Source organism: Neorhizobium sp. SHOUNA12A (genome assembly GCF_023006505.1).
Classification (GTDB): domain Bacteria; phylum Pseudomonadota; class Alphaproteobacteria; order Rhizobiales; family Rhizobiaceae; genus Neorhizobium.
Genome location: NZ_JALBGV010000011.1, coordinates 57,672 through 115,342, shown reverse-complemented (window position 1 = coordinate 115,342; position 57,671 = coordinate 57,672). Strand labels below are relative to the sequence as shown.

31 protein-coding genes (2 of these 31 cut by a window edge) are annotated in these 57,671 nt (G+C 60.1%); 19 read left to right on the top strand and 12 right to left on the bottom strand.

Features of this window, described 5'->3' with window-relative positions; all coding sequences use genetic code 11:
- The 3 genes from MOV63_RS07945 to MOV63_RS07935 form a co-directional block, all read left to right on the top strand.
- Positions 1–7, top strand: partial view of a hypothetical protein gene (locus tag MOV63_RS07945; protein ID WP_247033164.1) — the 3' end only. Its footprint begins 1,991 nt before the window's first position; only the last 7 of its 1,998 coding nucleotides appear in the window; its start codon lies beyond the left edge, outside the window; the stop codon is at positions 5–7.
- Between the two features lie 131 nt (positions 8–138).
- Complete coding sequence (locus MOV63_RS07940) at positions 139–2,172, top strand: type I secretion system permease/ATPase (RefSeq protein ID WP_405029306.1); 2,034 nt, start codon at positions 139–141, stop codon at positions 2,170–2,172.
- Between the two features lie 10 nt (positions 2,173–2,182).
- Positions 2,183–3,523, top strand: coding sequence for an HlyD family type I secretion periplasmic adaptor subunit (locus MOV63_RS07935; RefSeq protein WP_038546045.1), 1,341 nt, complete (start codon positions 2,183–2,185; stop codon positions 3,521–3,523).
- A 781-nt stretch (positions 3,524–4,304) separates the two neighbouring features.
- Here MOV63_RS07935 and MOV63_RS07930 read toward each other — a convergent pair.
- Positions 4,305–5,849, bottom strand: a complete 1,545-nt coding sequence (locus tag MOV63_RS07930) for a hypothetical protein (RefSeq protein WP_247033163.1) — start codon at positions 5,847–5,849, stop codon at positions 4,305–4,307.
- Positions 5,850–6,150: 301 nt separating this feature from the next.
- Between MOV63_RS07930 and MOV63_RS07925 the strand changes: the two genes are divergently transcribed.
- Positions 6,151–7,725, top strand: coding sequence for an O-antigen ligase (locus MOV63_RS07925; RefSeq protein ID WP_247033161.1), 1,575 nt, complete (start codon positions 6,151–6,153; stop codon positions 7,723–7,725).
- A gap of 38 nt (positions 7,726–7,763) precedes the next feature.
- Here MOV63_RS07925 and MOV63_RS07920 read toward each other — a convergent pair whose 3' ends face one another.
- Entirely contained in the window at positions 7,764–8,780 is a 1,017-nt protein-coding gene (locus MOV63_RS07920) for a glycosyltransferase (RefSeq protein ID WP_309500818.1), read from the bottom strand.
- Between the two features lie 239 nt (positions 8,781–9,019).
- On the opposite strand from MOV63_RS07920, the gene MOV63_RS07915 reads away from it, so the two are divergent.
- Positions 9,020–10,225, top strand: coding sequence for a glycosyltransferase (locus MOV63_RS07915; RefSeq protein WP_247033160.1), 1,206 nt, complete (start codon positions 9,020–9,022; stop codon positions 10,223–10,225).
- A gap of 24 nt (positions 10,226–10,249) precedes the next feature.
- Here MOV63_RS07915 and MOV63_RS07910 read toward each other — a convergent pair whose 3' ends face one another.
- The 4 genes from MOV63_RS07910 to MOV63_RS07895 are packed head-to-tail and all read right to left on the bottom strand — an operon-like array spanning position 10,250 to position 14,890.
- A complete protein-coding gene (locus MOV63_RS07910; protein ID WP_247033159.1) occupies positions 10,250–11,239 on the bottom strand; it encodes a glycosyltransferase family 2 protein in 990 nt (329 codons plus the stop codon).
- The gene (locus MOV63_RS07905; protein WP_247033158.1) at positions 11,239–12,051 is read right to left on the bottom strand and encodes a hypothetical protein; all 813 of its coding nucleotides are present in this window, start codon (positions 12,049–12,051) and stop codon (positions 11,239–11,241) included. Before MOV63_RS07905 ends, MOV63_RS07910 begins: the two co-directional genes overlap by 1 nt.
- Before the next feature lie 46 nt (positions 12,052–12,097).
- Entirely contained in the window at positions 12,098–13,585 is a 1,488-nt protein-coding gene (locus tag MOV63_RS07900; RefSeq protein ID WP_247033156.1) for a hypothetical protein, read from the bottom strand.
- A gap of 54 nt (positions 13,586–13,639) precedes the next feature.
- On the bottom strand, positions 13,640–14,890 hold the full coding sequence (locus tag MOV63_RS07895) for a polysaccharide biosynthesis/export family protein (protein WP_247033154.1): 1,251 nt from the start codon (positions 14,888–14,890) through the stop codon (positions 13,640–13,642).
- 335 nt (positions 14,891–15,225) lie between these two features.
- Between MOV63_RS07895 and epsE the strand changes: the two genes are divergently transcribed.
- From epsE to MOV63_RS07865, 6 genes are all read left to right on the top strand, one after another.
- Positions 15,226–16,467 (top strand): exopolysaccharide biosynthesis GT4 family glycosyltransferase EpsE, encoded by a 1,242-nt coding sequence (gene epsE, locus MOV63_RS07890; protein ID WP_247033152.1) that lies wholly within the window; start codon positions 15,226–15,228, stop codon positions 16,465–16,467.
- Between the two features lie 143 nt (positions 16,468–16,610).
- A complete protein-coding gene (locus MOV63_RS07885; RefSeq protein WP_038546024.1) occupies positions 16,611–17,657 on the top strand; it encodes a glycosyltransferase family 61 protein in 1,047 nt (348 codons plus the stop codon).
- The gene (locus MOV63_RS07880) at positions 17,654–18,283 is read left to right on the top strand and encodes a serine O-acetyltransferase (RefSeq protein WP_080719222.1); all 630 of its coding nucleotides are present in this window, start codon (positions 17,654–17,656) and stop codon (positions 18,281–18,283) included. Before MOV63_RS07885 ends, MOV63_RS07880 begins: the two co-directional genes overlap by 4 nt.
- Positions 18,284–18,309: 26 nt before the next feature.
- A complete protein-coding gene (locus MOV63_RS07875) occupies positions 18,310–19,947 on the top strand; it encodes an AMP-binding protein (protein WP_038546022.1) in 1,638 nt (545 codons plus the stop codon).
- The gene (locus MOV63_RS07870; RefSeq protein ID WP_038546019.1) at positions 19,944–20,177 is read left to right on the top strand and encodes a phosphopantetheine-binding protein; all 234 of its coding nucleotides are present in this window, start codon (positions 19,944–19,946) and stop codon (positions 20,175–20,177) included. Before MOV63_RS07875 ends, MOV63_RS07870 begins: the two co-directional genes overlap by 4 nt.
- Positions 20,177–21,415: a type III PLP-dependent enzyme gene (locus MOV63_RS07865; RefSeq protein ID WP_247033150.1), complete on the top strand. Its 1,239-nt coding sequence runs from the start codon at positions 20,177–20,179 to the stop codon at positions 21,413–21,415. Before MOV63_RS07870 ends, MOV63_RS07865 begins: the two co-directional genes overlap by 1 nt.
- Before the next feature lie 22 nt (positions 21,416–21,437).
- Here the strand turns inward: MOV63_RS07865 and MOV63_RS07860 are convergent, their stop codons facing one another.
- Positions 21,438–22,877 carry an exopolysaccharide biosynthesis polyprenyl glycosylphosphotransferase gene (locus MOV63_RS07860; RefSeq protein WP_247033149.1) on the bottom strand — a complete coding sequence of 480 codons (1,440 nt, stop codon included), beginning with the start codon at positions 22,875–22,877 and terminating at the stop codon, positions 21,438–21,440.
- A gap of 359 nt (positions 22,878–23,236) precedes the next feature.
- Between MOV63_RS07860 and MOV63_RS07855 the strand changes: the two genes are divergently transcribed.
- Positions 23,237–24,826 (top strand): GMC family oxidoreductase, encoded by a 1,590-nt coding sequence (locus MOV63_RS07855; protein ID WP_247033148.1) that lies wholly within the window; start codon positions 23,237–23,239, stop codon positions 24,824–24,826.
- Between the two features lie 39 nt (positions 24,827–24,865).
- On the opposite strand, the gene MOV63_RS07850 is transcribed toward MOV63_RS07855, so the two are convergent.
- From MOV63_RS07850 to MOV63_RS07840, 3 genes are all read right to left on the bottom strand, one after another.
- Positions 24,866–26,062: a glycosyltransferase family 2 protein gene (locus tag MOV63_RS07850; protein ID WP_247033147.1), complete on the bottom strand. Its 1,197-nt coding sequence runs from the start codon at positions 26,060–26,062 to the stop codon at positions 24,866–24,868.
- 339 nt (positions 26,063–26,401) lie between these two features.
- Positions 26,402–27,052, bottom strand: coding sequence for a 4'-phosphopantetheinyl transferase (locus MOV63_RS07845; protein ID WP_247033146.1), 651 nt, complete (start codon positions 27,050–27,052; stop codon positions 26,402–26,404).
- Between the two features lie 2 nt (positions 27,053–27,054).
- On the bottom strand, positions 27,055–31,545 hold the full coding sequence (locus tag MOV63_RS07840) for a MupA/Atu3671 family FMN-dependent luciferase-like monooxygenase (RefSeq protein WP_247033138.1): 4,491 nt from the start codon (positions 31,543–31,545) through the stop codon (positions 27,055–27,057).
- Between the two features lie 433 nt (positions 31,546–31,978).
- Between MOV63_RS07840 and MOV63_RS07835 the strand changes: the two genes are divergently transcribed.
- The 4 genes from MOV63_RS07835 to MOV63_RS07820 all read left to right on the top strand — a co-directional run bounded on the left by MOV63_RS07835 (position 31,979) and on the right by MOV63_RS07820 (position 42,826).
- Positions 31,979–38,521 (top strand): type I polyketide synthase, encoded by a 6,543-nt coding sequence (locus MOV63_RS07835; RefSeq protein WP_247033136.1) that lies wholly within the window; start codon positions 31,979–31,981, stop codon positions 38,519–38,521.
- A 128-nt stretch (positions 38,522–38,649) separates the two neighbouring features.
- Positions 38,650–40,101, top strand: a complete 1,452-nt coding sequence (locus tag MOV63_RS07830) for an oligosaccharide flippase family protein (protein WP_247033132.1) — start codon at positions 38,650–38,652, stop codon at positions 40,099–40,101.
- A gap of 310 nt (positions 40,102–40,411) precedes the next feature.
- The gene (locus MOV63_RS07825; RefSeq protein WP_247033131.1) at positions 40,412–41,812 is read left to right on the top strand and encodes a glycosyltransferase family 4 protein; all 1,401 of its coding nucleotides are present in this window, start codon (positions 40,412–40,414) and stop codon (positions 41,810–41,812) included.
- 228 nt (positions 41,813–42,040) lie between these two features.
- Positions 42,041–42,826 (top strand): response regulator transcription factor, encoded by a 786-nt coding sequence (locus MOV63_RS07820; protein ID WP_247033129.1) that lies wholly within the window; start codon positions 42,041–42,043, stop codon positions 42,824–42,826.
- A 395-nt stretch (positions 42,827–43,221) separates the two neighbouring features.
- Here the strand turns inward: MOV63_RS07820 and MOV63_RS07815 are convergent, their stop codons facing one another.
- The gene (locus MOV63_RS07815) at positions 43,222–44,292 is read right to left on the bottom strand and encodes a hypothetical protein (RefSeq protein WP_247033125.1); all 1,071 of its coding nucleotides are present in this window, start codon (positions 44,290–44,292) and stop codon (positions 43,222–43,224) included.
- 40 nt (positions 44,293–44,332) lie between these two features.
- Positions 44,333–44,971 (bottom strand): GtrA family protein, encoded by a 639-nt coding sequence (locus MOV63_RS07810; RefSeq protein WP_247033122.1) that lies wholly within the window; start codon positions 44,969–44,971, stop codon positions 44,333–44,335.
- Positions 44,972–45,116: 145 nt separating this feature from the next.
- On the opposite strand from MOV63_RS07810, the gene MOV63_RS07805 reads away from it, so the two are divergent.
- The 3 genes from MOV63_RS07805 to MOV63_RS07795 form a co-directional block, all read left to right on the top strand.
- The gene (locus MOV63_RS07805) at positions 45,117–46,145 is read left to right on the top strand and encodes a glycosyltransferase family 2 protein (protein WP_247033121.1); all 1,029 of its coding nucleotides are present in this window, start codon (positions 45,117–45,119) and stop codon (positions 46,143–46,145) included.
- Positions 46,142–47,785: a glycosyltransferase family 39 protein gene (locus MOV63_RS07800; RefSeq protein WP_247033120.1), complete on the top strand. Its 1,644-nt coding sequence runs from the start codon at positions 46,142–46,144 to the stop codon at positions 47,783–47,785. The genes MOV63_RS07805 and MOV63_RS07800 overlap by 4 nt, the downstream gene beginning before the upstream one ends.
- Positions 47,786–48,348: 563 nt before the next feature.
- Positions 48,349–57,671, top strand: the 5' portion of a protein-coding gene (locus MOV63_RS07795) for a DUF5801 repeats-in-toxin domain-containing protein (protein WP_247033119.1). Its footprint extends 6,613 nt past the window's final position; only the first 9,323 of its 15,936 coding nucleotides appear in the window; it begins with the start codon at positions 48,349–48,351; its stop codon lies off the right edge, out of view.

The window sequence follows — 57,671 nt, the reverse complement described above, 5'->3', positions numbered from 1 at the left end:
CGGATAATGGGGGGAAACATGTCGGACGCTCAAAAGAGGGCCGACCTAGAACAGGCCCACGATCACGATGAAAGTCGGCAACTTGCCGGGGAGGAATTTTATGCAAAATTGGAGCGCGCCGTGGACGAATGCCTGAAAATGTCATCCGGTGACGCAGTCTCTTCAGCAACGATATCCAGGCTGGAACCCAAGAACTCACCACCGAGTTCATTGCGCGTAAACGAGGGCTCGTCGGGCGCCGATATTCTGGCCATGCCTGCCAATGGCAGGATCATCGAACCGGAGATCGAGCCGAAGCCTCCGCAGCGCGAAGCGACGGAGGCGAAGGCGCCGGAAGGCATGATCACGATCGATGCCGACACCGGGCCATTGCGGACAGAGGCAAAGCCCTTTGGAAAGCCGCCGACGACCGGTGGCGGGCGTGGCGGCGACGGTACGTTTCACAAGCGCCTCGCGCCGGTCGACTTTTCTGCCAGCCTGCGCGCGGGCGTTACTGCGGTGCGGCGGAACCTGGCGATCGTCATGTTTTTCACCGTCGCCAGCAATATCCTCGTGCTTGCGATCCCGACCTACCTGTTCCAGATATCGGACCGGGTGCTGACCAGCCGTTCTCTCGACACGCTGGTGATGTTGACGATCGTGATCGTCGGAGCGGTCATCCTGCAGGCGGCCTTCGACGCTCTTCGGCGCTTCATCCTGATGCGGACCGCGGTGGAAATCGCGGCACAGCTTGGCGCTCCGATCCTGAGCGCGGCCGCCCGCGCCTCGCTTCAAAGCAATGGCCGCGAATATCAGGTGCTCGGCGATCTTCAGCAGGTTCGTTCGTTCCTCGTCTCCAGGACCTTGCTGTCGTTTCTCGACGCGCCGATTGCACCTCTCTTCGTGGTGGCGGTCTTCCTCATCCACCCGCATCTCGGCTTCATCGTGGTGCTGACAGCCCTCATGCTGCTGGCCTTCACCCAGATCAACCAGCGGATGACCGCTGAGCCGTTTGCCGAAGCCAACACGGCGCAGGTGAAGGCCAACCTTCATCTGGAATCGATGTCGCGCAATTCTCAGATCATCAACGCGCTCGCCATGATCCCGGAGACGGTGCAGATCTGGGGCAAGGACACGGCTTCGTCGCTCAAGTCGCAGGTCATCGCCCAGGACCGGAATATCACCATTGCGGCCATATCGAAGGCCTGTCGCCTTCTGACCCAGATCGCGATGCTCGGCTGGGGTGCCTTTCTGTCGATCGAAGGGCAGCTCACGGGGGGCATGGTGATCGCCGCCTCCATCATTGCGGGTCGCGCGTTGGCGCCGATCGAAGGGGCCATCGAAGGATGGAACCAATACAGCCAGTCCCGCGCGGCCTACGCGCGCATATCGGCGCTGCTGAAATCCTCGCCATTGAATTTCGACCGCCTGAACCTGCCGAAACCCGAGGGGCGCCTGGATGTCGAGCGCCTCCTTTATGTGCCGCAGGGAACGAAGCGCGTCGTGCTCAACGGCGTTTCGTTTGCCCTGCAGCCGGGGGATTCCCTGGCGATCATCGGCAATTCCGGTGCCGGCAAGACGACCCTCGGAAAAATGCTCGTCGGATCGATACTGCCCACGTCGGGCAGTGTCCGATTGGATCTGATGGACCTGAGAAACTGGGATCAGCGCCAGTTCGGCGAAAACATCGGCTACCTGCCGCAGGACGTGCAGCTCTTTCCCGGCACGATCAAGGCCAATATTGCCCGGATGCGGATGGACGCGGATGACGAGCAGATTTACCGGGCCGCAATGCTTGCCGATGTTCATGAGATGATCGCCAGCCTGCCGCACGGGTACGAAACCGTGGTTGCCGCCGATGGTTCGCCTCTTTCCGGCGGACAGAAGCAGCGTATTGCGCTTGCCCGAGCTTTTTTCGGCGATCCGAGGATGGTGGTGCTGGATGAGCCGAACTCCAATCTCGACAATGCCGGCGATGCGGCGCTGCTCCAGGCACTTCGCCATGCCAAGGAACACAAGATAACCGTCGCGACGATCACGCAACGTCCGGCTCTCCTCAGCAGCGTCGACAAGATTCTGCTCGTGGTCAACGGCACCGTCGCGCTGTTCGGAATGCGGGCGGATGTCCTGAAAGCGATCGAGGCCCGGGGCATCGATATCAATACCGGTTCGTTCGGCCATCTGTTGCAATAGGGGTTGGGTCATGTCTGCCGTTGCCAAGGTACACGATCTCGAATGGTACTCGGAGGTTCCTCGGTCAGTCTGGAAACAGACGGTCGCCGGCCTTGCGCTGACGGCCATAGCCTTCGGCGGTTTCGGTACCTGGGCTGCGACCGCCCCGCTTGCGGCAGCCGTCATCGCCCAAGGCAGTTTCGTCGCAACCGGCCGCAACAAGATCGTTCAGCATTTCGAGGGCGGCATCATCAGGGAACTGCTGGTCAACGAAGGCGACCAAGTTGTCGAAAACCAGCCGGTGATCAGGCTGGACGAGACCGCGTCGCAGGCCAAGAAACGGGAATTCTTCCTCAGACGCGTCAGGCTGGAAGCAACGGCCGCCCGGCTTACCGCTCAATCCGAGGCCGCCGACTCCATGACGATTTCGTCATACCTCAACGATTTCAGGGATGACCCGGATGTTTCCGCGATTATCCTCACGCAACAGCTCAACTTCAAGGCCCAGCGCATGAAGCTGGCGACCGAGCTTTCTCTGCTGAAGCAGAATATGAAGGCATTGGAGTTCCGGAGCGAAGGTTACACCCGCCATCGCGATGCCATGTCGCGGCAGCTCATGTTGCTCAAGGACGAATACGATACCAAGCGGGTCCTGCTGACCAAGGGATTGTTGCGCGCAACCGAGGTCAGAGCGCTTGAGCGGGCGATCGCCGATGCCGAGGGGCAGATCGGCCGCCTGGAGGCAGAAGTTTCGGAAACCGGAGCCGAGCTCCTGAAGGGGCAGCAGGAGATCACGCGTGCGGAGGAAACGTATCGGGAGGAGGCACTCGACCGCTTGCAATCGATCCAAGGCGAGCGTGATGCGGCGCGTGAACAATCACGCGAAGCCGACGACGTGCTGCGCCGGGCTACGATCCTCGCGCCGGTCTCCGGCACGGTCGTGCGGACCTACTACCATACGACGGGTGGCGTCATCGAAAGCGGCAAGGGGATCATGGAGATCCTGCCGGCCGGCGTGCCGTTGATCATCGAGGCAAAGGTGCCGCGCAACGAGATCGATAGCGTCAAGGTGGGACAAAAGGCGACGATCCGTCTCATCGCCTTGAACCAGCGCACCACCCCGGTCCTGAGGGGCGAGGTGTTTTATGTCTCTGCGGACGCAATGGAGGATAGCAAGGCGGGGCTCTCAAACCACGACGTCTATGTCGCGCGCATCAACATCTCGTCCGAGGAGATCGCCCGCATCAAGGGATTTACCCCGCAACCCGGCATGCCTGCGGAGATCATGATTCAAACCGCAGTCAGGACTTTTTTCAGCTATCTGATCAAGCCGGTTGTCGACAGCATGTCGAGAGCATTCACCGAACGCTGACAGGGTGTAACGCTCGTGGGGACGCCCGCACTTGGTGCTTCCCCGCTGCTGCCAAAAAAGAAGCCCTCGCCGATCAAACAGCGAGGGCGTCCACAAACGGGAAGTCATCGAGGCTGACAGGACGCCTCGCACACCATAACACCACGAGCCATGAGAAATGTCAGGTTCACCAAAAGGAGAAGGCCCGACCGTTTTTCCCGTTCGAGCCTTCAGCAGTCTGTTTGGCGAAAGTATTATTCCCTTATCTGCACACCATATCAACTCAATCAAAAGGATTAGGTTCTATCAAACGTTGCAGTAAGTATGTGATTTAATAATCACCGGTTGATTCCTCTTTTTCCACATAGGATTTGAGGCGATGTACATGAGGTAGATCGCTATTCACTCGAAATTTATTGAGCTAAATTAGGTATCGAAAAGTTACACTTGAGGTGTGGCCCGTTTGCAATATCGCCGATCTAGGATTGTGGTACTTTGTAGTGCGGACTTGAGCAGAACGCCTCGGGTTTCGGCGTGGTAGACTGACCGGTTGCCATACCCAGGCAGCCGGTCAGTTGTTTGATGAATACCTGCATCGCATCCGCTCAATCTTTCGACGACCAAAGTCTGGCGGGCATCCGCTCCTCGAGGACATCAGATTTCAGGCCTATTGCTTTTCGGGATGGAGCGCATCAGCCGCGGCAGGCGTCCACGGCAAGGACGTGTGGTCCATACCTTGCGCGGTTTCCGCCTCGGGTGATATCGCGAGTTTCAATTGCTGAGCAGAGAGTGGACGAGAGACCTATAGTGCAGGTTTGCGCTTAAGAACCTGTTGGATAGCTTGCCATTTCGGGTGGCTGCCGCCCTCTTCTTCCAGCAATCCCCAGCTGCCCCATTTGTTGGGTTCGCTCATCGACGAAAACACGGCGTAGAGGCCTCCGTCCGACATCCGCCAATTCTTGAGATGGCGAAGGTAGAGTTCGCCCATTCGGCGGTCGCGATTGGCTGCAACAAAGAGATTTGTCAGTCTTTCGTTGTTTTCCGCTCCGCTGCTGCCAACCAGGTGTTGGCCCCCTTCGTAGGCGTAGAGCTTGACGCCGTATTGTTTGGCGATCGCTGCCTGCTCCTGAATGGTTTTCTTGTTGTCTGTCTCGACTTCATTCTCGAGTGCCGAGAAGAGGCGGTTGAGCGACCATCTCGAAACCTCTTCCTGTCGGTCCGGCGCGCCAAAGCCCCCACCGAAATAGGGAGCTATCGCAAGCACATCCGCATGCGCCTTGACACCTTTCCACGACAGGATCGTCTCGCTGGTCCAGACGTTTACGGATTGTGCCGAATAGACGCCGACGATCCTCTGTCTGGCGGCACCGAAAACGTCTTCCCAGATTGCCAGTATTTCGTTTGTCCGCTGTGCGTAATAGCGGAGCTGCGCTTCGTAGTCATTGGTCGAGAAGCCGAGAGCAAGGCCGCGGCTGCGGGCATGGTCGGCCTGATCGAAGCTGGTGTTCCAGACTTCATTGGAATATTCCACATGGATCTTGAGATCCGGGTCGAGGTCTTTCCTGACCTGTTCCGCGAAATGACGAACATAATCGTCGTCGGCGAGATGGGGCATGTTGAACCACGGATCCGATTTTACCAGATTGCAGAGTTCGATCATGTGTTCGAGCGGGACGCCGAGTTCGGATTTACCGAACTGGCCGGGCCTTGGCCTGTCGCTCCAGCTCTGGACCTTCGAATTGTTGGTTCCCATCCAGTCCATGAAGCGCAGCGTCGACATGCCGCTCAGCCGGTCCAGAAATGGCGCCCTGAACGTCTCCTTCGGTATTGGCCCGCGCTCATACACCCGGATATTGCGGATCGGATCGGTCGGATCGGTTTCCATCACCATGGAGGTGAAGGGAGCATCCTTTCGAAGATTGCGCACGTCGTCGCGCCCCGGCGACCGAGACTCCAGTTCGGCGCCGGCTATGTAGCCAAGCTTGCCCTTGCCGTCGTAGTGGACCGAAAGCTGGACGGGCAGGTTTTTTCGATGCGCTGTGAAGATCAGGAAGCTCTCGACGAACGATCCGGCCGGAACCCGCGTCGGATACCCGTCCTTGGTCATCGGCGGCAGTGGCGTATCCCATGTGAAGGGGGCGTCCTTGACCTGCACCCGCCAGGGCGAAGCATTGTAGGCGAGGTTGGAAAAAGCCTGCTCGGTTGCCCAATAGCTCATTCCGGTGATGTTCAATCCCACCTGCTCGGGAAAGATCTCGTCGGTGGCGTTGGCGCCGGAGGGGATGCCGCTCAGGACTGGTGCGATCGCGACATTCGACAGCATTTGGAGAAACGTTCGGCGGTTCACGGCGGATCCTTTCCTGATGCTGGCGTTGGGTCGTCGGTTTCGATGGGCAGGAGCTGTGGCGCGGCCGTCTTGAATCGAACGGCATAGCAGGAGCGCAGGCAAGCAAGGCAAATGGCGGTACGGGGGCTACGATCGAAGTAGGCGTTAGCTCTTTTGGATATGTGTGGGAAGGCGAGCCGGGCGTGTAGCCTAAGTCGAGGCGCGCAGCCGGGGTTGCGCATTGGCAAGGGGCAGCCATATGGGGAAAAGTCGCAGCGCGAGACGTCTTCGCACGGGCGCGGTTTCAGGCGCGAGAACTTAAATGCCTGAATATCTCCGCGCTCTCCTCTACGTTCTGATCATCAGTGCTCCCGCGCTTTATATCGCCGGAAAGGTCGCCGTGCCCCTCATCGGCGAAGCCGAGTTCAAGCTTTGGCGCAATTGCTGGGTCATCGCGACCTGCGCCACTTTCCTGTCGCGAAGTTTCTTCGATTTCGCTGCCGCGCTTGCGATCATGAGCCTATATATCCATCGAAATTCCAAGCAGCCCGTCCTGCTCTACGTGATCCTGATGTTCGTGGCGCCCTGCGTTCCGATCGGGGTGGGCATTCCGGGCGTTTTCAACAGGATCATCGATCTTGATCCGCCGCGCCTGCTGGCGGTCGTCATCCTGTTGCCGATCGCGATCAGGCTCTGGAGAGAGCACGACAATCGGGAACTTCGCGGCCCGGACGTCCTGGTCATCGCCTTCTTCGTCTATATATCCTTGCTCGCCCTGCGTCTGGGGGATCTGAATTCTATTCTGCGCGTCGTACCGGGCTATTTTCTCGACATCCTGCTTCCCTACTTCGTCTTCAGCCGATCGCTGCGCTCGGCGCTGGAAATAAACCAGGTATTGCTCGCCTTCGTCGTCGCGGCGCTGCCGCTTGCCGCGATCGGATTTTTCGAAATCTGGAGAAACTGGCGGATCTATTACGTGGTTGTGCTGCAATGGGACGTGGTGTTGATCACCGTCTATCTTTTCCGCGACGGTTTTCTGCGTGCCGCTACGACGTCGGTGGAGTCCATCGCGTTCGGATTCCTTTGCATGACCGCGGGTGGCTGTCTGCTGGCGTTGCGGACGCCAAAGTCGTTGGGCCTCTGGCGATATGCGGCGCTCGGCGTGCTGATGATCGGGCTTCTGTCCAGTGTCTCGCGCGGCCCCTGGCTTGGTTTCGCGCTCTGCGCAATGGTGCTGCTGCTGACCAATCTGCGGGTCTCGCTCAAGCTGCTGGTCGGAATGATCCCGGGTATTGCCACTCTGATATTTGTGCATCCGCCATTCATCGACCGGTTTACCAACCTGCTTCCATTTGTCGGTTCTGCCGACAAGGGCAGCGAGACCTATCGCTCCAGGCTTTTCGAAAACTCGATTATCGTCATCGAGCGTTATCCGCTTTTCGGATCGGACACATTCGTGCGCGAGTCGGAGATGCAAACGATGATCCAGGGGCAGGGCATCGTGGACGTGGTGAATACCTACCTGCAGATTTCACTCCATTACGGATTGATCGGCCTGCTGTTGTTCGCGATGTTCTTTGGAGTGCTCGCGGTCAAGCTCGCTGCCCTGTTCTGGACGAGCAAATCGGATATCGTCAGTTATGAGGGCGTGCTCGCGCTTCTGGCTGCCATGCTCTTTACTATCGCGACTACCAGTAGCGTTTCGATCATTCCCTATATCTACTGGCCGTTCTCTGGCCTCTGCGCCGCACTTCTGAGACGAGGCGCGGGCATGGAGTGGGAGTTTTCTCCGATGGCCAGGGTAGGGATGAAAAGCATGGGAACCGGGCTGCCATACCCGGTTATCCCGACCTCCGCTGAGGTCAAGAAGATGCGGGTTCTTGGGTCGCGCCAGTAGCGGCGGACAACCGCCGAGCCGCTGTTCAGCAATGGCTACTATTTATATTCGATGATCCGCTGTTGGCGATTGATCAGTCGGTTTACATAAAACTGAGCGATGCCCTGCATCTCCGGGAACTTGCCGAGGACATCGAATGTGGCGAAGATCCATCTATCACCTGGTTTGGATGCGGTTCTGAACGCCAGGCGCAGGATCTGAAGCGGATAGGCCAGCAGCAGCGCGAGGCCAACAGGATCGAGAACCGTGCCGACGATCGCCGCCAGTGGTACCAAACCGCCCCAGAAAACCGCGCGTTGGAAATTCCTGACCCATATCCTGGACGGAGATTTCCAATGGAGATGGGACACCTGTGCATAGGCATGCCCGCAACGCACGCTTCTCCGCCACCATTGGCTCAGGCGACTTATGTCCGCATCGTGGCGCGTCATTTCGCAGGGGAGGCGCCAGATCTTCCAGCCTCTTTCGCGTAGACGGACGCAAAGTTCCGGTTCCTCTCCCGCGATCAGCTCGTTGGAGTAACCGCCGAGATCCTTGAGGGCAGAGGCTCTCATGAGGATATCGCCGCCGCATGCCGGGACTTCACCGGGCGGGCCCTCCCATTCGCGGTCGCAGATGGCGTTGAAGATCGTGCGGTCGGGATGCCGTTCACGCCGATCTCCGAAGACCAGCGCGACATCCTTGCGCATGGCCAGAAAGGTTGTGGCCGTCGCGATCCACCTGGCGTCAAGTTCGCAATCCCCATCCAGGAACTGCACAAAGGCCGTGTCAGGCCAGCGTTGCATGACAGCATCAAAACCTGCATTGCGCGCGCGCGCCGCCGTGAATGGAATTGCCATGTCTAGCGGTACAACTTCCGCGCAGAGCTTGGAAGCTGCCTCGACGCTACCGTCCGACGAGGCTGAATCCACGTAAATCGTACGCTCGCGATGGTTCTTCAGCGAATTGAGGCAGTCGATGAGACGCTGCCCTTCGTTACGTCCGATCACAACGACGCAGACATCAGCCCCGAGCCCCGAATAGCTGCCGCGGTGCATTTGGATATCCATGTCCATGTGCGCGTATCCCCCGGCCGTTGGTTTATTGGTCATCTGTCGCGATCTCGGCCCCGGAACGTGATAAGCCTCTATACTGTCTGTATAATTTCGGCTCGCTGGTGTAAATTTACCTCTTTGGTGGAAGCCGATGCAGTGCTCCTAAGCTCTTTGTTGCACTGAGCCCGCGAAACCCTTTTTGCTATACCTGATCCAGGGGAATTGCCGCTGATAGGCAAATATGAAGGGGCGCTTGTGGAATGCGGATTGCGTATTTCACCAACCAATATCCGGCGCCGAGCCACACGTTCATACGGCGCGAAATCGTGGCGCTTGAGGCGAGGGGGCATCGGGTCGAAAGATATGCGATACGCCCCTTTCGCGGCACATTGAAGGATCCCGAGGATATCGGGGAAGCCCGCCGCACCCGCCATATCCTGCGGACCCCGTTGATAAGAGCCTTCGCAAGCGTCGTTCGCCAAGCGCTTGGCCGCCCCGGTCCTTCGTTGAAAGCCTTGGGAATTGCGCTCCGGTTCGCGAGGACGTCCGGAGGGCGTTACCTGCGTCACCTGGTCTATTTCTGGGAGGCGATGATCCTGGCCGATTGGTGCCGCAGGGATAAGATCGATCACCTGCATGTGCATTTCGGCACCAACCCCGCGACGGTCGCGACATTGGCGCATGAGATCGGCGGCATGAAGTTCAGTTTCACCGTGCACGGGCCGGAGGAGTTCGATCGGCCTGAGACCCTGGGCCTTGGCGACAAGATCCGGGCATCGTCGTTTGTGGTCGCTGTCAGCTCCTACGGCCGCAGCCAGCTGCTGCGCTGGGCCGACCTTGGAGACTGGCGGAAGATCGAGGTGGTCCACTGCGGCATCGACCAGCGTTATCTGAGCGACGATGTGGAGCTAAACCGCTCCGATCCGCGTCTTGTCTGCGTCGCGCGGCTCTCCGAGCAAAAGGGTCATCTCCTTCTGCTTCAGGCAACGGCCAACCTGCGGGCCGAGGGGACGCATTTCGAACTCGTTCTTGTCGGCGATGGCCCGTTGCGGGCCGAAATCGGACGCGAGATCGAACGGCTTGGCCTCGGCGGCACAGTCGTACTGATGGGCATGATCTCGCAGGACGATGTGCGCAATGAAATTCTTCGCGCCAAGGCTCTGGTTCTGCCAAGCTTCGCGGAGGGCCTTCCCGTCGTGCTGATGGAAAGCATGGCGCTGAAGCGCCCGGTGATCTCGACCTATGTCGCCGGCATCCCGGAGCTTGTTCAACCGGACAATGGCTGGCTCGTTCCAGCCGGCGATCTGGAGGCATTGACCGGCGCAATGCGGCAGGCGTTGTTCGCAAGTGATGTCGAGTTGTTCCGCAAGGGCGAGGCGGGGCGGCGGCGGGCGCTCGAACGGCACGACATCAACAAGTCGGCGGCGGCATTGGAAATATTGATGGCCAGACCGGGTATCATTTGAGCCGGATGTTGTTTGTGAAAGCGGTCAGATCCTGCGAAACGGCCCCGAGTGCCGGATGAAATCCTGCAGCAGATGCGGTGGCCCGCTGGAGCTTTTGCCTTCGGCGAGAAGCCGGATGCGCCAGGCGATGTGTCCGCAAAGCCAAGCAAGGTCCGAGAGGACCGAGAAGACGGCTCCGTGATGCTTGAGATGGTAACGCCGCCGGGACTCGAACCAGTAGGCTGGTCGCCTGGACGGTTTGACGTGTCGAGTCACGCCCGTCGACTGGCCGACCAGGTGGATGATGCGGCTTTGCGGCACATGCCAGCAGGACCATCCGGCGCGCGCTGCCCGAATGCAGAAATCCACTTCCTCATAATACAGGAAATATCCTTCATCGAGGGTGCCGATCTGATCGAGGACGTCTGTCCTGACCATCAGGCTGGCTCCGGAGACCCAGTCGATCCGGCTGGGCTCCCGCGGCATATCCGGAGCGATACGCCAGCGCCCGAGCAGGCGGGTAACCGGCCCCAGCTTCGCCTCGCTTTCAAATTCATTGGCAATCGAGGGAAATCGGAAAGCGCAGGCCTGACCTTTCCCGTCCGGATGTTCCAGACGGCTGCCGGCAATGCCGGCGTCGGGCTTGCGGTCCATGAATTCGACCAGGCGCGTAATACTGCCGGGGCGGGCAATGGTATCGGGATTGAGGAGCAGGACATAGTCTGGTCGACCGAAGTTTGCCATCGCATATTCAATGCCCCGGTTGTTGCCGTAGGCAAAGCCGCCGTTCACTTCCAGCGGAAGGCATACGGCGTTCGTCCAGCCGTTCTTCTTTATGGCTGCTGCAATGAGATCGGCCGAGCGATCGCCGGATCCCCCCTCGACGGCAACGATCCGCGTCCCGTCCGGGACCGTGCCGGGGACGCTCAAGGATGCAAGGCAATCGATGGTGAGATCGGCGGTCCGATAGTTGACGATGACGACGACCAGTTTCAGCGCCGTGGCGTCGTACTGCCGGTTAAGTTCGACATCCATCAAAGGCCGTGCCTCTTCGTTTTGTTCAGGACCACCTGCATGTTTTTCTCGGGGCCAAGATAGCTCCGGCAGATCTCCAGTTCCGCAAGTTTTGACTTACCGATCGCGAGTACGATCAAGGCGGTGTCCGACATTTCGACAAACGGGATCACCTCGTCCGAACTCAACATCGGCGGCAGATCGAAAAGAACGATCGTCGGTCTCAGCATCTGTCGCGCAAGATCGACCTGCGCCGTCATCCGCGCCAGGTCCGCCGGCAGCGGAATTTTGCCCGGCCCCCAGGCCGCGCGCAGCAGATGACAACGGACGCTTCGAATATCCACCGTCGTCAGCCAACCGTGAACCGGATCGTCCGATACCGGACGAGGCGACAGCCCGAGTATATTGCCTATTGCGGGATCCCGGGAGTTCGCATCGACGAGCAAGACATTAGCGCCGGGTACGCGGGCGAAACTGAGCGCCAGATTGATGGCGGTTACGGTGGTGCCGCATCCGATCGTCGGGGCGGTCACCGAAATCACCCGCGTGTCCCGGTCCTTGTGTGCGTTGAGCAACTGGTTTCGCAGGACGTCGTAGGAATGTGCCATCGGACTGTCGCTGTCGAAGGCGATGATGCGATTGGAATACAGAAAGGTGGGGGAGACTGGAGAGACGCCGGGCAGCGGTGGACATTCCTCATGGGAGTGGATGACCGAGCCGTTGAGGTAATTGGTATTCAGCTCAGCAAGGCCGGTCCCATCCAGCCTCTCCGCCATTCTTCCCCGAGATGAAATATTCTTGATGACTTCCATGAAATTCGTGCCCTGTCCCATCGATACCATTTTCAACTAGAGGCGGTTCGGCCGTAGTCGAACCACGTCACCCTCCCGCAAGCGGACTTGGGTTCGCAAAAGCGGAATTCCGGAATGCCCTGGCAATACGCCGCTTCGGCTTCCACCGTGGAATAACCACCAGCGTTTCTCCGGCCAGAGCGTCGCTGAGATCGAACGTGCCGCGGATGGTCTGGTCAAACAGATGCGCGCCGTAGATGCCCGCCGCCGCAGCCATGGCCGCTGCAGCACAGGCTCCAGCGATCAATTGGAGTCGCCGTGGTCCCGTAGCGGCTTTGGGAACTTCCGGCTCCTCGACCACCTCGATCTGCTGTGCGGCATCGCCGTCCTCCAGTCGCTCGCCAAGGCGTGCCGCGTCGAGCTTAGTCTGCATCTCGTCCATGTTTCGCTGCAACGACACCTTCTCGGCTTCATTCGCCGCGATCTGTGCTCCAACTTCGGGAGCGTGAGAGACAAGCTCCCGCAGCTTGGCGATGCGTTCCGTAAGGGCGCTCCTTTGGGCGATATTCTGTTGCTGGCGCGGCTTTGCCATCGCGATACGTTCTGCGATCAGCATGAGCTCGGGCGAAAGCGTCTTGATCTCTTCAGGCGTCGGCATATTCCCCGATGTGTCGCGCGGTGCCGGTGCAACCTGAGCCCGCATCTCATCGAGACGCTGCTTCATGGCGCGAATCTGGGGATGCGTGTCCGAATAAATGACCGACTTGACTGCGAAATCACGCTCAAGCTCGACGAGCTGTGCATGAAAACGCGTACTTTCGGTCGTCTGTCCGACGCCCATGCGCAGCTGGGCTTCGTAGATTCCTATCTCTTCGTTCAGCGCAACGGCGGCCCGGTCGAGTGCCGCGAGTTCCACTTCCTTTGCCTGAAGCTCAATCAGCAAGGTTGGGATTCGCGTGGGATGAGATTCCTTGTTTTCCTCGAGATATTTGGTCCAGACGCCTTCCCTATCGCGGAACCGCTGGGTGACGTTATTGGCCTCCTGCGTCAGGAATTTCGTTGCCTCCGAAGCGCGTGCCATGCGGATGCGCCGGTTTTCTTCGATAATTTGCGAAACGAGGTCCGAAACTACATTCGCGGAAATGATGGGATCGCCATATTTGAAGCCAATTCTGACCGAGGCGTTGTTTGCGACGCGGTCGGCACCCTCGGTCACCGATATCAGCAGAGTGATCTGGTTGCGTATCAAGGCCGCAAAATTGTTCTTGGCCAAGGTATCCGGCATATTTGGAAAGAGACGGTATTTTTCGGCCAGTGCCAGCAGGTTATTGCGCGACAATACCCGTTGCTCGATGAATTGCAGGCGGTCGTTCGATACGGTCGGTGATACGAGCGTCGTTGGTATCTGCTGAAATTCCATCAGCAGCAGCGCCTCGGAATAATAGCTCCGTGGCATCGTGTAGATGAAATAGGCGCCAACCAGAATGGCAATCAGTCCTGGTACGATGGCGTAGAGAGGTTTGGCGAGGGCGATTTCGATATAATAGAGAATATTGCGTCCTAACTCGTTGATCATGCTGTCGCCTCATTGCTTCGCGTACGAGATACATTGGTCATCACGAAGTCTCCGTCATCGAGCTGCCCTCGTTACTTCGGACGAGCGGGTTTCGGCTCGAGCCACCGGCTGACCAGCCCCCGCATCCCCGGTCTTCGTCGGGTCTGTGTAGACGACCCGTAACAGGTCGCCCGGCAGGATCGGGGTCATCTCGGTTGCGACGAACTCGCGGGTTTCGCCGTTGGCGGTCCGCACGACGTGATAGCCGAGTTGCCGCCGCTCCCTCTGCTGGCTTGAGGCAGCACTCTCCCCATAGATGGTCATGATCCGCGTGCTGTCGGCCAGCCGCGCTGCGGTTTCTTCCTGCTCGCGCTGGGCTGCATTGAGTTCGACCAGCAATTGGGTCCGCTGTGCCTGTCGAGCGCTATCGTAACGGGCGAGCTCCGCCATCTTGGTGCGCTCGGCAACTGCAATTTCAGATGTCAGTCGGCTGATCTGTCCCTCGAGCTCGGCGATCGTGCCTTCCTGGACCATCTGCTGCGAACCTTCGGTCACGCCCTTGGCGACGAGCCCGGTGATGCTCTGGAGGCGGCGTTTGGCCAGGTCGATCCGCTTCGTCATGGTATCGACCTGCTCCTGCATCGCGAGACTGTTTCGCTCCGTGAGCTGGTTTGCCTGTGCCTGTGCTTTTTCCTCCATGGAAAGCGCTTCCATGCGGGCGTTCAACAGCGATTGTTCCTGGGCAAGGGCCGGATCGGCGGCAAGCGCTTCGGTCGTGCCGATGGATTTTTCGCCCCGCAGTTCCGCCTCGAGGCGGACGATGCGGGCCTTCAGTTCCTGCAGGCGTTTTTGGGAGTGTTCGACGTCGCGGCGTACAATCACGGACCGGTCCTGATCGGCGGCCAGCAAAGCCGTGCGGTAAACGCCGCCGGCAACGCTGAGGCCGTGAAGGACAGTCATGTTCGCCCGATACGGGTATGCGCCGGGTGTGGCGACCTCGCCAAGAACGTAGATCAGCTGCGGGTTCTGGGTGTTGGGCCGCAGCATGATCGTCAGATTGGGTTTGTCGTTGAAATAGGTTTTCAACCGATCGAGAAGTTGCGCCTCCAGTTCCGAAAGGGAAAGCCCGGCGCTCTGAATATGGCCTGCAAGCGGGAATGACAGCCATCCGTCCGGAGCAATGACGACCTCGCGGGTGAGCTCTGGCTCCTGGGCAATCCATACCTGAAGCGTATCGCCGGGCTGTAGGCGATAGGCTGTCTGGGCGGCAACGTCCCCAAATGTCAGGCAGAGCAAAAGCCCCGCGAGACTCGTTATCCCACGCATCTGTAGACCCCCGGTGATTGGTAACCCCTTCCCATCCAACTGGGATAAGACGGTTTATACTACGGCCGCGTCGGGCACCTGCAAACAAGGCACAAAGAGGTACGTGTCCGATCCCCGTTCCTAACCCGAACGGATGAGTGCCAAGCGATCCGTCCCCTTTAGGATAAGGCCATCCGCCGCCAAGAAAGCTTGTGAAATGGCGACCTGGCGCTGACCATGATCCTTCTGCATTCAACCGATTAGTGCCTGCGGTTACCGGCCGCGCGTGGTCTGTCATGCGAGTGCCGCAGCCGACAAGGTCGCGTGTCGCGGGAGCGTCGGAACAAGGAGGGGTGATGGGTCGCAGGATAGGTTTCTTCATACCGGAATTTCCGGGTCAGACCCATATATTCCTGTGGCGTGAACACGAGGCCTTGTCCGAGCTCGGTATCGAGGCTCAATTCGTTTCCACGGCGCCTCCTCCGAAGGCGATCGCGTCACATGCCTGGGCCGACGAAGCCCGCAGGGAGACCGACTACCTTCTGCCGCTCGGCTTCCGCGGAGCGCTTGCAGCGATGGCGGAAATTGTTCGCGCCGGTCCGCGTCGGGTCGGCCGGAGTCTTGCCGCCGTTCTCGGTGCGGAAATCAAATCTCCAGCCGGTCGACTGCGCATGCTCGCCATCCTATTGGTTGCCGGCAAACTTGTGCGGCTCGCGCGTCGTGGAAACTGGTCCCATATTCATGTCCATTCCTGCGCCGACGCGGCGAACGTCGCGGCGCTGGCGTCGCTCTTGTCCGGAATACCCTATAGCCTGACGCTTCATGGCCCGACACTCGAGGGCTATGGTCCCAACCAGCGGCAGAAATGGAAGAATGCCGCCTTTGCGACGGTGATCTCCAAGCGGTTGTTCAACGATATCGATGTCAAGCTAAACGGCTCGAAACCGTCCCGGATCGCGATTGCGCCGATGGGGGTGGATCTGGAGCAGATTCGCAGGAGCCGTCCCTACAACCCTTGGAAACCTGGGGAACCGTGCCGGATCTTTACCTGCGGCAGGCTCAATCCGGTGAAGGGACATGACCTCCTGCTCCAAACCGTCGAAATTCTGCGAAGGCGTGACATCGACGTCCGCCTGCAGATTGCCGGCGAAGACGAGCAGGGCGGCAGCGGCTATCGCAGGACATTGGAAGCCCTGATTGCGGAAAAGAAGCTCACCGGCTGTGTCGAACTTCTGGGAGCGGTCTCCGAAACCCGGGTGCGACAAGGGCTGGAGGACGCGCATATCTTCGTGCTCGCCAGTCTGAACGAAGGGATTTCAGTTGCCATCATGGAGGCGATGGCAATGGAGATGCCGGTGATCGTCACCGATGTCGGTGGAAATAGCGAGCTCGTCGACCATGGTGTGGATGCCATGCTGGTTCAAGCGCAGCGTCCGGAGGAGATGGCAGCCGCTATCGAAAGAGTATTGCTGAACGATGATCTCTCACGTCGGTTGAGGCAGGCATCGCGGGCCAAGATCGCCGCGAAATTCCACCATCGCATCAGCGCCCAGGCGATTGCTTCACTGCTGGAGCACGAGGAAAATATCGTTATCTGATACTTCGAAATGAGTAGGCCGATAACCCAAAGATCACGGCGAAACCATTGGCCGCTATGCGATTATCCTGCCCAGGGCGGTAGTTTGGGGGCATGGAGCCTCAGCGTTCGAAGCGCCGTCGCGGGCCCCGGGAGGATGGTTGATTGATATCTTTTCCGCCGATCATGCATTCTTTGAGAAGAGCGGCCCGGATCTCTGTTCCGGACATCGAGGCGGTCGCATGCGAACGTTGGACGATCGCTCCGCAAGTCAGACGCTTCATCCACCCTGCCAAATTTCTTCCGCATCATCTCGATCGCATCACGGGTGCGGAATTCGGTTCCGTTGCCGAGATATTGAAGGGCTTCAGGGGAAATTACGAAACCATCCAGGAGGCAACAGTCGGTTACCGGGTCAAGAATATCGACCTGATCGATGGCGTACTCTATGGGCAGAAGTCGTCGAGGAGCCTCAGGCCTCGCAGCCGCCGGCTGCCGGTCTATGTGCCCCCCAAGCAATCGGCCAGTGGGGCACTGTTCGAGAGCTGGGTCGGCAATCGCTGGTTCGGCAACTGGCTTTTGGATGACTGTCTGACTTATTCGCTGGCGGACGAATATCAGACGCCGGTCAGGACGCGGCCGGCCACGTGGGAGCACGAGCCGCAATACGCCCAGAAACTGGGCTTCAAGCCGATCCAGGTCAGCGACGTCCATTTCGACGAAGTGGTCCTTTTCCGGGACAAGGGGCAGAACGCGAGCAAGAGGAAACGGGCCGATCAGCTGCGCGAAAAGCTGCTGGCGTCGGTGCCGCCTTTTCCCGTTCATCCCGGTGTCTTCATCCTGCGAGGAAACGGGGGAAGCAGCCGGAACCTGACAAACGAGGCCGAGATCGCCGAACAGTTCGCATCGAAACTCGGATTCCGGATCCTCGATCCGATGGCGTCGTCGGTTGACAACATTATTCTTGCCTGTGCCGGCGCCCGCATCGTCGCCGGCGTCGAAGGCAGCCATCTGGTGCATGGCCTCACCGTCATGCCGCCGGACGCGACCCTCTTCGTCATCCAGCCCCCGGACCGGGCGGTTTCAGCTCTCAAGATCATCACCGATCGTCAGGGACAGGGCTACGCTCTCGTCATCGGCGAGGGAACCTGCGCAAACTTCAGGGTCGATTGGGATGATATCGACCGCACATTGGAGATGGTGTTCGCATGACCTCACGGCTTCGTTTTCTCCATCCTCAATCGGTTGCGATGCAGGACCACAATAGTACGGCATCTCTGCAGGCGCCTCCCGTCCCGTTCGGCCAGTTGGTGCGCAAGGACTATGACCGTCACGGCGGGACGGTCCTCAATGCCGCCTTCATCGCGCTGTTGGTCTATCGCTTGGGTCGATGGGCGGGTAGCCGCAGAAGCTACGCGGCCAGGCGGTTCTTCCAGAAGATCTACGGTGCGATCAACATGGTCGTTTCAACGCTGACGCGCGTGTGGATCCCGGCCGAAGTGACGCTTGGCGAGGGTTTTCACATCATCCACGTCGAGGGGTCGATCTCGATCCACCCGGCGGTCGTGATCGGAAAACGATGCGGCATCATGCACAATGTCACGATCGGCACGAACATGAGCGCCGGCGCGCCCAGGATCGGCGATGACGTCTTTATCGGCGTAAATTCCACCATTCTTGGCGACATTCGGATCGGCGATCGGGTGCGGATAGGAGCGAATACGGCGGTCTCCACCGATGTCCCGTCGGATTCGATCGTCGTCGGCTCACCGGCCAGGATCTATCCCCGCCTCGGCCCGTTTTTGAGCGAGCACACCAAGGCTGATGCCGGCCCTTGATCCACCCATCGCTGGAGGAGTTTGCCATGAACGCGTTGACCACCAACTTCTATCAGCTTCTGGCTGACAACCTTGATGCAAGGCCGGGCAAGCCGGCGATCATCGACGGTCATCGTGCAGCGAGCTATGCCGCTGTGGTGGCCGAGGTGGATCGGCTGGCGGGCTATCTTCAGAGCCGCAATATCCGGCCGGGCGACCGGGTGATCGTGCACCTGCGCAAGAGCATCGCAGAAGTCACCGCCATGTTCGCCATCGCCAAGGTCGGTGGAGTGATCGTCAACGTCAACACGCAATGGACGGTCGAGCAGCTCGAATATGTCGCCAACGACTGCGGCGCACGCCTGCTGATCGTCGAGGCAAGGGTCGCCGAGGCGCTTGGCGCACGCAAACTACCCGACACGGTCGACAATGTCCTGGTCAAAGGCAAATTGCCGGCCGACACCATATTCGATGTTTGGGATCATCTTCCGGAAGACTTTTCCGGCGACGAAATTGCGCGCCTCGACACAGAACTTGCAATGATCATCTACACATCCGGTTCGACGGGCATGCCGAAGGGCGTGATGCTGACCCATCGTAACATCGTTGCCGGCGCCCGGTCCGTGTCGCGCTATCTGGGCCTCAGGGAGGACGATCGGCTGCTCAGCGTCCTGCCCTACAGCTTCGACTATGGCCTGAACCAGCTGACGACGATGATGCTGATGGGCGGCACGGTTGTTCATCAGGCGGTGCCGATGGCGACTGAAATCGTGCTGGCGATGCAGCGGCATCGGGTGACCGGCGTCGCCGCCGTGCCGCCGCTTTGGAGCCAGATCGTGCGGCTGCTGAAAGACAACCCCGTGGAATTTCCTGCGCTCAGGCGGATCACCAATTCCGGCGGCAAGATTTCGCTCAATATCCTGGAGCAGATACCGCGAGTTTTCCCGGATGCGGATGTCTACCTGATGTACGGGCTGACCGAGGCTTTTCGCTCCACTTATCTTTCGCCGCAAAAATTTACCCGCAAGATGGGCGCGATCGGCCAGGCGATCCCCGGCGCCGAAGTCTATGTCATCAAGCATGGCGAAGGCATCGCCTATCCAGGCGAGCAGGGCGAACTCGTTCACCGCGGCCCGCTAGTGAGCCTTGGATATTGGGGCAAGCCCGAGATAACGGAGCAAAAGATCAGGCCGTGTCCGGAGCTCTGGCACCTGATCGGCGACGAACCGGTCGTCTATAGCGGCGATATCGTCAGGATCGATGCCGATGGCGACCTGTGGTTCATCGGCCGTAACGACGCGATGATCAAGACCAGCGGCTTCCGCGTCAGTCCCGATGAGATCGAGGATCTCGTCTGCCGCAGCGGCGTGGTGGCGGAAGCAGTCGCCTTCGGTGTCGACGACGAGGAACTGGGGCAAACCGTGCATGTGGCGATAACGCCGATCGGCGAGTTCGATGAGGAAGCCTTGCTGCGTTACTGCCGGCGCGCGATGCCGTCCTATATGGTGCCGCGCCAGTTCCATGTGTGGGCGGAAGGAATGCCCCGGACGTCGAGCGGCAAACTGGCGCGACCGGATGTGGTGCGCCTTTCCCGCGAGTGCATGCAAGGCGGGGAAATTGTCCTCAGTGCGCCTCCGCCGGCAGTCCCAGTCAAAGTGACCGAAACGAGGGAGAACTTGCAATGAGCCTTACCCATGGAAAATTGATTGGTTACCTGCGGGAGTCCCTGAATATCGCTCATGCGGACAGCGAGAGCGAACTGTTCTCCTCGGGGCTTCTCGATTCCGTTTCGATGGTGAACCTGCTGGCCTTTGTCGAGCAGACGACGGGCCTTGCCATCCGCGCCGAGGACGTGACGCTCGAGAATTTCGATACGCCATCCCGGATCATCCGTTTTGCCGAAGCCAGCGCCTGATGAACCACTCTTCGGCGCTCGATGTCTGGCTGCAGAGCGCGGCGGCATCATTCGGAACCCCCTCCTACGTTTATCTCGCGTCGGCGATCGAAAGCCGGGCAGCGCTCCTGAGGCAAGCTTTCGAGGGGCGTTTTGCGCTGAGCTTTGCCGCGAAGAGCAATCCCAATCCGGCATTGCTTTCCCTGATGAGGGGACAGGCTGAATATCTCGACGTCTCTTCCATCGGCGAGTTCAGGACGGCGATTGCAGCGGGATGGGAAGCCGCGCGCATCAGTTTCACAGGTCCGGGAAAACGGCAGTTCGAAATCCGGGAGGCGATCGAAGGCGACATTGGCGAACTGATCCTGGAATCGGTGCGCGAGGCTGTACTTGCCAATTCCATCGCCGCCGAACTCGGGCGTATCCAGCATGTCCTCGTCCGCATTGCTCCGACCACGGTTCCCAAAGGGTTTGGCGATCAGATGGCCGGGCGACCTTCGGCCTTCGGCATCGACTGGGAAGATGTTGCGAGAGACATGCCTGAGATCGCAGCCCTGCCCAATCTCAAGATCGTCGGGTTGCACATCTATTCCGGCACGCAGTGCCTGAAGCCCGAAGCCATCTGCGAGAACTATCGCAACTTCATCGGCATTTTCCGGGAGGTCTGCGAAGCTTACATTCCGCAGCCGGAAAAACTGGTGTTCGGTTCCGGGCTCGGAATTCCCTATCACGACGGCGACTTGCCGCTCGACCTGACTGCCGTCGCTGACGGCATCGCGGCGAATCTCGATGGTCTCAAGGCGTTGCCGCAATTTACCGCGACCCGGCTGGTGCTCGAACTTGGGCGCTATCTTGTCGGTGAGGCCGGATATTTTCTGACGCGCGTCATTTCGGTCAAGGAATCACGCGGCGTGCGGATCGGTATCTGCGACGGCGGCATGAACAACCACCTGCCGGCTTCCGGTCATTTCGGAATGGTGATGCATCGGAACTATACGATGCACAAGGTCGGTGGGCAGGGTGAACCGGAGAAAGTCAATCTCGTCGGCCCGCTTTGCACGTCGATCGACCGGCTCGCCGTCGCGGCGATGCTTCCGCGGATTAAAGAGGGTGATCTTGTTGCCGTGCATAACAGCGGCGCTTACGGGCTGACGGCCAGCCCAATCCATTTCATCAGCCACGCACCGCCCTGCGAAGTCCTCATCGAGGCCGCCGGGATGCGGGATGTCACCCACATCCCGGCGCTGCCATCGGCTTAAAGCCTTCCGATCTTGCAGTGAATCAGTAGACCTTGCCGAAATCGCAGATCTCGATTGCGGTGCGGACGATGATCTTCATATCGAGCCAGAACGACCAGTTGTTGATGTACCAGAGGTCGTGGAATATCCGTTCTTCCATCTTCTCGATATTCGGCGTCTCGCCGCGGCAATTGTTGATCTGAGCCCAACCGGTCAGCCCGGGTTTGACATGCCGCCTGAAGGCATACTTGGCGATCTGCGCATCATAGAGTTCGTCGTGGGCGAGCGCGTGCGGACGGGGGCCGACGATCGACATCTCGCCTCGGAGGACGTTCCAGAGCTGCGGCAACTCATCGATACTCGAAGCGCGGATGATGGCCCCCATCCTCGTGACGCGGGGGTCGTTCCTGGTAGCCTGGCGAATATCAGCAGTATCTTCCATGACGGTCATGCTGCGGAACTTCAAAATTCGGAACGAGCGGCCGCCATATCCTTTGCGGACCTGCCTGAACAGAATCGGACCCCTGGAATCGCATTTGATGGCGATCGCCACGACGAGCAACAACGGAAACAGCGAGAGGATGGCCAATAGCGAGAAGATGATGTCGAACGCGCGCTTGGTACCGCGTTCGTAGAGGTTCAGCGGCGGCCGCTGCGTCTGGAATGCTGTCATGCCGCCGATCTTGCGGGCCGGAGCGCTGGTAAGCCGGCCGACGACGCCATCGAAGATGACATTGACCGGCGATGCAGAGCGCCTGAGTTCTCCGAGGTAGAATTCGAGCTTGGAGACATTCGGGTCCCGCCAGATGATGAATACTTCATCGATATTATCGGTCTCGCTCAGCCTCAGTCTCTGCAGGGCGTTCACGGGCAGCAGATTTTCATCCGAGAGGCGGAGGACCTGCACGAGTGTCATACCGCTTGCGGCCGCCTTATGCTGCCAGTGTTCCGCCGAAAACTCCTCATGGCAGATCAGGAGTATCCGTTTCATCTTGAAGGACGCCGCAGCCGCTGCCGACGGCAGATACCAGTGCCAGAACAGGCGGGTGCAGATCAGCCCGGACAGAGAGATGACAGCTGTCATCAAGATCGCTCCGCGCGAGAAGGTCGTGCCGATTTTCAAGAAGAAAATGACCGTCAGCAGGAAAGCGAGAGCGCTTGGAATCAGAATGCAGATCAGCCGGATTTGTGGCCGCAGGAGCTGAATACTCTCCGGGCTGTAGGCCTGGGCGCTGTGCATTGCGAGCACGAAGATCGTCGATAGAACCAGGCCGATCCCGATAAAAAGCGACGGATCGGGCGCAGATCCGAAAACGACATATTGATAGCCCGTGAAGCCGACGCCGGTCGCGCCGAGAAGATAGATGAAGTCGGCCGCGGCAGCCACATAGGCGATAACATGATATTCAGGCCCCCCGCGTTGAGACTTCTGCTCAAACGAGATGTAATCATTTCCAATCTTCGGCTCGAATGGTGTGATCATCGTTAAAAAACCCCTACCAGCGATAAGAGTATAGCCGAGGAGAGGGTAGGCACAATGTATCCAGCCTACCTCCTAAGAATGATCTCCCTATTACCTACTTTTGTTGCTGGACCGATTGAATACAATCTTTCCTCTATAAGGTTGAATCTGCCTTCGAGATTTCCGAGGTAATTTTATTTTGACTTAAGTTAAATGGTATAGATCAATTTTATATTTCGAACGAGAAGGCGGGACTGTCTTGCTCTGCCGATGAAAATGAACATTAGCAGCAATTTTGGATATCGGGGCTCAGCCGCCGGAGGGGTCCTGCCGGCTGAAGGCTAATCGCAACAGCCCTTTGTTTTCAGTTGGGGGTGTGGATGGAATTTGAATGGGACGTTGCCATCGTCGGCGCCGGAATGGGCGGGGCGGCAATGGGATACGCTTTGGCAACCGCCGGATATCGAGTCCTTTTCATCGAAAAAGGTCTGGCTGAGTTCCCGCAGGATGAAGCTGATGATCCTGACAGTCCGGATGAAACGAAACGCCTGAGAAATGGCCGGTGGCCGCAGCAGATTTCCGGCACGGTGGATGCCCATCCCGTGCGCTTCTTTCCTGCACTCGGTTGCGGCGTCGGCGGTTCGACGCTCATCTATGCTGCAGCGCTCGAACGGTTTTCCCCAAGCGACTTCAAAATCGTCGACAAGTCCGGCAGGTCGGCCTGGCCGATCGGTTACGAAAATCTGGAGCCTTTTTACCGCAAGGCGGAAGGCCTTCTGCACGTTCGCGGCAGCCAGGACCCGCTGCAGCCGCAATCAGATGTCATCGAGCCTCCCGCCATGACCCGATGCGACCAGCACTTTTTCGACTCCGCGCAGTCGAATGGAATGCATCCCTATCGGGTACACACGGCCTGTCGATATATCGACGGATGTAGCCAATGCGGCGGCTTCATCTGTCACAAGTCCTGCAAGCAGGACGCACGGCGGGCATTCGTCGAGCCGGCGCTCGCGACGGGCAATGCGATGATCATCGATCAGTGCAGTGTGGAAAAGATCTCGGCCGATGACCAGGCGGTCACGCAATTGTCTTGCCGAAAGAACGGGAACGAGCTGGCGATCGTCGCAAAGCTCTATGTGCTCGCCGCCGGCGCGCTTTCAACGCCCTTGCTGCTTCTTAATTCCACGAACGAGTTCTGGCCGAACGGCCTTGCCAACACGTCGGATCTCGTGGGGCGCAATCTGATGTTCCACGCGTCTGATTTCTTCGCTGTCTGGCCTCGCGGCAGAACCCGTGTTTCAGAGCCGGGAAAGGCTATCGGTCTTCGCGATTTTTACGAGTATCAAGGCCTCAAGCTGGGCGTCATCCAGTCTACGGGTCTGACGGCGACCGCCAACAACGTGCTTCACTTCCTGAAATCGTTGATCGACCGGAATGGCTGGATCTGGCTGAAGCCGCTGAAGCCCTTGATGCGCATCCCGGCGATGATCGGCGCCCTTATCTCAGGCAATGCGACGATATTCACCTCTATCCTCGAGGATCTGCCTTATCCCGAAAATCGGGTCAGGCCCGATCCGGAAGATCCGGCCAGAATGTATTTCGAATATACCATTCATGCCGAGTTGCGGCAAAGAATGCAGGCATTCCGCAAACTATACCGGACAGCATTCAAGTGGCACCGGATGATGATGCTCGGTTCCGAAGTCAACCTCAACTACGGCCATGCCTGTGGCACATGCCGGTTTGGTTCGGATCCCTCTACTGCGGTATTGGATACCAACAACCGCGTGCACGACCTGGACAATCTCTATGTCGTCGATGCTTCGTTCTTTCCGACCAGCGGAGGGGCCAATCCAAGCCTGACGGTCGCCGCGAACGCCTTGCGTGTTGCAGAGCATATTGCTCAGAAACTCTCAGCGACAAAGACGAACCTGACGGAGGCCAAGGCCGTCCCGGATCCTGCGTCCTGAGCCGGCTCTCCGAAAGGGGAATGCCCCTCTCGCCCCGGATCAGTGGACCCTGGTTCGATCGGTTCTGATCCAGGTGGCCCCGCCGGCTTCGATGACATGGCGCGGATAGAGCCTCAGTTTCCTGAAGATGTATCCCGGGATGTCAGCCATGGCATGCATGGGAAGCGCGCGTCTGCCGTGACGCCACCAGGCTACGGACAGCCCGATATCGAAAGCCAGGATGCTGATGATCGAGATGGCCAACGGCGCGATTGCAATTCCCGAAGTCGCGAGGAGGACTGCCGGAAACAGTGAGAGCAGGAGAAGCGCTGCCAGCAATGTCAGCGGCGGTATGAGCGCATCAACGACGAGCGCCAGATAGGCCCTGTTCCGCAACGTGTTGACGTCAAGCAAGGCCGAGAAAAGGTGTGCCGCTAACGCCAAGCGGCCCGCGTTCCATCGGGAGGCTTGTGTTTCGAGGCCTTTCTTTGAATACGGAAACCTGCTGCTTACGGCTGCGGCATCGCAAAAAAGCGGAGCCTGGCCGATCCGCGCGAGGTCCAGCCCAAGCTTCATGTCTTCGACCAGATCGCCGTTCGCAAGTGCGGCGTCACGCAGGACGGCCCAGGGAAATGCCATGCCCGAGCCGGTCAATTGCGCAGGAAGCCCGAGTTTAGCCAGTCCAAGAAGCCGGATCCGGTTTTTCAGGAGAAATGCGAATTCGGAAACCGCGAGGTTGATGCTTGCGTCCGGCGGCGCGAACATCAGATAGCGGGATTGCACGGGTCCGTTCGTTGCCGCGGCCATCAGGGCGAGGTTATCGAGCGCGCCCGGTTCCAGCCAACAATCGGCGTCGACAATGACGACCACGTCCGGCGGCAGCAGGCCGAGGTACCTGACGCCGGCGTCGAGGGCGTATCCCTTGCCGCGGCGAAGCGGATCGAACCGCACGATGACATCTGCGCCCGCTTCGCGCGCCAGCGAGGCGGTGAGATCGTTGCAGTTGTCCGCCACGACGACCAGCCGATCGCCATCGCGCATCTGGCTTTGGATGCTCTGCAGGGTGCCAATGATCTGAAGCTCTTCGTTGTGCGCCGGGACAAGAACTGCGACTTGCGGTCGTTGCCCGTTCTGACGCGGCGGTTTGCTCTGCCGGCCGATGCTTCCCGCGAGGCATTCAATTGCGAAAAAGACAGTCGGAACAAGGACAACGACGGACAATAACAATGCTGCGGCGACCAGTATGTCCTGTTGCATGACTTCCCTCCGACGATAGCGTCTCAAGGAGTCAATCATAACGGGAGGGCCGAGCGTTCTAAGCTGACCACGCTACACAGTTCGAGTGAGCGCGGGCTCATCCTATTTTGGGGCAGGTGGGATCAGGTCGAACCTATCTACGCCCATTTGATGGCAGGTGGGTCAATTGAAGCCTGTTCTTCGTGCCAAAACGGTTATCGATCGAGTGAATGCAGGCGGTTACGCAAAATGCCGCTGCTGGCTTCCCGCCGGCTGTCTCATGGTGAAACGGGCTTGAACTGCGTCGTTCTTGGCGGTTGGCGGCCTGGGCCAGGGGCCGAGCAGGCTGCGGCCGATGCTTCAGCGGATGATCATGCCGGCGACGACATATCCGTCGCGCAGCCTGATCCGGCCCACAAGCCGGTCACCAGTCCTGAAGGGCGGGACATCGATCTCGAAATAAGCGGCGAAATGCCCGTCGGCGAGATTCAATTCGATGCGGATGGCCTCGAAACCGAACATCGTGCGCGTCAGGCCGTACTGGCACTTGTAGGTGCATTCCTTGGCGCTGAAGATCGCCTTCACCAACCGGCCGCGAGTGCCCCATTGCTGGCGGTTGAGCCACTGTCGCTCGCGGGGTGTGCAGATCTCCTGCGCATAGGTGTCGTCAAGCGGCGTCGCTTCCTCCAGATCGAGTCCGAGAGCCTTGATGCCGTCCGAATGGCGGCCGATGGCCGCAACGCATCGCGTGGTGGAGTGGCTGATGCTTCCGGCAATGCCGGCCGGCCAGATCGGCGCCCGGTCCGCCCCCACGGGGATGGCCATATCCGGCAGGCCCAGATGGCCCATGGCCCGCCTGGCGCAGGTGCGGCCGGCGGTGAACTCCTGCTGCCGGCTCTTCACCGCCGTGGCGATCGCCGTTCTCTCTTCGGGATAGAGTTTCGAAACGTCGCCGTACAGGTCGGATTCGGCAACCGACACGGAAGGATCGAATATGCCTTCCAGCAGCATAGCTAGACCTTCGTTTCCACGCGGACCAGCGTCGGGCGCCGTTCCATCGCATTGCGGCGCAATGCGGCCCGCTCGGCCACCCTGCTCAGCTGGATATCGGCCTTACCCTTGCCGGCGATATGGTCGGCTAGAAGGGCAACCGTCGGGAAACGGAAGAGGTCGGTGATCGTCAGATCCGGTGCCAACTTTGCCTTCATCTCGCGATGAACCTGCACAGCGAGCAGCGAATGTCCTCCGAGTGCAAAGAAGTTGTCGAAGATGCCGACCTTTTCGAGCCCAAGTGCGCGGCTGAAGACCTCGCTGATGTCGCGTTGCAGACTGTTGGACGGTTCTATGAACGTCGCGGGCGTGGACTGGACCTTTTCCGTCGGAGCCGGCAGCTTGTTGCGATCCACCTTGGCGTTCGGCGTCAGCGGGAAGGCCTCCATCGTCACGAAATGCGATGGTATCATCGCATCGGGCAGAGCTTCGGCGATATAGGCACGCAGATCCTGTTCGGAGACGGACGTCCCGTCGGTGCGGATATAAGCCACCAGGCGCACGTCGCCGGGGTTGTCCTTGCGAGCGACCACGACCGCCTCGCGGATGCCGGCGAAGGTGCCGATCCGCGCTTCGATCTCGCCAAGCTCGATGCGATGGCCGCGGATCTTTACCTGATGATCGGTACGGCCGAGGAAATGCAGGACGCCGTTCCTGTCGAAGCGAGCAAGGTCGCCGGTTCGATAGATCCGGCCTTCCATGAACGGGTTCGGCAGGAAGCGTTCTTTGGTGAGCTGTTCGCGGTTGTGATATCCGCGGGCGACGCCATCGCCGCCGATATAGAGTTCGCCGACATCGCCGGGCGGCACCGGATTATAGGCATTGTCGAGCACATAGAGCTGGGTATTGGCGATCGGATGGCCGATCGGCACGACGCCTGTCGATGGGCCGGCCGTGAATGTCGAAGACCAGATCGTCGTCTCGGTCGGGCCGTACATGTTTTCAATCGTCGCATCGGTGACGGTTCGCAAGGCTGCCAGAAGCGACCCCTGCAGCGCCTCGCCGCCGAGGAAGAGATGCCTGACGTCGCTGAGTGCTGCGCGGTCCTCGTCGATCATCATGAACATGCGGGCCATCGAGGGCGTGCATTGCAGATGGGTAACCCGATGCTTGCGGATCTCTTCTGCAAAACCGTCTCCGGTCTCGTCGCTGACGGGATTCTTGCTCGTCTTGACCACTTCGGCCAGCAGCGGCAGCCTTTCCATGACGATATCGTCGGCCAGGCCGAAATCGATGAGGCAGGCAATGTCGTCGACGCCGGCCGCCTTGACCTGATCCAGCCTTTCCAGCGCATCCTCGACCGTGCCGAACAGGCCGCTGTCTTCGAAATAACGCAGGAAGGCGAATTCCAGGATGGCATCCATCTCCTCGGGCGCGAGCGACTGGAGGTCGATATCCATCGGCTGGGCGATGCCCTGCGGCTTCTTGAAGGCCGGAAACGCCCAAGCATATTGCTTGATGAGGGCCGCTGCGCTGCGCAGGTATTCCTTCATCGGGCCGCGCGCCAGATCCCGCACCTCGTTGCGATCTTCGCCGATCAGGGTGTGCAGCATTAGCGTGACTTTGTAATCGGCGGGGTCGCGACCTGTCTCAGTGAGCGTCTGCCGGTAGATGCGGATCTTTTCCGCAAGCTCGTCGACCGACTGGCCGAGCAAGTGGGTGAGCACGTTGGCGCCGAGCCGAGCGGCTTCCCGATAGCTTTCCGGATTGCCGGCGGTGGTTAGCCAGACAGGGAGCTCCTTCTGGACCGGCCGCGGCTGGGTCACGACTGCGACCGTGCCGGCGCCGAAATCGAAATCGACGCTGTCGCCACGCCACAATTTGCGGACGACCTCGATGTCGCGGGTCAGGCTCGCCTTGTTCTTCGGCGGTGCGTTTTCGGGCCGCAACACGAAGTCCTCCGGCATCCAGCCGGAGGCGAAGGCAAGTGCGACGCGCCCATTGCTGAGATTGTCGATGACTGCCCATTCCTCGGCGACGCGCGCCGGATGATGGAGCGGCAAAACGCAACTGCCGGCGCGGATCGAAAGGTTTTTGGTGACCGCCGCGACCGCCGCTCCGGTAACGGCCGGGTTCGGATAGGGGCCACCGAAGGCGTGGAAATGGCGCTCCGGCGTCCAGACGGAATCGAATCCGTTGGCATCGGCAAATTTCGCGCCTTCGATCAGCAGGCGGTATTTGTCCGGACCAGCTCCGCCGTCATTGCCCCAGTAGAAGAGGCCGAAATCCAGATGGGTGCCTCTCCCGGCGGAAGACGCGCCCTTTGCCTTGGCTTCGATGACTTCGGAGGAATGGATGACGACCTTGAAGCCGCGGGCAAGGGTCCAGAAAAGTTCCAGAACGGAAATATCGAAAGAGAGGCTGGTGACGGCCAGCCAGACATTGCGACGATCGGCGGCGCGCGGCACCCGCTCGTCCATGCCGACGAAGAAGTTGACGACGTTGCGATGCTCGAGCATCACGCCCTTCGGCAGGCCAGTCGAGCCCGAAGTATAGATGACATAGGCGAGATTGCTGGAAGTCACGTCGGTTGCCGGGCGATCGGCTGCGGCCTGGCTTCGAAGGACATCCTCGACACACAGGAAATCGATGCCATCAAGCGTCTCGGATTTTGCCAGCCGTCGCTCGGTCAGAACCAGTTTGGCGCCGCTGTCCTTGATCATGAATGCGAGGCGATCGGCTGGAAAATGCGGGTCGAGCGGAATATAGGCTCCGCCCGCCTTCATGATCGCAAGCGCTCCGACGACAAGGTCGAGCGAACGCGGCAGGTACAGGCCAACGGTGACGTCCGGGCCGACGCCCTGAGCGACCAGCGCTTGCGCGATGCGGTTCGCCCGCTCGTCCATCTCGCGATAAGAAAGGGAACGGCCGTGGAATGCCAGGGCTTCGGCATCCGGCGTCCGGTCGACCTGCCGCTCGATAAGCTGGTGGACGCAGGCGGTCGTATCGTATACCCGCTCAGTCCGGTTCCAGTCGAAGAGGACCATGTTCCTGTCGGCGTTCGACATCAAGGGCAGGTCCTGCAGCAACGTCGCGTGGTCCTCGAACGCCGAGGCCAGGATCGCAAATGCCGTCGCCAGATCCTGTGCCTGACGTTCATCGACGCGTGCCCGATCGTAGACAAGGTCGGCCCTCGTCTCGCCAAGCCGGAAGGTCAGGGCGCAGCCGTCGATTTCATCGGTGAGCGCCGGATTGGAGATGTCCGCGATACCGACCGTCAGCTCAGCCGCGGTCAGGCCGGGATAACGGTCGACAAGATCGCGGCAATAACCCTGGCGTTCGTCCAGCACGTTGAGCAACCGGTCGACATGCCCGAGCAGGTCCTCGACCGAGACCTGCCCCGAGGCGTCGATCCGCAGCGGAATGGACTTGGCGAAATAGCCGGGGTGGCGGGCACCAAGGTCTATCAGCCTGTCGTTCGTATAAGCGAGGTCGAACGTCGGCTGACCGGAAAGACGGTTCAGGAAGGCTGCCGTCAGCGCGACCCGTTCCTGCCGCGAAAGCTGTCCGGCAAAGGGCAGGGGGATGGTGCGAATATCCGGTACCTGGCCGGCTTCGAGTGCTTTTACATAAGGTAGCCTGATATCTGTGCTGGTTTCGAGCGTGCGGCGGAAGAAGCCTTCATGTCGGGCAAGAGTGGAAACCGCTTGCGATAACGTGTCCTTCTCGCGGCCGTTCATAAGCGGCAGCCGGTCGCCGGGGCGCAGCACCGAGGAAAGGACTACTTGCCTGGCGCCGTCCTTGCGGATGGCTTCGAGCAGGACCGGCATGTCCGCGGTGCCGACCGTCACGCCATGGGCGCCGACCGACAGGACCAGGCCGGGTTCGCCGTTCAGTTCGCCGTCGAGGACGCGAAGATTTCTGACGGTGAAGACGTCGTTGCCAAACTGGACCTTGGGCGTTGCCAGCGGGTTGAGATAGGTCGCGCCGAAATCCAGGCCGCGCACCAGGCGCGAAAGTTCGCTTGCCGAAGCGGTGAAATCGAGGGTGCCGGCGGCCGGAGGACGCTTGAGCTGTCCGTAATAGGCGCGAGTTGCGAAATCCTGGCGGCGGGGGATCAGGGTGCCGCGCTCGATATTGCCGAGCATCTCGGAGAAGGTCGCGATTCCTGCTTCAAAGCATTTGGTGTTCAGCGTCAGTGCCGTCTCGTCCGCGCTGATCTCGAAATGCTGCTGCGCATAGATATCGCCTTCGTCGATACCTTCGGTGATTGCGTGCCAGGTGATGCCGTGGCGCTCGTGACCTTCGAGGATTGCCCAGGCGGGTGTGTTGAGGCCGGCCATGTCCGGCAGTAAACCGTCATGGAAATTGGCGGCGCCGATGCGCGCGTACTGCCAGATCGCATTGGGGACCATTTTCAGGTTGGCGATGCTGAAGAGCCAGTCGTAGTCATATTGCGTCAACTGGGCGGGGTAATCGCCTTCGGGTGCTATGACGGGAATGTCCTGGGCCATCGCCCAGTTTCGAACCGATCCGTTCGAAGTGGCTATGGCCTGGATCTTATGTCCGCACCCCCGCAGAATTTCAGCGCATTGAACCAGCAATAGTCCGCCACCGATCAAAACACACTTCAATTCGCCCATAAAGCTTGTCCCCACTCGTTGCTGTTCCAGGCACTTCGATAGAAACGGGGGGCGGTATAAAACTCAACATGCGCCTCACCACCCATGCGGATGATCGCGGCTAAGCCTGAATCGCGGGCCTTACCTGCCTCTCCCCCATACGGATGATGATGGTTTCCAAAGGAGTAATTGCGATTGCTTCTTAGCTGGAAGCACATTGAGAATGCGGGTTTGCGCTCGCGGTTTTTCAATGGAAGCGGAACGAGGCCCATGGCTCATTGGGGTGATGTCATCGGGCCGACCTCCGCGGGTTGGGACGGTATCGATGCTTGAGGGGTCTAACCAGGTCAGTGCCGGCGATATTGCGATCGTCGGCATGGCTTTGAGAGTGCCGGGTGCGCGCAATGTTTCGGAATTCTGGCAGAACCTGCGAGACGGCGTCGAGTCCGTCCGCACGTTTTCGCCGGAGGACCTGATCGCCGAAGGCGAAGATCCCGAGCGGCTCCATCATCCCAACTACGTTCCCCGCGGCGCGGACCTTCCCGATATGGAGATGTTCGACGCGGAATTCTTCGGTCTGAACCCGAAGGAGGCGGCGATCATGGATCCCCAGCACCGCCATTTCCTGGAATGTGCCTGGGAAGCCATGGAGGATGCCGGCCGGACGCCGAACAATCAGCCCGGCCCGGTCGGTATCTTTGCCGGCTGCGGCATGGGCAGCTACTTCTATTTCAACGTCTGCAGCAATCGTAACCTGATCGACCAAGTGGGCATGTTCCTGTTGCGCCATACCGGCAACGACAAGGATTTTCTGGCGACGCGCGCCTCCTTCACGTTCGACCTGCGTGGCCCGAGCGTCAATGTGCAGACCGCCTGTTCCACGTCGCTGGTCGCGGTGCACTATGCCTGCCAGAGCCTGATTTCAGGCGAGTGCGACATGGCGCTTGCCGGCGGGGTGACGATCGAGTTCCCGCATCGGCGCGGATACACGTTCCAGGAAGGTGAGATCCTGTCGCCCGACGGGCATTGCCGGCCCTTCGATCATCGCGCTGCCGGGACTGTTTTCGGCAGCGGTGTCGGGGTAGTCGTGCTGCGCCGGCTTTCGGATGCGCTCCGCGACGGCGATGTGATCCATGCCGTGATCAAGGGCACGGCCGTCAATAACGACGGCGGCAGCAAGGCGGGTTATCTGGCCCCGAGCGTCAGCGGGCAGGCCGAGGCGGTTCTGGAGGCTCAAGGTCTCGCAGGTGTCGATGCCGACACTATTCAATACATCGAGTGCCATGGCACGGGTACGTTCCTCGGCGATCCGATCGAGATCGAGGCGCTGACGGCGGCCTTCAGGCAGAGCACCGACCGGACCGGCTTCTGCCATGTCGGGTCGGTCAAATCGAACATCGGCCATCTCGATACAGCAGCGGGCGTCGTCGGCCTCATCAAGGCGACGCTCGCCGTCAACGAGGGCGAAATTCCGCCGACGCTCGGCTTCGAACGCCCCAATCCCTCGATCGATTTCGAAAAGAGCCCGTTCCGGGTCAATAACAAGCTGGTGAAATGGCCGCATGCGCCGGGCCCTCGCCGGGCGGCCGTCAACTCGCTCGGCGTCGGCGGCACCAACGCGCATGCCATCATCGAGCAGGCTCCGACCCGCTATGTGCCGGATGTGGTCAAAGGTGACGCGCAGGCCGGTGCCGATTGCGATCCGATGCTGCTGTTCCTTTCGGCCCGCCAGCGCAAGACGATCGACCAGGCGGCCGAGCGGCTCGGTTTGGCGATGTCAAACCAGCCCGGCCTTTCGCTTGACGACGTCAGCTTTACTCTGCAGCACGGCCGCAAACATTTCGACCATCGCATGGTGGTCGCCGTCCGTGGCCGTGAGGACGCCGTCGCGGTCCTCGCGAACCCCGGCGGCCGCGGTTTCGTTCATCAGCCGGTGCCGAACAACGCCGGTGCCATTTTCCTGTTTCCGGGCGGCGGCGCGCAATATGTCGGCATGGCCAAGCGGCTCTACGAGGAGGATCAGACATTCCGGCTGATCGTCGAAGAGGGGCTTTCCCATCTACCGAGCGATGCGGCAAAGGAGATCCGCGCCACCTGGCTCGGGGAAAATACGGCCGCGACCGCAAAAGCCTTTCTCCGCCCGTCGCTCCAGCTTCCGGCCATCCTGATCACCGAAATCGGTTTGGCCCGCCTCTGGATGGATTGGGGTGTGAAGCCGAAGGCGCTGATCGGTCATTCCATGGGCGAGAACGCCGCGGCCTGCGTTGCCGGCGTGATGTCCTTCAAGGACGCAGTCAATCTCGTGCACCTGCGCGGGAAACTGTTCGAGACGCTCCAGCCGAGCGGCATGATGAGCGTGCCGCTCGATCACGACCGGCTTTCCGAACTGCTGCCGTCATCGCTCGATATTGCTTCGGTCAATGCGCCGTCGCTTTGCGTCGTGTCCGGCCTCAACGAGGATCTCGACGCATTCCGGGAATTCCTGGTGACGCAGGGCATCGATGCGACACGGGTGCCGATCAATATCGCCGCTCATTCGCGGCTGGTCACGCCCATCCTCAAAGCCTTCGAGACTTTTCTGCGCGGTATAACCCTTCGCGCGCCGGCAATTCCGATCCTCTCGAATCGTACAGGCCTGCCGCTCAGCGCCGAAGAGGCAACCGATCCGATGTACTGGGTTGGCCACCTTCGTTCGACCGTCCATTTCGCGCACGGCATGGCCGCGCTTTCGGCCGAACCCGGACGGATCTATATCGAGGTCGGCCCCGGGCGGGTTCTGTCGTCACTGACGAAGGCGCAAGGGTCGATCCCCGCAAACCAGGTGATCAACAGCCTGCCGCATCCGGACGAGGCCGGCGATGATCGGCTTTATTTCCTCTCGGCCGTCGGACGGGCCTGGGCGACCGGGTTCGATGTCGACATAGACCGCCTTTGGCAGGGCCGTTCGCCGCGCCGGGTCCGGCTGCCGGCCTATCCGTTCCAGCACAAGCGCTTCTTCATAGACCGCGCCGGAGCGAATGAGAGAGGCAAAAGCGCCGAGCCCGTCCTTTCGAAGGAACCGGATATCGCACGCTGGGGCTATCGTCCCTCCTGGAAGCAGACGCTAGCGGATTACGAAATCGGCGCCGAGAAAGAGGCGCGATCCTGGCTGTTCTTCCTCGACGATACTGGTGTCGGCGCGCGGCTGGTCGATGCGCTGAGGATGGTAGGACACCGCGTCGTGACGGTGTCGCTGGGCGATGCTTTCATTCGCCGTAGCGCCGAGGATTATATGCTCTGCCCGGAACTGGGGCGTGCGGGATACGACGCCCTTGTTGCGGGACTTGTCGGCGATGGCGGACTGCCGTCGCGGATCGTGCATATGTGGCTTCTGACCCAGGCGGAAACCTTCCGGCCGGGTTCGAACTTCTTCCATCGGAACCAGGAATGCGGCTTCGACAGCATGCTGCATCTCGCCCAGGCTCTGGGGGATGCCGCCAGCGTTCCGGACATACATTTCACCGTTATCACCAACGGTATGCAGCAGGTTTCGGGCGAGCCCTTGCCCTATCCCGAAAAGGCGACCGTTCTCGGTCCCGGCCTAGTGCTACCGAAAGAGATGAGCGGTGCGACGGTCAAGGTGATCGATATCGATCTGCCGTCCAAGGCTGAGCGGAACAGCAAGCGTTTCGCTTTTGCTCGTTCGGCAGAGAAAAAGGATGCCGTGGACTTGGCGCCATTGACCGAGCAGCTCTGGGAAGATCTGCACGCCAAGCCGGGGTCGGAAGTGGTGGCGCTGCGTAAAGGTCGGCGCTGGTCGCAGATCCATCAGCGGCTGCCATTAAAAGAAGTGTCATCAGAGCGGGCAAAACTGCGTGAAGGCGGCGTCTATTTCTTCTCCGGTGGTTTGAGCGACGTCGCTCTGGCACTTGCGGACGAGCTCGCGAGCCAGTTCCGGGCGCGGATCGTGCTTGTCGGCCGCCTGGTTCTTCCGCTGCGCGAAAATTGGAAATTCTACGATCGCACCCACGGCCACGACGGAGTGCGGCGCGCGATTTCGGCGATCCGGGGGCTCGAAGACAAGGGAGCCGAGGTCCTTTATCTCGTCGGCGATGTCAGTAATCCGGAGCAGATGAGCCGGGCGGTCGAGACGTCGCTTTCCCGTTTCGGGGAAATCAACGGTGTCTTCCATGCTGCCGGCGCGGTCGATGACGGCCTCATCCAGACCAAAACCCGCGACAGCATCGACACGGTGCTGACGCCGAAAGTTCTCGGTACGACCGTACTGGATGCGGCATTCGAAAACGTCGCGCTCGATTTCTTCCTGATGTTCTCCTCCACCAGCACCGACGTGGTGCGGGCGGGACAGGTCGACTACGTCGCCGCAAACGCCTATCTCAATGCCTTCGCGCAGAGCCGCTCCCATCGCACCGACCGCGCGACCGTCGCGTTGCACTGGGGCGTCTGGAACGAAGTCGGTCTTGCGGCACGAGCGCTTGGCGCGTCGGAAGGCGGCGGATGGATCAGGCCGGTTGCCGGCCCGGCAGCGGGTCCGTTCTTCCATCACTGGAAAGAGGACGAGACGGGATTGCCCTGGCTCGAGGCGCTGGTCAGCCCCGAGACGGAATGGATGCTCGACGAGCATCGGCTTCTCTCCGGCCAGGCGGTCATGCCGGGTACGGGCTATCTGGAATTGATTACACAGGCGTCTCGGGAATACGGACTTCCGTTTGCAGCGGAAGTGGCGGACCTCGTATTTCTGAGACCGCTTGTCTTTAGCGACGGAGAGATGAAAGCCGTTCGCGTCCGGCTGGAGCCGGTGGCGGAGCTTTTTCGTGTCGTGGTTCTGGCAGGCCCGGCGGATGGCGAAGATGCGCTGTTCGTCAAGCACGCCGAAGCCGTCCTCAAACCGCAGCCGCAACAGAGACGCGAAACCGTCGACATCGCCACTATAGCCTCTTCGTGTGACGAGACACGGATCGCTGGAGGCGGCAGCGCGCTTCGTGCTGTCCAGGAGAAGCATATTCGCTTCGGCCCCCGCTGGTCGGTGCTGCGCTCCATGGCAATCGGTGGCGGCAAGGCGATTGCGGAGCTGAAACTGGACCCCTCATATGCGGATGATCTTTCGAAAGGCGTTCTGCTGCACCCGGGCCTGCTCGACATTGCGACCGGCTTTGCCATGGAACTTGCCAAAGACTACGACGCCGAGACCTCGCTTTGGGCGCCGGCAACCTATGGCCGGGTGGTCCTTCACGAGCCGCTGCCGGCCGAAATCATCAGCATCGTCAGGCTCGCCGACAGCAACGATTTCGGCGAGGGTTATGCGGCCTTCGACGTGACGATTACTGACCCCGGCGGCAATGTTGTCTTCGAAGCCGAGAAGTTCGTCATGCGCAGGCTGGAGAACGATCTTGCGCTCGGTCTCGCACCCCAGGCGGATGCACCGGCTGCTGCGAAACCGAAACATGCCCCCCTGTCTCCGGCGATGCTGAAGCTCGGCACCCAGGTGCGCAACGGTATCCTGCCGGCGGAGGGTTTTTCGGCGCTGCAACGCGCGCTCGCCACTTCCGAACCTCAGCCGATCATCAGTTCGATCGATCTCGAAACTCTGCGCGAATGGATTGCCTCCTCTGCCGAGACCGCGACGCCGTCCGGTGACAATTTCGAGAGGCCGGACCTCGAAAGCGAGTTCGTCGAGCCCCGTAATCCGATCGAGGAAACGCTGGCCAGCTATTGGCGGGAGCTTCTCGGCATCGCCAAGGTCGGCATCCACGACAGTTTCTTCGACATGGGCGGGCATTCGCTGATTGCAGTTCGACTGTTTCGGATGATCAAGAAGCAATACGCGCTCGGCCTGCCGATCTCGACGCTGTTCGAGGCGCCGACGATTGCCCAATGTGCGGAGCGCATCGCTGTGGAACTGCCGGATGGAGGCGAAGCCGCAGGATCCGAGCTCGCGGGGAGCCTGCCGACGACGACGGCAAAGCCGGTTCATCTGGTACTGATGAACCCCGGTAAGAATGCAAAAGCAACCCCGCTGTTCATCTGCGCCGGCATGTTCGGTAATGTCCTGAACCTTCGCCATCTGGCTATGACCATGGGGGCGGACAGGCCGGTCTACGGATTGCAGGCTCGCGGTCTCTACGGAGATCACGAGCCGCATGCGACTTTCGAGGAAATGGCGGTCGATTACATCGCCGAGCTCCGCACCGTTCAGCCAAATGGCCCCTATCTCCTCGCCGGCTATTCGGGCGGTGGCATAACCGCCTATGAAATGGCCCGACAACTTCAGGAGGCGGGAGAAGAGGTTTCCCATCTGTTGATGCTGGACACGCCGCTGCCGCGGCAACCGGGGCTGGATCTGCGTGACCGTATCACCATGAAACTGCAGGATATCCGCCGGCATAAAGCCAATTATCTCGCCAAGTATCTCCAGGACCGTCTGCACGACAAGATGAACGGCCGCGCCAAGCAGGAGGCGGAGCATCAGGCCGGCCCGACGGAGCATTTCAACAACGAGAAGATCGAGGTGGCGTTCAGGCGGGCGGCTCATCAATACCAGGTGAAACCCTATGCCGGAGCGGTGACGCTGTTCCGACCGAAGCCCGCCATCTTCTACCGGCTCAGCGGCGGACGCTGCCTCAAGGAGAACCGCGATGTCCTGCTCTCCGACAACGGCTGGGGCGAGCATGTCGTACAAATCAGCGTCTCCGAGGTGCCGGGAGATCACGACAGCATGGTGCTCGATCCTTATGTTCGCGTGCTCGCCGAGCGCATGCGCGCAATCGTTGCCGAGGCGGTGGAAAAACGGAAGTCAAAGGACGCCGGACCGGCGCAGCCGTTTCAAAGCAAAACCGTCGCCCAGAAACCGGTGATCGAGCTTGCGTAACGTTCCCCGGCAATCCGTTTCGATGCCGTCGCCCACGCTCGTGGCCTTGCCATTGGACGGGCCGCCGTCGCGACATCTTTCCCAGACGCAAAACCAGGCCAATAGAGTAGTGAAGTAAGGAGCCCGCGGTGGTCGAAGCAACTGTTTCTCCCGATTGGAATGGCGAACCTTCCGGTCCTGCGGGTGCGCTCGGCTCGCCCGCTCCTTCGGTCGAGGCGCAGCCGCGTTTCCGCAATATCATCATGCGAGCGGCCGGCTGGTCGATGATGGGGTATGTCCTGCTGCAGGTGCTGCGCATCGCCAGCAGCCTGATCCTGACGCGCCTGCTGATCCCGGAAATGTTCGGCATCATGGCGGTTGCCACGATGGTTCATGTCTCGGTGTCGATGCTCTCCGACCTCGGCCTCAGGCCGGCAGCGATCCAGAGCCGGATGGGAGACGAGCAATCCTATCTCGATACCGCGTGGACGCTGCAGATCCTGCATGGATGCCTGATCTGGTTTACCTGTGTGCTGGTGGCGATCGGGATCGGGCGTGCAGCCCATTACGGTCTGTTTCCTGCCGGGTCGGTCTACACCGTTCCCGAGCTTCCTGCGATCATCATGGCACTGTCGTTCTGCATGGTCATCATGGGCCTGCAATCGACGAAACTCATCTCCGCCTTCCGGCATCTGGATCTCGGACGGCTGACGGTTATCGAGATCACGGCACAGGTGATCAGCCTTACCGTTGCGGTTCTGCTCGCCTGGAAGACGGGGTCGATCTGGGCTTTCGTCGTTTCGACCTATGTATCCTGTATCGTCACTACCGTGCTCAGCCATGTGTGGCTTCCCGGTGCCAATAACAGCTTTTCCTGGGAGAAGGAGGCGGTTCGGGATCTCATTCGCTTCGGCCGGTGGATCATGCTGTCGTCGATCCTGACGGTGGTCGCGGCCAGCGGGGATCGCGTCTTTCTTGCCGGCTGGACGAGCCCCATGATGCTCGGCCTCTATAGCCTGGCCTTCAATCTCATTTCGATGCTTGAGGGCGCAGGCGGACGGCTTTTCTCAACCGTCGCGATGCCAGCACTCAGCAAGGTGGCGCGGGAGCGGCCCGAACAGCTGCGCGGCATGTTTCTGAAAATTCGCCTTCCCTTCGACCTCGTGTTCATAGGAAGCGCCGGGGCGATCTTCTCAGGCGGCAAAGCGATCATCGAGTTTCTCTATGACGATCGTTATCTGGAGGCCGCGCCGATCATCCAGATACTGTCTTTCAGCCTTCTCACCACCCGTTTCGGACCGCTGTCGGCGATATACCTTGCCGTCAACGAACCCAGAAACCAGACCATTCTGAATTTCGTCCGGGCGATCTCGATTTTCGTCTCAATTCCGGTCGCCTATTATATGTTTGGATTTTACGGTGCGTTGTGGGCGATCGCCCTTTACGGGCTGCCTGTTTTTGCCGTGATATTCTATTTCAATCGGCGCCATGGCCTCCACAGCTTGTCCTATGAAGTCGGCGTGCTTCTGGCCTGGCCAGTCGGTTTTCTGGCCGGAACCCTCGCGACGCTGATTTTTGAGCACGCCGGCAGCATATTCTGATCGATCCAAATCGGAAGGCGATCCGTCCTCAGTCGAGCGGTGATGGTGGACGATTCCGTCCTACCCCTAAAGCAGTAATGTTCTCCCACTTCCGATAGATTGATGAAGAGGGGAAGGCGAAATAACATTCATCATCAATACATACTTGTGACGGTCGGCGAGTAGTGGTTGTTCAACCGTCATGTCAGCAGGATTTCATCAATTCAATTTGGAAATACTCCATGCATGGCAACATAAATTTCCGGAATGTTCTGGCTTTGGTGAGATTTTTCCACCGGATTGGTGGCGTTGACTGCAAAGGGGTTTGTCAATGAGCGTGGCCGGGCCGCATTCCGATAGCCTTTCACAGGTCTTCCGCGCTTTCGCCGATAAACTTTCCGAGCAGAGCCGTGCCGGGAACGGGCTTCATTCCAATGTCGCGAAATCACCGGGCAAGGCGCTCCGGCCCTTGTTGATTGCCGAGGCAGCGAATCCGGAATGGACCAGCGTGCCGCTGGTCGGCTGGAACCTTGCGCATGCGATCATGCAGAAGACCGACGCTCTGCTTGTCACGCAGGTCCGGAACCGGGATGCGCTTTTGCGCGCCGGGTTGGTCGAGGGGCGCGATTTCGTCGCTATAGACAACGAACGGGTAGCGCGCGCTTTCTACCGTCTCAGCGAACGTCTGCGGGGCGGCGAGAACAAGGGCTGGACGATCGTGACGGCCGTTTCCTCGTTCTCCTACTATAGTTTCGAGCGAGAGGTATGGAAGCTGCTGGGCAAGCGGCTGATGGCCGGCGAATTCGACCTGGTTCACAGGATCACGCCGCTCAGTCCCACGAGCCAAAGCCCGATCGCCAGGAAGCTGAAAAAATATGGCATTCCTTTCGTCCTCGGCCCCCTCAACGGCGGCGTGCCTTGGCCGAAAGGTTTTTCGGACGTGCGAAGCCGTGAGCGCGAGTGGCTGTCGGCAATTCGCAAGCTCCATTTTCTGATGCCGTACTACCGGACAACGCGATCGGAGGCGGCAGCGCTGATTGCGGGATCCGGTCATACGCTGAGTGAGCTTCCCGCGAGCTGTGCGGAAAGAGCTTTTCTCATTCCGGAAAACGCGGCCGATCCGGATCGTTTTCCATTTCAGTTGCGTGAGCTCTCCGGCAACAGGTTGGCCGTCGCCTTCATCGGCAGGCTGGTACCCTATAAGGGCGCAGATATCCTCATCGAGGCCGTGGCCGCCTATCGGGGGCGTTTGAATATCGAAGTTCTCATTGTCGGTGACGGGCCCCAGCGAAAAGAACTGGAGGAGACCGTGCGTCGAAAGGGGCTTCGGGATTCCGTCAAATTTGCGGGATGGGTGGAGCAAAGGGACCTGGCTTCAACACTGGCCGGATATCAGGTGCTGGCATTGCCGAGTGTCCGGGAGTTTGGCGGCGGAGTCGTTCTGGAGGCAATGTCCATGGGCCTCGTCCCGATCGTTGCCAATTACGGAGGCCCGCCGGAGCTCATCGACGATCAATCCGGCATAGCGGTAGACTTCCACGATCGCGAGACGTTGATTACCGGTTTCACCAAGGCGTTCGAATACTTGGAAAGCAATCCCGGGCTTGTCGCTTTACTCAGCGACGCAACTTCAAGACGTGTTCGGGAAAGATACAGCTGGCATGCCAAGGCGGTTCAGATGTTCGAGATTTATAACTGGATCCTGTATGGCGGTCCAAAGCCTATATTTTGACGTACGCGTTAACTATAAGCAGATATCCAATTCCCTATCGGAACTTAGCTCGCCACTTTGATAAATATTTTTATCTATTTGCTTACTTGCTGATAGACTAAATTACGTATCAGTTGTATATTGACGTTAATAAAAGGTTGATGAGGTGGTAAGACAGTCTGTTGGCGTACTTATAGTTGCGGTTCCTGAAGGGGACAATCAGTCCTAGACTTCAGGCAAGGGGGTAAGATGAGTTCCACACCAAACGGCTACAGCCGTTCTCCTGCTGTGGCAGATTCCTTTCGCATTATGAATGACATCCCGAAGCTCGCCGAACGAGATGATCGCGGCGGTGAGGGGGTAAACCACGATGGATGCCTGGTGATCATCGACGCGAGAGCGCTTGATCGCGAATGCCTTGCCAAAGCCCTCATCGGGCGTGGCCTCGAGATGGATGTCTGCGCTGTCGGCTCCATCGAAGAATGGAAGTTAGAGAAAGATCTCTATCCGCCCGTTCAAGCCGTTCTATTCAATATAGGCAGCCGAAAGGCCGACGATTCAGCACTCGCGGCCGACATCTCGAAATTGACGACCGAGTTCAAGTCGCCGCCGATCATCGTGCTCTCCGACTCCGATGATCTCGCGCAGGTCGTGAAAATGCTCGAGTATGGGGCTCGGGGTTTCATTCCGTCCTGCGTCGGCATCGGCGTCTGCGTGGAAGCGATCGGCCTGGCGGTTGCCGGCGGGATTTTCGTTCCTGCAAGCAGCGTCCTCTCCATGAGGCATCTGGTCAGCGCTGCGACGCCGTCGGCTGAACATCGGCCGCTCTCGGGGATGTTCACGCTGCGCCAGGAAGCGGTGGTCGAAGCGCTTCGCAGGGGCAAGGCCAACAAGATCATTGCCTACGAGCTCAATCTTCGGGAAAGCACGGTCAAGGTTCACATCCGCAATATCATGAAGAAGCTGAAAGCGACCAATCGAACAGAGGTCGCCTACAAGCTCAATGACCTCTTCCCGTACGGAGCGGCTAACTAGATCCGCCGTTCACCTGACGGACCATCCCCAAGATATCACGGCTGCGAAATCCGAATGTTCGCAGCTGCATAAAGACTACCAAAAACCACGTCAACGCTGACAGGGGCGTCGCCGCGGTACTGCCTCCTGACCTTGAAGAGCTCCCGGCAGGGATCGTTCTTTGACGTTGGTGGTCGCGCATGCGCCATTGCATTGGCGAGAGACAAGGAACGGCGCAGCGCGCGCGTTCTGAAACGAATTGCGAATTCAATCTGTACGTCATCCAATCTGGCAGTCAGGGCAATGCCGATAGGGGTTCGGTGTGCCGAGACCGTGAGATCGGCTTCGTGTGTCCTGGCGGTCGGATGCGGGATCGTCGGGCCCGCCGGTCATACCATCATCGGGATGACAAGGAGTTAGGGCGACGGCTTTGGCAGGGCCTTCCAATTGGGATCCGGCCAGACAAACGGGTTGTCTCCGGGTTTCGGATGGATTTCGGCAAAATAGCTCTGGCAGCGACCGACTTCGTTCGGCTCACCGGCCAGCGTCCAGTAGCTTCGGCAGACCTTTTCGACGATGACGTGCCGGCATTCTTCCATGCTCGGCGGGTCCAGGCTTTCCTGCTTCAGAAAATCTCGAGTCACGGTCCAGGCAATCTTCTGCAGTTCCTTTGCAAGATCCCGGGGTATGGTCGGTGGTGCCGCGGCACCCTCTGGCGACTGATGGTAGATCGACGCGTAATGGACTGCGGCCACGAAATAGATGCCGATATCGGTCAAATGGACATTGTCGCGGAAAATCCGATCCAGCTTCTGCCTGGTGTTCCCCGTCAGGCCGACAACCTTATCGTCAAGTGTTCTTTTCACCAATTCCACCAGCGCCGTTCCGGCCGGCACGACAGAGAGATTGGCCGGGCGTTTTTCAGCCTGCAGCGTCAGCCTCGCTTTCTCCGCTATGCATTGCCAGACAACCGACGCGTTTGTCTCGTGTTCCAGCCAAAGCGCGGGCTTGTCCTTGTCGACATCCAGCCAGGTGTGCACATAGAGAGTTCGGCCGTTCGGATTGCCGTCGAGAAGGCGGTCGTGAAAGTGGCGCAGATAGCCGATCGCGTTTTCCCATATGATCGAGCCGATCGACCCGTGGCCTTCCGCCACGACAAGCGTGTCGTAGGGTCGTCCGGTGCGGACATGGGTCGGGTGCAGTAGCTCCTCGATGACATTCATTTCATCGCCATTGCGGTTCTTTCCGTATTTATATCCGGCCCAGCCGCTGCTTTCGGCGTCGTCGCCCCGGGTGCGAACCCTCAGGGGCGAGCCGATGACGATCTGCTCCTCCCAGGCGATGGTCTTGCCCTGGCTTTTGGCGATCAACTCCACCCAGTCGGGCAGGGGATTGTCGATCAGGCTATGGCCGGTGAAGAAAACCTGTGCGGAATTTCGCGCATCGGAGACCGGCTTGGTTTCTTGCGACAGTGCGGCGCCAGACAATAGACATCCGAGAGATGCTATGACGAGGCGCTTGCGTCCTCTAGATCCGGTCAAGAGCATTGGCCTTCTCCTTTGATCTGGAGGTGTCTCCCTGCAAAGCTGCGAAATGTACCGGCTTGCCGTTTTCCGGTTGTCCGGTCGGAACCAGCTTGTCCGCGCCCGATGCGCTGCCGAACACCCAATACTTGTTGAGAAGAAAAAGCGCGGCCGGGACGAGGGTCGCCATGAAGGGCAGGGCATAGATGCTTGGGTAATCCAGCCACGTGACGATCACGAAGACGATCGACGTATTGAAGGCGAACCCGGCGATACTCGCAGCCAGAAAACGCGTCAGGCGGGCGGATGTAAGCCAACGTCCACCCGCGTCGTCCCGAAAGGTCCATCCTGCTTGTCCGGTGAAAGAAATTCCGAATGCCAGGGCAAAGGCGATGGCGTTGGCTGCCAGGGGCTCGACAACGAGAAGTTCGCTCAGCACGGAATAGATGGTCAGATGGGCGGCCGTCGCGAGGACGCCAACGGTTGCAAAGCGCCAGATCTGTCCAACAAGCGCCGCCGTTCCGGATCCGCGTTGAGTTCCGGCCGCTGATCTAGCTAGTTCAATCATCAGACCCTGCCCAATCAGGAGTGCGAATGATTTCGTGGACAGAGAAGTCCGGCGAAATCTTCCCAAGACGACCATACACGTCGGATAACCGCACCATCATCCTGCCCAAAAGGCGTAAGGCTGACCGTATCGGAGATACAGGCGGTTCCATCAAAAGCATAAGTGGGCAAGGGTGGAGAGGTCGGCCTAGGATTGCCGCATCGAACCCGCGAGGACTGCGATGCCGAAGCGCCCAATCGAGAGCAGGCCCGTATCGACGATCAGTCTGATCATTCCGGTCCACAACGAAGAAGCGGCCATAGCGCCATTTCTCGAAGCGGCCCAGGAAGCCCTGGATCCTTTGCGCGACGACGGTATCCTGTTCGAATTCATCTTCATCAACGATGGGAGCCGGGACCGCACCCTCGACCGTCTGACAGAGGCCCAGCACGACGAGCCGCGCATTCGGATTATCGACCTGTCGCGCAATTTCGGCAAGGAGGCGGCAATGACGGCGGGGCTCGATGCCTGCCAGAGCGATGCCGCGATCCCGATCGATGTCGACCTGCAGGATCCTCCCCACGTCATCCCCTTGCTGATTGCGAAATGGCGCGAAGGTTTCGACGTGGTGCTGGCCAAGCGGGCCGACCGTTCAAGCGACGGATTTCTCAAGCGCCACACCGCCTCGATGTTCTACCGGCTGCACAATCTGATCGCCTCGCAGGAGATACCGTCCAATGTCGGCGATTTCCGGCTGGTAGACCGCCAGGTGATCGATGCCCTCAGACAGCTTCCGGAACGACGCCGTTTCATGAAGGGCCTGTTTGCCTGGGTGGGCTTCAAGACGACGGTTGTCGAATATGTCCGGGAGCCGCGCATCGCGGGGCAGTCGAAATTCTCCGGCTGGCGGCTTTGGAATTTCGCGCTGGAGGGGATCACCTCCTTTTCGAGCGTGCCGCTGGAGATCTGGACCTACGTCGGGGCATCGATCTCGCTCGCGTCCTTCGGTTACGGCCTGCTGACCATCTTCAAGACACTGTATTTTGGTGTCGAAGTTCCCGGTTATGCGTCGCTGCTGGTCAGCATGCTGTTCCTCGGCGGCATCCAGCTGATCGGTATCGGTATACTCGGCCAGTATCTCGGACGCGTTTATGCCGAGATCAAGCAGCGACCGATCTATATCGTGCGCCAGAACCCCGCCGCACAGGCTCCGCAGGACAATCTGGTTTCGATCGGTCCAAGAGTCCGCCGTCGGCGTGTCACGACATGAGCGCCAATATGGACGCCGTGCGAACCGCTTATCACAGGGCAATCAGGCGCAAGGACGCTGCCGCCGACCTTGAGAAATCCTCACCGCGAGGCGGAAGGTCATCGGGCGTATCGGGTGATACACGGAGATGGGGTAACATCCCGATCTTTCTCGTCGTGCTGATCGCTGCCGGCATAGTGCTCCGAATTCTCAACCTGACCCTCGACGCTTCGCTATGGGAGGACGAGGTGTTTTCCGTCGCACTGGCCGAAAGCCCGCTGATCGACCTTCTATTCGCGGCGTTGCGCTTCGACACGCATCCACCGCTCTATTATGTCCAGCTGCACTTATGGGCGGCGTTCGGCGACAGCGATCGCTGGTACATCCTCAACTCCACGCTTCTAAGCATTGCAGCCATCGCGGCGATCTACGAGGCTTGCAGGCGCATTTACGACCGCAGCGTCGCGCTCTGGGCAGGCGCCATCTTCGCCGTAATGCCGCTCCAGCTTTTCTTTGCGGAAAATGTCCGCATGTACCCGATGCTCGCCATATTGGAGATCGCCCTCTGGTACGTGCTGCAGACGATGGTGAGAGATCGGCATGCGTCGAGAGGGCGGCTCATCGCGGCGCTCTGCTTTGGGCTTGCCGTAACCCTCACCCACGGGCTCGGGTTCTTCGTGACCTTCTTCCTCTTCCTGCATGCGGCGATCCGGCTTAGACGTGCCGCCCCCGGCCGGGATCTGCTATTCCTGATAGGGATCTACGTGGTGGTGGCGCTGGCCGCGCTCTATCCGCTGGTGATCGGGGCAATCCGGCAGACGGAGGGTATAGCCGGTTTCGATCTGCCGGCGATCGGCATCCATCTGACGCTGACGCTTCTCGGCCTGGAGTTTCCGTGGCCGACCGTTGCGGGCTTCCTGATGCTGCCGCTGGTGACACTCCTGCCGCTTTCCGAACCCCGGGCCCGTTGGATCGGCGGTCTCCTGGTCCTGTTGCCGCTAGCGGTGCTGCTCGCCATCTCGCTGTTCTTCAAGCCGGTCTTCATCTACCGGACGCTGGGGCTCTTCCTGCCTTTTCTGGCAATCTCGCTTGCGCTTTACGCCGATGCGGTTTTCAAGGCGCATGCCATCGCACAGCGGATTGTCGTCTCGGCCGTTGTTCTCCTGATGTTGGCCGGTGGCCTGAACTACACCCTGAAATTCGAAAAGCGAGGATATCGCGAGATCATAGCCGCATGGGAGGCACAGTCTCCGACAGACGCCGTCCTCATGACGAACGGGCCTTCGGAATTCTGGGCAGTCCTGCGATACCTCAATAACGGAGAGGAAAGACGGAGCGCCCTGGAGGTTCAGCCGCCGGTCAGGGACGGCATGCTGCGGATCAAACAGAAACTGGAGGGTGTCGGCGCCGCGAGCCTGGGGCTGTTCGGGCGTTCGAATTATGCCCAGGTCGGAAACCGCAGGATCTATCCGTATTTCGCCGAGGATGTCGCGTCCGGCCTTTCTGCCTTCTGGACCCTCAATCCTCCAAAAGCCGGCTGCGCCTTGGCGAATGCGGGAATTGGTGCGGATGTCTCCGGCTACCGGGAGGATGCCGATATCTCGCTCAGCGGCCACCATCTTGCTGAATGCCGCAATTTGCGGTTCGGCCCGAAAGCATAAACCGCAGCTTGCTGATCCGGTGAGGCCGGAGTCCGAGAGAGATGATACAAATTTTATTAAAATTTAATATAGTATAGTTTGCGGATTGCTCGGCTTCTTACGAAAGTTGCTTGAATGACCGAACAATCATCGTTTCCGGCAGCGAGTCCGCGGGTCTGCCAAAGCAGACCTCGCATGCCAGCCAGTAAAATCATCGCGTTATAGCTTGCTTGGCTTATCCAACACTCAATCTGATTGGGTCTATCCGCCACCGGCCAAGGCAAAATTGCGGGCCGAATCAACCCTCTTCCCGTTGGTGAATCGGTTGCCTGAGACGGCCCTAGCCCGATCAGGTCGAGCGTATGCCTGTAGCAATCATCCAAGATACCGTTTGGAAACCATGTTTTTAGCCCGGTAGGGGCAAGATGTGTGGCTTTAATACGTCTCCCGGCACGCCAGTTAACCTTCCGTCAACAATTCCTTTCCCCGCACATAACCGGCTATATCCCGAAGGTTAAGGAACTCTTGCTTTATATTTGGGCGCGGAGTTGATTGCGGCACAGTTTTTATTGGGGGTTAGAGTCATGTCCGTTGAAGATCCGCGCCTGTCGAACATCTCGGAAGAAAATCTGACTGAGAATTTCTCGTCGGATATCCAGGAGGAAATTGCATCCTCCTCGACACCTTCTCCGATCGAGCACGAGATCCAGGTGGCGCAGGCCGGTGATGGCCGCACTCCGACGACGGGCCGCGTCCCGACGGATCCGAACGCGCCGGTGGCTCCTCCTGCAGCTCCGGCCGCGGAAGTGACCCCGGATGCCAACAACATCGTTCACCTGGCGGCAAACGTTGCGATTGACGATGTCCACGTCGACGGCGCCAACCTGATCCTGGTCCAGGCGGACGGCACCGAGATTGTCATCCTCAACGGCGCCACCAAGATCCCGACGATGCTGATCGGCGAAGTCGAGGTTCCCCAGCAGGTGCTTTTCGCAGCGCTGGAAGACAGCGGCATCAACGTCGCGGCCGGCCCCGATGGATCCTATAGCGCAAGCGGCCGCCCCGACAGCTCCGGCGCTCAGTTCGAAGACTCGATCCAGGGGAACCAGAACGGCCCCATTCAGCTGGCCTCCCTGCTCGGCGACACGGACTTTGGTGGCGGCGGAGGGCTTGACGCCCAGACGGGCGCAGACGATCAGCCGATTGCTATCAATATGTCGACGCCGTTCGCTCTCACCGAATCGGTGCTCGTTGACGGTATCTCCGGTAACGAGACCATCACCGGCGTGCTGCAGTTCGACGGCGGCGACGACTTTGGAATTGTGACTTCGGTCAATTTCAACAACGCCAACAACATGAACGAGGGACCGAGCCCGACCCCTGGCGCCTCGGAGGCGCTGTTCTCGGGCGGCCATCCGGTCACCGTCACGACATCTCCGGACGGCCTGACGGTCACCGGGACGATCACGGTTGGCGATGTTACCACCGCGGTATTCACGTTCCACGTCACGAATGCGGTCACCGGTGATTTCACCTTCACGCAGTCCCAGCCGCTTGATCATCCGGATGGCAACGAGGTCAGCACCGACGATATTCTGCGGTTGAACTTCTCGTTCACGGTTACCGACAAGGACGGCGACGCATCCACCGGTTCGTTCATGATCGATATCGCCGACGACGGTCCGTCGATCAGCGGTCCAGTGAAGCTCGATTCGGTGAACGAGGACGATCTCTCGAACGGCAATGACGAGGGAGAACCGCACGAGAGCCTCGTCAGTTCGGCAGCTCTTGGCATTTCCTGGGGTGCCGACGCCAATGTCAAGGACGAGTCGGAAGGCGACACTTTCGGTCGCTCGATTGCTTTCAATAGCGACGGTCTGCCACAGAACCTGACGTCGGGTGGCGTTGGAATCGTCTATGGCGAGGCGACGGTTTCGGCCAATGGCATGGTGACCATAACGGCATACAAGGGCGTCGAAGGTCCGGCGGTGTTCACCGTCACCCTCGATCCGACCTCCGAGCATGGCACGGCGACGTTCGAGCTGAAGGGGCCGCTTGACCATGCTTCCGACAGCGATGCTCTTCCGCTGACTTTCAATTATACGGCAACGGACGCCGATGGCGATTCGCAGACCGGCAGCTTCTCCGTCACGGTCGACGACGATATTCCGGTCATCGGCGAGAATTCGCTGGTTCAGCTCGACGACGATGCGCTGACCGGCGGCAATCCGGCAGGCAACGGCGATGATGCCGACTCCGTCAACGCCACGGGCGTACTCGCGCATTCTTACGGCGCCGATGGCGCCGGTTCGGTGCTGTGGATCGGCAGCGGCCTGACGCTGCCTGAAGGCTTCACCGCGACGCCGTCCGAAGACGGCAAGGTGATGACCATCTATCAGGGCGAACGCGCGGTCGTTTCGATCACCATCACCGACACGGTGACGGGCGCCTATGAGGTCACCCAGCTTGCACCGATCAACCATCCGCAGGGAACGATCCCGGGGACGGAAGACAATGTGCAGTTCACGATTTCCTACCAGGTCACCGACAAGGACGGCGATGCGGCTGCAACGCCGGGCACGCTGACCATCAATGTCGACGACGATATTCCGACGATCGGCGAGAATTCGCTGGTGCAGCTTGATGACGATGCGCTGACCGGCGGCAATCCGGCAGGCAACGGCGATGATGCCGACTCCGTCAACGCGACGGGTGTACTCGCGCATGCTTACGGCGCCGATGGCGCCGGTTCGGTGCTGTGGATCGGCAGCGGCCTGACGCTGCCTGAAGGCTTCACCGCGACGCCGTCCGAAGACGGCAAGGTGATGACCATCTATCAGGGCGAACGCGCGGTCGTTTCGATCACCATCACCGACACGGTGACGGGCGCCTATGAGGTCACCCAGCTTGCACCGATCAACCATCCGCAGGGGACGATCCCGGGGACGGAAGACAATGTGCAGTTCACGATTTCCTACCAGGTCACCGACAAGGACGGCGATGCGGCTGCAACGCCGGGCACGCTGACCATCAATGTCGATGACGACACGCCAGTCTCGAAGGGTGTGGTGACGGCGTCGACTGTTCTGGACGACGAGGCGCAGGGCAACGGTAATTCGGGGACTAGCTGGCTTGGCGATGTCAGCCCGAACACGAACACTATGACGGGTGCTGCGGGTGCCTTGTTCACAGCGGGAGCCGACGGCATGAAGTCGGTGGCGATCTCCGGCCCGGCCTTCAGCGTGATCTACATCGACGAAAACGGCTTTGCGCATAAGGAATCGGTCTCATGGGGTGCCGAGGGCGTGGTGGGCGCGAACGGTTCGACGACGTTTACGGCGACGGGCAGCGTGTCCGGTCAGACTGCCGCGGTGCTGACGATCAATGCCGACGGTTCCTACTCGGTTACGCTCAATGCCCCCGTCGCCCATGATGAGGCGCTGCCGGCGTCCGAGGAAAACAAAACACTGTCGTTCAACTTCACGGTGACGGACGGCGACGGCGATCAAGCCATAGGCACGTTGAAGGTCGACGTCAACGACGACACGCCGACGCCGGTTCTCTCCTTCGTGTCCGGTTCGGCCACTCTGGACGACGAAGCGCAGAGCGAGTTCACGCCAGCCAACCTCGGCGGTACCAATGACGCATTTTCGGACGTCAAGATCGTCACGGGCGGTGCGGGCACGCTGTTCAAGATGGGTGCAGACGGGCTCGGCACACTTGCGGTCAATCTTCCCGGGTTCAGCGTCGTCTACAAGGACGGCAATGGCTTTGCCCAGACGGAATCGGTTTCGTGGAGCGGCGGCGTTCGCGGCGCCGACGGTGTGACGACCTATACGGCGACGAGCGCCAACTATCCGGCCGGTACTCCGGCTGCGATCCTGATGATCAAGGCAGACGGCTCCTATTCGTTCACGCTGGGCGCGCCGGTTGCGCATGACTTTTCTCTGCCGGGCGTCGAAGATGACAAGACGCTGAGGTTCGGTTATCTCGTGACGGACGGCGATGGCGACCAGGCCGTCGGCGCCCTGACCATTCAGGTCAATGACGACACGCCGAAGGCCTATGTGGTGACGTCGGCAACGGTTCTGGACGACGACGGCTTTGCCGGCGGCAATGCGGGTGGAATCGGCGACGTCGCCAATGCCAACTCGGCCACCGGCGCAGCCGGTGCGCTGTTCACCGCAGGCGCCGACGGCGTCAAGTCAGTGACGCTCAACAACCCAGCCTTCAGCGTGGTCTATGAAGAGGGCGGCTTTGCCAAGACGGAATCCGTCGACTGGAGCAATGGCGTCAAGGGCGCGAATGGCTCCACGACGTTCACAGCGACCGGCCACGTCTCCGGCCAGACCGCCGCAGTTTTGGTCGTCAACGCCGATGGTTCCTACAGCTTCACCGCGGGAGCGCCGATCGTTCATCCGACCGCCGGCACCACTGAAGAGAACAAGACGCTGTCGATCGGCTTCACGGTTACCGACGGTGACGGCGACAAGGCGACCGGTACCCTCAAGATCAATGTCAACGACGATACGCCGGTGTCACAGGGTACTGTGACGGCGTCGCGTGTTCTCGACGACGAGGCGCAGAGCGAATTCACGCCGGTCAACAATGGCGGCCCGGGAGACGTTACCCCGAACTACAGCACGGTGTCGGGCGGCGCGGGCGCGCTGTTCACGGCGGGTGCGGACGGTGTGAAGTCGGTCGCGCTTGTAGGCCCTGCCTTCGACGTGGTCTACAAGGACGCTCAGGGCTTTGCGAAGACGGAAGCGGTTTCGTGGAGCGGCGGTGTGGTCGGTTCCGACGGGACGACGACGTTCACGGCGACGAGCGCCAACTATCCTGTCGGTACTCCGGCTGCGGTCCTGGTGATCAAGGCGGACGGTTCCTATACGCTGACGCTCGGTGCTCCGGTCGCGCATGACACGGTGAGCACTTCGGAGGACAACAAGTCGCTGTCGTTCGACTTCACGGTGACGGATGGCGACGGCGACAAGGCGGGCGGTACGCTGAAGGTCGAGATCGACGACGACACGCCAGTCTCGAAGAGCACCGTAACGGCTTCGCGTGTTCTCGACGACGAGGCACAGAGCGAATTCACGCCGGCCAACAATGGCGGCCTCTTCGATACGAACCCGAACTACAGCACGGTGTCGGGCGGCGCGGGCGCGCTGTTCACGGCGGGTGCGGACGGTGTGAAGTCGGTTGCGCTCGCAGGTCCTGCCTTTGATGTGATCTACAAGGACGCTCAGGGCTTTGCGAAGACGGAAGCGGTTTCGTGGAGTGGTGGCGTGGTCGGTTCCGACGGGACGACGACGTTCACGGCGACGAGCGCCAACTACCCGGCCGGAACTCCGGCTGCGGTCCTGGTGATCAAGGCGGACGGCTCCTACACGTTTACGCTGGGCGCGCCGGTCGCACATGACTTTTCTCTGCCGGGCATCGAAGATGACAAAACGCTGTCGTTCAACTTCACGGTGACGGACGGCGACGGCGACAAGGCGACCGGTACGCTGAAGGTCGAGATCGACGACGACACGCCGGTGTCGCAGATCATCGTGACGGCGTCGCGCATTCTCGACGACGAGGCGCAGAGCGAATTCACGCCGGCCAACAATGGCGGCTTTAACGATGCGAACCCGAACTACAGCACGGTATCGGGCGGCGCGGGTGCGCTGTTCACGGCGGGTGCGGACGGGGTGAAGTCGGTCGCGATCTCGGGTCCCGCCTTTGATGTGATCTACAAAGACGCTCAGGGCTTTGCGAAGACGGAAGCGGTTTCGTGGAGTGGCGGCGTGGTCGGTTCCGACGGGACGACGACATTCACGGCGACGAGCGCCAACTATCCGGCCGGTACTCCGGCTGCGGTCCTGGTGATCAAGACGGACGGTTCCTACACGTTCACGCTGGGCGCGCCGGTTGCGCATGACTTTTCTCTGCCAGGCGTCGAAGACGACAAAACGCTGTCGTTCAACTTCACGGTGACGGACGGCGACGGTGACAAGGCGGGCGGTGCCCTGATCATCCAGGTCAATGACGATACGCCAGTATCAAAGGGCGTGGTAACCTCGACGACGGTTCTGGACGACGACGGCTTTGCCGGCGGCAATGCCGGCGGCACCGGCGACGTCGCCAATGCCAACTCGGCCACCGGCGCAGCCGGTGCGCTGTTCACCGCAGGCGCCGACGGCGTCAAGAGCGTGACGCTCAACAGTAGCACTACCTTCAGCGCCATCTACACGGATGCTCAGGGTATCGCCCACTCGGAATCCGTCCATTGGTCTGCCGGCACCCCGGGTGCGAATGGTGCAACCATCTGGACGGCGACCGGTGTGATCAGCCATGCGACGGTTGCGACGCTGGTTATCAACGCCGATGGTTCCTACAATTTCACGACCTCCGCACCCCTGGCACATCCGGCCTCCGGCACGACGGAAGAAAACCTGTCGCTGACCTTCTCCTACACAGTCACCGACGGTGACGGCGACAAGGCGACTGGCTCCCTCAAGGTCAATGTCAACGACGATACGCCGCAGATCACCGGTACGAACACGCTGGTGCAGATCGATGAGGACGCGCTTGCCCACGGGAACCCAAACGGCAATGGCGACGACATCGATGCTACGGCTCTGACCGGCGTTCTCACTCATGCATCGGGCGCGGACGGTACGGCCTCGGTTCTCTGGTCGACGGCCGGCGTGACGCTTCCTTCCGGCTTCTGGTTCTCGGTTTCGACCGATGGCACGGTAATGACCATCACGCAGGACAAGGGCGGCACCTATGTGCCGGTCGTGACCTTGACGATCACCGACACCGCGACGGGCGCCTATTCCGTAGCCCAGGTCGCGCCGATCAACCATCCCCAGGGAACGATCCCGGGCTTCGAGGACAATGTCCAATTCACGGTGTCCTACGACGTCACGGACGGTGATGGCGACAGCGTGCGCGGCACGATCAGCGTCAATGTCGATGACGACACGCCGACGGTGGAAACCAACGCGGTGATCCAGTTGGACGACGACATGCTGACCGGCGGCAATCCGGGCGGCGTCGGCGACGACGTCGAATCCCAGGTTCTGACCGGTACGCTTGCCAACCACGGCGGTGCCGACGGCACGGCCTCGGTCCTGTGGGCGCCGAACGGCCTCACCCTTCCGAACGGCTTCTGGTACGACCTGTCCGCAGACAGCAAGACGATGACGATCACGCAGCTGCAGAACGGCTCCTATGTCAACGTCTTCCAGGTGACCATCACCGACACCGCGACCGGCGCCTACAAGGTCGAGCCGCTCAACCCGGTGGCCCATGGCGTGGCCGGATCGGAAGACAATGCCCAGGTTTCCTTCCAGTATCGGGTGACCGACGGTGACGGCGACGTTGCCACCGGCACGCTTACAGTCAATATCGACGACGACACGCCGGTTTCCACCGGTGTGATCGGAACCGGCGCGATCACTGAAAGCGGCGCAGGCGGTTCGATTTCCGGCGAGCTTGCCGCCCTGGTATCGCCGGGCGCTGACGGCATCGGCCGCTACTCTGTCGAAACCACCGATCTGTCCTCCAGCCTGACTTCGCTGACGTCCGGCGGTGTCGCGCTTACCTATTCCGTAGTCGGCAATGCCCTGGTGGCGAAAGCCGGTACGGCGACGATCTTCACGTTCAGCGTCGATCCGGCCACCGGCCATTACACCTTTACGCAGACCGGCCCGCTCGACCATACCGACAGTGTAGTTATTGATGGCGTATCGATCCCAGCTGCTGCTCTCGACGTTGCGGGCAGTCATGCGGCTGTCGCTGATGTCGGCGGCAACGATCTCGCCTTCGTGGGACACATGCCGGATGGCGACGCGATCATCCGCGTCAGCAATGATGGCAACAGCGCAGTCACCTGGACGCTTCATAACGACGCAGGCGGGGCGGATTCTGTCCTGCAAATCCCGGCCCACACCACCTGGTATGTGAATGTCGGCAACGTCGCCAATCAGACGAAATTCGGTCTTGACGGCGTAGGTTCGCCGAATGGCTCTACAACCGTCAACAATGGCCACTCGATTACCTTCACCGACGGCGACGGTTCGCTGGCGCTGGACCTTTCCTCCGCTGTCACGGTAACCGATGGCGACGGCGACAGCGTGGCGCTCCATGACCAGCTGATCGTCACCGTCACCGATAGCGTGCCGACGGCCGGCCCGAATGCCATCGGAACAGTCGAGGAAGGCGGCACGGAAACCATCACCGCCGCTCTGACGGGCCTCTCCTGGGGCGCGGATGCCGGAAGCGCGCGCACGCTTTCCTTTACCGGAAGTGTCGCGACAACGGATCAGAACGGCGTTTCGGTGACGGCGCTCAGCTCGAACGGCCATCCGGTGACGATCGATGTCATCAATGATGTGCTGACCGGGTTCATCGGCTCGACCAATCCGCCGGCCGCCGGCGATATCGTCTTCACGGCATCGCTCAATGTGGCCACCGGCGCCTACAGCTTCTCGCTGCTTCAGCCGCTCGATCATACGGCGCCGAATGCGACGAGCCAGTATCTCGATCTGGCCCTCGGCTTCACCGCCACCGACACGGACGGCGACGCCGCCGCTTCGACTGTGACCGTTCGCGTCGACGCGGCAGGCTCGATCGACTCGATCAACTATTCCAGCCTTTCCACCAGCGTCTTCGTCAACCTTGACAACGTTGCCCATATGGTCGGCAGCCAGACCGTTGCAGCTGACACTGCGACCGACGGTGCCTCCGTGATCGACAAGGTCGTCGGTATCGACAGCGTCTCGGGCATCGTCGATGCCCTGGGTGGTGCCGGCAACGATGTGCTGATCGGCGGCGGCGAAGCCAACAAGCTCACGGGCAATGGTGCCAACGATTATCTGGATGGCGGCCTCGGAGCCGATGTTCTCGACGGCGGCGAGGGTAACGACACTTTCGTCCTCGGTGCGGACGTGACCGGTTCCGGTACCCGTAACATTCAGCTAGGTGACGGCAGTCTCCTGGCGGTCAATATCGCTGGTCTTGCCGGCACTGCCGACAAGGTTGTCGGTGGCGCAGGAAACGATACGATCATCCTGGAGCGGGATGGCAAATCGGGCTTCGTGGCCGATTACAGCACGGCTCCGGGCTATCTCTCCGGCGTCGAAAAGATCGTCGGTACCGATGGCAACGACGTCATTCTTCTGGCTGCAGGCTCCACTGCGGACGGCGGACCGATCACCATCGAAGGCGGTGACGGCAACGACATCCTCGGCGGCTCGAATTCTGCCGATATCATCAACGGCGGCACGGGCAACGACCTGATCTCCGGCCTCGGCGGCAACGACATCCTCAAGGGCGGTGCCGGCAATGACGAGATCTGGGGCGGCGCCGGCGACGATACGATCGACGGCGGCGACAACACCGACAATATCACCGGCGGCCTCGGCAACGATACGATCAACGGCGGAGCGGGAGGCGATACCTTCAACTACACCGTTGGCGACGGCGTCGACACCATCAACGACGACAGCGGGATGGACCTTCTGATCGCCAATGGCAGCGCCAATGTGGAGCAGTCGGTCGTCTCGGTGACTGCAACCGGCTTCACGCTGGATGTCGATGGCGACGGCATCGTGGACGTTACCACCAGCAGCGTGGAATCGGTCATCCTCAACCAGATGGGCGGGGCCGACACGATCACCCTGCGCTCACTGGATAACGCCGAAACGATCACGATCGAGGGCAATTCCAACCTCCTGCAGATCCATGGCAGCGGCTTGCCGTCCATTTCAGGGATCAGCACCTCCGCGGTGAGGATCGAAGCCAACGGCGGCAATGACGTCATCAATGCAAGTGGGCTCGACGCCTCGGTCTCCCTGACCGTGGATGGCGGTGCTGGTAGCGACACTATCACCGGCTCGGCTGGCGCTGACAT

Excerpts from the sequence above, each read along its gene's own strand:
- MOV63_RS07940 (WP_405029306.1), top strand. The coding sequence starts at position 139 with ATGTCATCCGGTGACGCAGTCTCTTCAGCAACGATATCCAGGCTGGAA.
- MOV63_RS07935 (WP_038546045.1), top strand. The coding sequence starts at position 2,183 with ATGTCTGCCGTTGCCAAGGTACACGATCTCGAATGGTACTCGGAGGTT.
- MOV63_RS07925 (WP_247033161.1), top strand. The coding sequence starts at position 6,151 with ATGCCTGAATATCTCCGCGCTCTCCTCTACGTTCTGATCATCAGTGCT.
- MOV63_RS07920 (WP_309500818.1), bottom strand. The coding sequence starts at position 8,780 with ATGGACATGGATATCCAAATGCACCGCGGCAGCTATTCGGGGCTCGGG.
- MOV63_RS07915 (WP_247033160.1), top strand. The coding sequence starts at position 9,020 with ATGCGGATTGCGTATTTCACCAACCAATATCCGGCGCCGAGCCACACG.
- MOV63_RS07910 (WP_247033159.1), bottom strand. The coding sequence starts at position 11,239 with ATGGATGTCGAACTTAACCGGCAGTACGACGCCACGGCGCTGAAACTG.
- MOV63_RS07905 (WP_247033158.1), bottom strand. The coding sequence starts at position 12,051 with ATGGGACAGGGCACGAATTTCATGGAAGTCATCAAGAATATTTCATCT.
- MOV63_RS07900 (WP_247033156.1), bottom strand. The coding sequence starts at position 13,585 with ATGATCAACGAGTTAGGACGCAATATTCTCTATTATATCGAAATCGCC.
- MOV63_RS07895 (WP_247033154.1), bottom strand. The coding sequence starts at position 14,890 with ATGCGTGGGATAACGAGTCTCGCGGGGCTTTTGCTCTGCCTGACATTT.
- epsE (WP_247033152.1), top strand. The coding sequence starts at position 15,226 with ATGGGTCGCAGGATAGGTTTCTTCATACCGGAATTTCCGGGTCAGACC.
- MOV63_RS07880 (WP_080719222.1), top strand. The coding sequence starts at position 17,654 with ATGACCTCACGGCTTCGTTTTCTCCATCCTCAATCGGTTGCGATGCAG.
- MOV63_RS07875 (WP_038546022.1), top strand. The coding sequence starts at position 18,310 with ATGAACGCGTTGACCACCAACTTCTATCAGCTTCTGGCTGACAACCTT.
- MOV63_RS07870 (WP_038546019.1), top strand. The coding sequence starts at position 19,944 with ATGAGCCTTACCCATGGAAAATTGATTGGTTACCTGCGGGAGTCCCTG.
- MOV63_RS07865 (WP_247033150.1), top strand. The coding sequence starts at position 20,177 with ATGAACCACTCTTCGGCGCTCGATGTCTGGCTGCAGAGCGCGGCGGCA.
- MOV63_RS07860 (WP_247033149.1), bottom strand. The coding sequence starts at position 22,877 with ATGATCACACCATTCGAGCCGAAGATTGGAAATGATTACATCTCGTTT.
- MOV63_RS07855 (WP_247033148.1), top strand. The coding sequence starts at position 23,237 with ATGGAATTTGAATGGGACGTTGCCATCGTCGGCGCCGGAATGGGCGGG.
- MOV63_RS07850 (WP_247033147.1), bottom strand. The coding sequence starts at position 26,062 with ATGCAACAGGACATACTGGTCGCCGCAGCATTGTTATTGTCCGTCGTT.
- MOV63_RS07845 (WP_247033146.1), bottom strand. The coding sequence starts at position 27,052 with ATGCTGCTGGAAGGCATATTCGATCCTTCCGTGTCGGTTGCCGAATCC.
- MOV63_RS07840 (WP_247033138.1), bottom strand. The coding sequence starts at position 31,545 with ATGGCCCAGGACATTCCCGTCATAGCACCCGAAGGCGATTACCCCGCC.
- MOV63_RS07835 (WP_247033136.1), top strand. The coding sequence starts at position 31,979 with ATGCTTGAGGGGTCTAACCAGGTCAGTGCCGGCGATATTGCGATCGTC.
- MOV63_RS07825 (WP_247033131.1), top strand. The coding sequence starts at position 40,412 with ATGAGCGTGGCCGGGCCGCATTCCGATAGCCTTTCACAGGTCTTCCGC.
- MOV63_RS07820 (WP_247033129.1), top strand. The coding sequence starts at position 42,041 with ATGAGTTCCACACCAAACGGCTACAGCCGTTCTCCTGCTGTGGCAGAT.
- MOV63_RS07810 (WP_247033122.1), bottom strand. The coding sequence starts at position 44,971 with ATGGTCGTCTTGGGAAGATTTCGCCGGACTTCTCTGTCCACGAAATCA.
- MOV63_RS07805 (WP_247033121.1), top strand. The coding sequence starts at position 45,117 with ATGCCGAAGCGCCCAATCGAGAGCAGGCCCGTATCGACGATCAGTCTG.
- MOV63_RS07800 (WP_247033120.1), top strand. The coding sequence starts at position 46,142 with ATGAGCGCCAATATGGACGCCGTGCGAACCGCTTATCACAGGGCAATC.